The organism is Aeromicrobium terrae (assembly GCF_008039565.1).
Taxonomy (GTDB): Bacteria; Actinomycetota; Actinomycetes; order Propionibacteriales; family Nocardioidaceae; genus Aeromicrobium; species Aeromicrobium terrae.
This window is the reverse complement of the sequence record NZ_VDUX01000001.1, coordinates 280,661-335,839: the sequence shown is the minus strand read 5'-3', so window position 1 is coordinate 335,839 and position 55,179 is coordinate 280,661. Positions and strand designations below refer to the sequence as shown.

At 70.5% G+C, this 55,179-nt stretch carries 57 protein-coding genes and 4 tRNA genes (2 of these 61 only partly in view); 13 read left to right on the top strand and 48 right to left on the bottom strand.

Annotated elements, in window-relative coordinates:
* The 13 genes in view from FHP06_RS01675 to FHP06_RS01615 are tightly spaced (at most 27 nt apart) and all read right to left on the bottom strand, a layout consistent with a single transcriptional unit that may run on beyond the window.
* On the bottom strand, positions 1-512 hold the 5' portion of the coding sequence (locus tag FHP06_RS01675) for a shikimate kinase (RefSeq protein WP_147683167.1). It extends 13 nt beyond the left edge of the window; the window shows 512 of its 525 coding nt (coding positions 1-512); it begins with the start codon at positions 510-512; the stop codon falls past the left edge of the window.
* On the bottom strand, positions 509-1,687 hold the full coding sequence (gene aroC, locus FHP06_RS01670) for a chorismate synthase (protein ID WP_147683165.1): 1,179 nt from the start codon (positions 1,685-1,687) through the stop codon (positions 509-511). Before aroC ends, FHP06_RS01675 begins: the two co-directional genes overlap by 4 nt.
* A gap of 27 nt (positions 1,688-1,714) precedes the next feature.
* Positions 1,715-2,389, bottom strand: a complete 675-nt coding sequence (locus FHP06_RS01665; RefSeq protein WP_147683163.1) for a prepilin peptidase — start codon at positions 2,387-2,389, stop codon at positions 1,715-1,717.
* A gap of 9 nt (positions 2,390-2,398) precedes the next feature.
* Entirely contained in the window at positions 2,399-3,202 is an 804-nt protein-coding gene (locus FHP06_RS01660; protein ID WP_147683161.1) for a shikimate dehydrogenase, read from the bottom strand.
* The gene (gene mltG, locus FHP06_RS01655) at positions 3,202-4,332 is read right to left on the bottom strand and encodes an endolytic transglycosylase MltG (RefSeq protein WP_147683159.1); all 1,131 of its coding nucleotides are present in this window, start codon (positions 4,330-4,332) and stop codon (positions 3,202-3,204) included. Before mltG ends, FHP06_RS01660 begins: the two co-directional genes overlap by 1 nt.
* An 8-nt stretch (positions 4,333-4,340) precedes the next feature.
* Positions 4,341-4,787 (bottom strand): Holliday junction resolvase RuvX, encoded by a 447-nt coding sequence (gene ruvX, locus FHP06_RS01650; RefSeq protein ID WP_147683157.1) that lies wholly within the window; start codon positions 4,785-4,787, stop codon positions 4,341-4,343.
* Between the two features lie 2 nt (positions 4,788-4,789).
* Positions 4,790-7,450 carry an alanine--tRNA ligase gene (gene alaS, locus FHP06_RS01645; protein WP_147683155.1) on the bottom strand — a complete coding sequence of 887 codons (2,661 nt, stop codon included), beginning with the start codon at positions 7,448-7,450 and terminating at the stop codon, positions 4,790-4,792.
* Positions 7,450-7,731 carry a DUF6167 family protein gene (locus FHP06_RS01640; protein ID WP_147683154.1) on the bottom strand — a complete coding sequence of 94 codons (282 nt, stop codon included), beginning with the start codon at positions 7,729-7,731 and terminating at the stop codon, positions 7,450-7,452. The genes alaS and FHP06_RS01640 overlap by 1 nt, the downstream gene beginning before the upstream one ends.
* Positions 7,728-8,186, bottom strand: coding sequence for a hypothetical protein (locus tag FHP06_RS01635; protein WP_147683152.1), 459 nt, complete (start codon positions 8,184-8,186; stop codon positions 7,728-7,730). Before FHP06_RS01635 ends, FHP06_RS01640 begins: the two co-directional genes overlap by 4 nt.
* 10 nt (positions 8,187-8,196) lie before the next feature.
* Positions 8,197-9,594, bottom strand: a complete 1,398-nt coding sequence (locus tag FHP06_RS01630; RefSeq protein WP_187271738.1) for a replication-associated recombination protein A — start codon at positions 9,592-9,594, stop codon at positions 8,197-8,199.
* Between the two features lie 9 nt (positions 9,595-9,603).
* Positions 9,604-11,376 carry an aspartate--tRNA ligase gene (gene aspS / locus FHP06_RS01625; protein ID WP_147683150.1) on the bottom strand — a complete coding sequence of 591 codons (1,773 nt, stop codon included), beginning with the start codon at positions 11,374-11,376 and terminating at the stop codon, positions 9,604-9,606.
* Positions 11,373-12,704, bottom strand: a complete 1,332-nt coding sequence (hisS, locus tag FHP06_RS01620; RefSeq protein WP_147683148.1) for a histidine--tRNA ligase — start codon at positions 12,702-12,704, stop codon at positions 11,373-11,375. The genes aspS and hisS overlap by 4 nt, the downstream gene beginning before the upstream one ends.
* A complete protein-coding gene (locus FHP06_RS01615; RefSeq protein WP_147683146.1) occupies positions 12,701-13,396 on the bottom strand; it encodes an MBL fold metallo-hydrolase in 696 nt (231 codons plus the stop codon). Before FHP06_RS01615 ends, hisS begins: the two co-directional genes overlap by 4 nt.
* Before the next feature lie 63 nt (positions 13,397-13,459).
* Between FHP06_RS01615 and FHP06_RS01610 the strand changes: the two genes are divergently transcribed.
* The gene (locus FHP06_RS01610) at positions 13,460-14,692 is read left to right on the top strand and encodes a DUF349 domain-containing protein (protein ID WP_147683144.1); all 1,233 of its coding nucleotides are present in this window, start codon (positions 13,460-13,462) and stop codon (positions 14,690-14,692) included.
* Positions 14,693-14,791: 99 nt separating this feature from the next.
* Here the strand turns inward: FHP06_RS01610 and FHP06_RS01605 are convergent, their stop codons facing one another.
* The 9 genes from FHP06_RS01605 to ruvC all read right to left on the bottom strand — a co-directional run bounded on the left by FHP06_RS01605 (position 14,792) and on the right by ruvC (position 23,624).
* A complete protein-coding gene (locus FHP06_RS01605; protein ID WP_230973366.1) occupies positions 14,792-17,110 on the bottom strand; it encodes a RelA/SpoT family protein in 2,319 nt (772 codons plus the stop codon).
* A 150-nt stretch (positions 17,111-17,260) separates the two neighbouring features.
* Positions 17,261-17,794 (bottom strand): adenine phosphoribosyltransferase, encoded by a 534-nt coding sequence (locus FHP06_RS01600; protein WP_147683140.1) that lies wholly within the window; start codon positions 17,792-17,794, stop codon positions 17,261-17,263.
* Positions 17,794-18,252 (bottom strand): hypothetical protein, encoded by a 459-nt coding sequence (locus FHP06_RS01595; protein WP_147683138.1) that lies wholly within the window; start codon positions 18,250-18,252, stop codon positions 17,794-17,796. Before FHP06_RS01595 ends, FHP06_RS01600 begins: the two co-directional genes overlap by 1 nt.
* Positions 18,253-18,301: 49 nt before the next feature.
* Positions 18,302-19,411, bottom strand: a complete 1,110-nt coding sequence (gene secF, locus FHP06_RS01590; protein WP_147683136.1) for a protein translocase subunit SecF — start codon at positions 19,409-19,411, stop codon at positions 18,302-18,304.
* The gene (secD, locus tag FHP06_RS01585; protein ID WP_147683134.1) at positions 19,411-21,093 is read right to left on the bottom strand and encodes a protein translocase subunit SecD; all 1,683 of its coding nucleotides are present in this window, start codon (positions 21,091-21,093) and stop codon (positions 19,411-19,413) included. Before secD ends, secF begins: the two co-directional genes overlap by 1 nt.
* Complete coding sequence (gene yajC, locus FHP06_RS01580; RefSeq protein WP_187271737.1) at positions 21,093-21,386, bottom strand: preprotein translocase subunit YajC; 294 nt, start codon at positions 21,384-21,386, stop codon at positions 21,093-21,095. The genes secD and yajC overlap by 1 nt, the downstream gene beginning before the upstream one ends.
* An 86-nt stretch (positions 21,387-21,472) precedes the next feature.
* Positions 21,473-22,528: a Holliday junction branch migration DNA helicase RuvB gene (gene ruvB / locus FHP06_RS01575; protein WP_230973365.1), complete on the bottom strand. Its 1,056-nt coding sequence runs from the start codon at positions 22,526-22,528 to the stop codon at positions 21,473-21,475.
* A gap of 2 nt (positions 22,529-22,530) precedes the next feature.
* Positions 22,531-23,115 carry a Holliday junction branch migration protein RuvA gene (gene ruvA / locus FHP06_RS01570; protein WP_147683128.1) on the bottom strand — a complete coding sequence of 195 codons (585 nt, stop codon included), beginning with the start codon at positions 23,113-23,115 and terminating at the stop codon, positions 22,531-22,533.
* On the bottom strand, positions 23,112-23,624 hold the full coding sequence (ruvC, locus tag FHP06_RS01565; protein ID WP_147683830.1) for a crossover junction endodeoxyribonuclease RuvC: 513 nt from the start codon (positions 23,622-23,624) through the stop codon (positions 23,112-23,114). Before ruvC ends, ruvA begins: the two co-directional genes overlap by 4 nt.
* Before the next feature lie 121 nt (positions 23,625-23,745).
* Here ruvC and FHP06_RS01560 point away from each other — a divergent pair, with 121 nt between their 5' ends.
* Entirely contained in the window at positions 23,746-24,330 is a 585-nt protein-coding gene (locus FHP06_RS01560) for a pyridoxamine 5'-phosphate oxidase family protein (RefSeq protein ID WP_147683126.1), read from the top strand.
* A 254-nt stretch (positions 24,331-24,584) separates the two neighbouring features.
* On the opposite strand, the gene FHP06_RS01555 is transcribed toward FHP06_RS01560, so the two are convergent.
* The 15 genes from FHP06_RS01555 to FHP06_RS01485 form a co-directional block, all read right to left on the bottom strand.
* Positions 24,585-25,343, bottom strand: coding sequence for a YebC/PmpR family DNA-binding transcriptional regulator (locus FHP06_RS01555; protein ID WP_147683124.1), 759 nt, complete (start codon positions 25,341-25,343; stop codon positions 24,585-24,587).
* Positions 25,344-25,358: 15 nt separating this feature from the next.
* Entirely contained in the window at positions 25,359-25,958 is a 600-nt protein-coding gene (pdxT, locus tag FHP06_RS01550) for a pyridoxal 5'-phosphate synthase glutaminase subunit PdxT (RefSeq protein WP_147683122.1), read from the bottom strand.
* Positions 25,959-26,181: 223 nt separating this feature from the next.
* A complete protein-coding gene (locus tag FHP06_RS01545; RefSeq protein ID WP_147683120.1) occupies positions 26,182-27,285 on the bottom strand; it encodes a signal peptidase I in 1,104 nt (367 codons plus the stop codon).
* Positions 27,285-27,902 carry a TasA family protein gene (locus FHP06_RS01540; RefSeq protein WP_147683119.1) on the bottom strand — a complete coding sequence of 206 codons (618 nt, stop codon included), beginning with the start codon at positions 27,900-27,902 and terminating at the stop codon, positions 27,285-27,287. Before FHP06_RS01540 ends, FHP06_RS01545 begins: the two co-directional genes overlap by 1 nt.
* Entirely contained in the window at positions 27,895-28,518 is a 624-nt protein-coding gene (locus FHP06_RS01535) for an LPXTG cell wall anchor domain-containing protein (protein ID WP_147683117.1), read from the bottom strand. Before FHP06_RS01535 ends, FHP06_RS01540 begins: the two co-directional genes overlap by 8 nt.
* The gene (locus FHP06_RS01530; RefSeq protein ID WP_147683115.1) at positions 28,518-29,084 is read right to left on the bottom strand and encodes a signal peptidase I; all 567 of its coding nucleotides are present in this window, start codon (positions 29,082-29,084) and stop codon (positions 28,518-28,520) included. Before FHP06_RS01530 ends, FHP06_RS01535 begins: the two co-directional genes overlap by 1 nt.
* A gap of 86 nt (positions 29,085-29,170) precedes the next feature.
* The gene (locus FHP06_RS01525) at positions 29,171-29,731 is read right to left on the bottom strand and encodes an alternate-type signal peptide domain-containing protein (RefSeq protein WP_147683113.1); all 561 of its coding nucleotides are present in this window, start codon (positions 29,729-29,731) and stop codon (positions 29,171-29,173) included.
* A gap of 147 nt (positions 29,732-29,878) precedes the next feature.
* On the bottom strand, positions 29,879-30,775 hold the full coding sequence (pdxS, locus tag FHP06_RS01520) for a pyridoxal 5'-phosphate synthase lyase subunit PdxS (RefSeq protein WP_147683111.1): 897 nt from the start codon (positions 30,773-30,775) through the stop codon (positions 29,879-29,881).
* 9 nt (positions 30,776-30,784) lie between these two features.
* Positions 30,785-32,206, bottom strand: a complete 1,422-nt coding sequence (locus FHP06_RS01515; RefSeq protein ID WP_147683109.1) for an FAD-dependent oxidoreductase — start codon at positions 32,204-32,206, stop codon at positions 30,785-30,787.
* A 3-nt stretch (positions 32,207-32,209) separates the two neighbouring features.
* The gene (locus tag FHP06_RS01510) at positions 32,210-33,208 is read right to left on the bottom strand and encodes an AurF N-oxygenase family protein (RefSeq protein ID WP_147683107.1); all 999 of its coding nucleotides are present in this window, start codon (positions 33,206-33,208) and stop codon (positions 32,210-32,212) included.
* Between the two features lie 67 nt (positions 33,209-33,275).
* On the bottom strand, positions 33,276-33,914 hold the full coding sequence (gene pgsA / locus FHP06_RS01505) for a phosphatidylinositol phosphate synthase (RefSeq protein WP_147683106.1): 639 nt from the start codon (positions 33,912-33,914) through the stop codon (positions 33,276-33,278).
* A gap of 3 nt (positions 33,915-33,917) precedes the next feature.
* The gene (locus tag FHP06_RS01500; RefSeq protein ID WP_147683104.1) at positions 33,918-34,481 is read right to left on the bottom strand and encodes an HIT family protein; all 564 of its coding nucleotides are present in this window, start codon (positions 34,479-34,481) and stop codon (positions 33,918-33,920) included.
* 27 nt (positions 34,482-34,508) lie between these two features.
* Positions 34,509-35,375, bottom strand: a complete 867-nt coding sequence (locus FHP06_RS01495) for a hypothetical protein (RefSeq protein ID WP_147683103.1) — start codon at positions 35,373-35,375, stop codon at positions 34,509-34,511.
* A complete protein-coding gene (locus tag FHP06_RS01490; RefSeq protein ID WP_187271736.1) occupies positions 35,372-36,181 on the bottom strand; it encodes a VTC domain-containing protein in 810 nt (269 codons plus the stop codon). The genes FHP06_RS01495 and FHP06_RS01490 overlap by 4 nt, the downstream gene beginning before the upstream one ends.
* The gene (locus FHP06_RS01485; RefSeq protein WP_147683099.1) at positions 36,178-36,804 is read right to left on the bottom strand and encodes a DUF4956 domain-containing protein; all 627 of its coding nucleotides are present in this window, start codon (positions 36,802-36,804) and stop codon (positions 36,178-36,180) included. Before FHP06_RS01485 ends, FHP06_RS01490 begins: the two co-directional genes overlap by 4 nt.
* A gap of 120 nt (positions 36,805-36,924) precedes the next feature.
* Here FHP06_RS01485 and FHP06_RS01480 point away from each other — a divergent pair, with 120 nt between their 5' ends.
* Entirely contained in the window at positions 36,925-37,602 is a 678-nt protein-coding gene (locus tag FHP06_RS01480) for a response regulator transcription factor (protein WP_147683097.1), read from the top strand.
* Between the two features lie 4 nt (positions 37,603-37,606).
* Entirely contained in the window at positions 37,607-38,971 is a 1,365-nt protein-coding gene (locus FHP06_RS01475; protein WP_147683095.1) for a sensor histidine kinase, read from the top strand.
* Here FHP06_RS01475 and FHP06_RS15835 read toward each other — a convergent pair.
* From FHP06_RS15835 to FHP06_RS01450, 5 genes are all read right to left on the bottom strand, one after another.
* Positions 38,874-39,425: a DedA family protein gene (locus FHP06_RS15835; protein WP_230973364.1), complete on the bottom strand. Its 552-nt coding sequence runs from the start codon at positions 39,423-39,425 to the stop codon at positions 38,874-38,876. The genes FHP06_RS01475 and FHP06_RS15835 overlap by 98 nt on opposite strands.
* Complete coding sequence (locus FHP06_RS15830; RefSeq protein ID WP_187271735.1) at positions 39,352-40,728, bottom strand: glycosyltransferase; 1,377 nt, start codon at positions 40,726-40,728, stop codon at positions 39,352-39,354. The genes FHP06_RS15835 and FHP06_RS15830 overlap by 74 nt, the downstream gene beginning before the upstream one ends.
* On the bottom strand, positions 40,725-42,272 hold the full coding sequence (locus FHP06_RS01460) for a glycosyltransferase family 39 protein (protein ID WP_147683091.1): 1,548 nt from the start codon (positions 42,270-42,272) through the stop codon (positions 40,725-40,727). The genes FHP06_RS15830 and FHP06_RS01460 overlap by 4 nt, the downstream gene beginning before the upstream one ends.
* Before the next feature lie 59 nt (positions 42,273-42,331).
* Positions 42,332-44,308, bottom strand: a complete 1,977-nt coding sequence (gene thrS / locus FHP06_RS01455) for a threonine--tRNA ligase (RefSeq protein ID WP_147683089.1) — start codon at positions 44,306-44,308, stop codon at positions 42,332-42,334.
* Between the two features lie 174 nt (positions 44,309-44,482).
* The gene (locus FHP06_RS01450) at positions 44,483-45,970 is read right to left on the bottom strand and encodes a flavin monoamine oxidase family protein (protein ID WP_147683087.1); all 1,488 of its coding nucleotides are present in this window, start codon (positions 45,968-45,970) and stop codon (positions 44,483-44,485) included.
* 84 nt (positions 45,971-46,054) lie between these two features.
* Here FHP06_RS01450 and FHP06_RS01445 point away from each other — a divergent pair, with 84 nt between their 5' ends.
* The 4 genes from FHP06_RS01445 to FHP06_RS01430 all read left to right on the top strand — a co-directional run bounded on the left by FHP06_RS01445 (position 46,055) and on the right by FHP06_RS01430 (position 48,970).
* A complete protein-coding gene (locus FHP06_RS01445) occupies positions 46,055-47,497 on the top strand; it encodes a flavin-containing monooxygenase (protein WP_222706317.1) in 1,443 nt (480 codons plus the stop codon).
* A gap of 1 nt (position 47,498) precedes the next feature.
* Positions 47,499-48,098, top strand: coding sequence for an acetoacetate decarboxylase family protein (locus FHP06_RS01440; RefSeq protein WP_147683083.1), 600 nt, complete (start codon positions 47,499-47,501; stop codon positions 48,096-48,098).
* Positions 48,099-48,114: 16 nt separating this feature from the next.
* On the top strand, positions 48,115-48,492 hold the full coding sequence (locus FHP06_RS01435) for a hypothetical protein (RefSeq protein ID WP_147683081.1): 378 nt from the start codon (positions 48,115-48,117) through the stop codon (positions 48,490-48,492).
* 79 nt (positions 48,493-48,571) lie between these two features.
* Positions 48,572-48,970: a hypothetical protein gene (locus FHP06_RS01430; protein WP_147683079.1), complete on the top strand. Its 399-nt coding sequence runs from the start codon at positions 48,572-48,574 to the stop codon at positions 48,968-48,970.
* On the opposite strand, the gene FHP06_RS01425 is transcribed toward FHP06_RS01430, so the two are convergent.
* The 4 genes from FHP06_RS01425 to FHP06_RS01410 all read right to left on the bottom strand — a co-directional run bounded on the left by FHP06_RS01425 (position 48,971) and on the right by FHP06_RS01410 (position 51,896).
* Positions 48,971-50,458: an adenylate/guanylate cyclase domain-containing protein gene (locus tag FHP06_RS01425; RefSeq protein WP_147683077.1), complete on the bottom strand. Its 1,488-nt coding sequence runs from the start codon at positions 50,456-50,458 to the stop codon at positions 48,971-48,973.
* A 52-nt stretch (positions 50,459-50,510) separates the two neighbouring features.
* Complete coding sequence (locus FHP06_RS01420; protein ID WP_147683075.1) at positions 50,511-50,768, bottom strand: hypothetical protein; 258 nt, start codon at positions 50,766-50,768, stop codon at positions 50,511-50,513.
* Between the two features lie 168 nt (positions 50,769-50,936).
* Positions 50,937-51,008: transfer RNA gene (locus tag FHP06_RS01415), tRNA-Val, on the bottom strand.
* 54 nt (positions 51,009-51,062) lie between these two features.
* Positions 51,063-51,896, bottom strand: coding sequence for an aminotransferase class IV (locus FHP06_RS01410; protein WP_147683073.1), 834 nt, complete (start codon positions 51,894-51,896; stop codon positions 51,063-51,065).
* 106 nt (positions 51,897-52,002) lie between these two features.
* On the opposite strand from FHP06_RS01410, the gene FHP06_RS01405 reads away from it, so the two are divergent.
* From FHP06_RS01405 to FHP06_RS01395, 3 genes are all read left to right on the top strand, one after another.
* Positions 52,003-52,074: transfer RNA gene (locus FHP06_RS01405), tRNA-Gly, on the top strand.
* A gap of 27 nt (positions 52,075-52,101) precedes the next feature.
* Positions 52,102-52,172 (top strand) — tRNA-Cys (locus tag FHP06_RS01400).
* Positions 52,173-52,195: 23 nt separating this feature from the next.
* Positions 52,196-52,270 (top strand) — tRNA-Val (locus FHP06_RS01395).
* Positions 52,271-52,314: 44 nt separating this feature from the next.
* Here FHP06_RS01395 and FHP06_RS01390 read toward each other — a convergent pair.
* Positions 52,315-52,668, bottom strand: a complete 354-nt coding sequence (locus FHP06_RS01390; protein WP_147683071.1) for a DUF488 domain-containing protein — start codon at positions 52,666-52,668, stop codon at positions 52,315-52,317.
* Entirely contained in the window at positions 52,668-53,585 is a 918-nt protein-coding gene (locus FHP06_RS01385) for a YihY/virulence factor BrkB family protein (RefSeq protein ID WP_147683069.1), read from the bottom strand. The genes FHP06_RS01390 and FHP06_RS01385 overlap by 1 nt, the downstream gene beginning before the upstream one ends.
* A 35-nt stretch (positions 53,586-53,620) precedes the next feature.
* Here FHP06_RS01385 and FHP06_RS01380 point away from each other — a divergent pair, with 35 nt between their 5' ends.
* Positions 53,621-54,244, top strand: a complete 624-nt coding sequence (locus FHP06_RS01380) for a hypothetical protein (protein WP_147683067.1) — start codon at positions 53,621-53,623, stop codon at positions 54,242-54,244.
* A 293-nt stretch (positions 54,245-54,537) separates the two neighbouring features.
* Positions 54,538-55,179, top strand: the 5' portion of a protein-coding gene (locus FHP06_RS01375; RefSeq protein ID WP_147683065.1) for a nitrite/sulfite reductase. The gene runs 1,044 nt beyond the window's last position; only the first 642 of its 1,686 coding nucleotides appear in the window; the start codon lies at positions 54,538-54,540; the stop codon falls past the right edge of the window.

Here is a 55,179-nt window from a genome sequence, read left to right as displayed (position 1 = left end):
AGCAGGTCGTAGGCGGCGTCGGTGACCGCGTCGACGTCGAGGCCGTCCGTGGCCACGGTCAGGTCGGCGACCTCACGGTAGAGCGGGGTCCGCGCGTCGAGCATCTGCTTCAGCTGGGACCGGACGTTCCCGAGCAGCAGCGGCCGGCCCGCGGCGTTGAGCCCGACCCGGCGGGAGGCCTCGGCCAGCCCGACCTCGAGGTAGAGGACGCGGTGGTCCGCCAGGCGCCGACGGGTGGCTTCGCTCAGCACGGCTCCGCCGCCCAGGGCCAGGACGCCGGAGTGCTCGGCGAGAGCCCGCTCGACCGCCTGCTCCTCCAGCGCGCGGAAGTGCGCCTCGCCGTGGTCGACGAAGATCTCCTCGATGCTCGCGGCCGCCAGCTCGGCGACGTCGTCGTCGGTGTCGCGGAAGGGCACACCGAGCCGCTCCGCCAGCGCCGCGGCGACCGTCGACTTGCCGGCACCCGGCGGGCCCACGACGACCACGACGGGCCGGTTCCCGGCCGTGCTCACCGGTGTCTCAGGTTCGCGAGGTAGCCCTCGACGTTGCGCCGGGTCTCCGGGACCGAGTCACCGCCGAACTTCTCCAGGACGGCGTCGGCGACGACGAGCGCCACCATCGCCTCGGCGACGATGCCGGCAGCCGGCACCGCACAGACGTCGGAGCGCTGGTGGTGCGCGGTGGTGGCCTCGCCGGTCTCGACGTCGACGGTGCGCAGGGCCCGCGGCACGGTGGCGATCGGCTTCATGGCGGCGCGGACCCGCAGCAGCTCTCCCGTGGTCATGCCGCCCTCGGTGCCGCCGGAGCGTCCGGAGGTCCGGCGGATGCCCTCGTCGGTGGGCTCCATCTCGTCGTGCGCGAGCGATCCGCGCGTGCGGGCGAGGTCGAAGCCGTCGCCGAGCTCGACGCCCTTGATGGCCTGGATGCCCATGAGCGCGGCGGCGAGGCGCGAGTCGAGACGACGGTCCCAGTGCGTGTGCGAGCCGAGTCCGGGCGGCAGCCCCTCCACGACGACCTCGACGACCCCACCGAGCGTGTCGCCGTCCTTGTGGGCGGCGTCGATCTCGGCCACCATCGCGGCGCTGGTGGCCGCGTCGAAGCAGCGGACCGGGTCGGCGTCGAGCGCCTCCAGGTCGGAGCGGCTCGGGATGACCCCGGCCGGCGCGCGCACCGTGCCGAGCTCGACGACGTGGGACACGATCGTGGCTCCGGTGGCCTGCTCGATGAACTGGGCGGCGATCTCGCCGAGGGCCACGCGGGCGGCGGTCTCGCGGGCGCTGGCCCGCTCGAGCACCGGGCGGGCCTCGTCGAAGCCGTACTTCTGCATGCCGGCGAGGTCGGCGTGCCCGGGGCGCGGTCGGGTCAGCGGCGCTCCACGCTTGAGGCCGGCGAGCGTCTCCTCGTCGACCGGGTCGGCGGCCATGACCTGCTCCCACTTCGGCCACTCGCTGTTGCCGATGCGCAGGGCGACCGGGCTGCCCAGGGTGGAGCCGTGCCGGATGCCCCCGACGATCTCGAGCTCGTCGGCCTCGAACGACATCCGGGCACCACGGCCGTAGCCGAGCCGGCGGCGGGCCAGCGCGTCCTGGATGTCCTTGCTGGTCACCTGGACGCCCGCCGGCAGTCCTTCGAGGACCGCGACGAGTGCGGGGCCGTGGGATTCACCGGCAGTCAGCCAACGGAGCATGGCAACGATTCTCCCACGCGGGTCCTGCTAGGAGGTCGCTGCTCCGATGACGGCGCCGATGACGAGGTACGGACCGAACGCGTAGGACGACCGGATGCCCCGCCGCGTGCGCATCGTGTGCACGACGCCGAAGATCGCGCCGAGCAGCCAGCCGGCGTACGTGCCGATGAACGTGGGCTGCGACCCGAGGGCTCCGAGGGCGAGGCCGATGATGCCGCCGAGCCGCACGTCGCCGTAGCCGAAGCTCCCGCCGCGGAAGAACCGGCCGACGAAGTGGATCAGCCAGAACGCGCCGAACACGACCGCGTTGCCGACGACTCCGTGGAGGAGGACGTCCCAGTCGTCCAACAGGAGGGCGGCCAGCGCGACGAGCGCGAGCACGCCGACGTGCAGCGGGACGGTCAGCAGGAACGGGAGGTACCGGGTGCGCAGGTCGATGTACGTCAGCCACGACCCCATCGCGCAGAACAGCACCCATGCGGGGACCAGCTCGTCTGGGACCTGCCACGCGACCAGCGCAGCCGCGGCGGCCGACCCGACGGCGAGCCACACGGCCAGCAGTCGCGCGTCGGCGATGTCGGCGTAGAGCGGCTTGACCTCGTCGTCCTCGGGATCGGGCTCCGGCTCGGGAAGTCGGCGGATCGCCTGCGGTCCCACGGCACCGATCAGGGCAGCCGCGAGCGCGGCGAGCAGGACAGTCACCCGCGCAGCCTAGTCAGGAAGGGAGTCAAGCGCGGCGTCGCGGAGCACCGCGACGTCCACGGTGCGCCCGGTCATCAGCTCGACCTGCAGCGCGGCCTGGTGCGCCAGCAGGTCGATCCCCGAGACCGCGGGTCGCTCGGCGCTGACCGCCGCCTCCACCAGGCGGGACGGCCAGGGGTCGTACACGACGTCGAAGACCGCTCGCGCCGACTCGACGAGCTCGTGGCTGCGCGAGCCGATGACGTCGGACGGGACCGTCGACACCAGCAGCTCGGCCACGTCGAGAATCGGCTTGTCGATCGTCCGGACCCCCACCTCCAGCCCGAGCTTCTCGGCGACCTGGGCCGCGTCCACGGCTCGCGACGGCTCCCGCACGAACAGCTCGACACGCCGGGCACCCATCCGTTGGGCGACGCTGGCGAACGACGCCGCCGTCGCTCCCCCGCCGAGGATGCGCACGAGCTCGACGTCCTCGACGCCGCGCTCGGCCAGCGCCGCCACGGCGCCGGGGACGTCGGTGTTGTGGGCCGAGCGGCCGTCGCCGTCGAGCAGGACGGTGTTGGCCACCCCGAGTCGATCGACCTCGTCGTCGACGCTGGTGGCCAGCCGGGCCGCGGCCCGCTTGAGCGGTGCCGTGACGGAGAATCCGCGCCAGCCGTCGTCGAGACCGTCGAGGAACGCCGGCAGTCCGTCCTCCTGGACCTCGACGGCTTCGTAGGTCCAGTCGAGGTCCAGCGCGGCGTACGCGGCCCGGTGCATGACCGGGGACAACGAGTGCCCGATCGGCGACCCGAGAACGGCGCAGCGTGTCATCAGCAGATCTTGTCGTCGGCGGACCGGCAGTAGTCGCGCAGCTTCTCCACCGCGCGGTCGTGCTCTGCCTTGGTCTCCGAGAACACCGTCTCGCCGGTCTCCAGGTTGATGGCGACGAAGTACAGCCAGTTCCCCTCAGCCGGGTTCAGCGCGGCCTCGATGGTCTTCTCGCCGGGCGATCCGATCGGTCCGGGCGGCAGGCCGGTGTGCTGGTACGTGTTGTACTCCGACGGGTCGTCGCGCTCGGCCTGCGTGGTGAACACGTCGCCCTTGCGCTTGCTCACGTACGACACCGTCGAGTCGAGCTGCAGGGCCATCCCGATCTTCAGCCGGTTGTAGAGGACGCGGGCGACCTTCGGGTAGTCCTCGTCCTTCTTCGCCTCGTACTCCAGGATGCTGGCGACGGTGAGGACCTCCTCGCCGCTGAGCCCGAGCGCCTGGGCCCGCTCCCCGATGTCGAGCTTCTTCGCGGTGTCGAGCGTCTTCTTCACCATCTGCTTCAGCAGCTGGGTGGCCGTGGTGCCCGGCTCGACCGTGTACGTGGCCGGGAAGAGGTAGCCCTCGGGGTTGCCCTTCGCCACGGCGGGGAGGCCGAGCGTGTCCGGCTTCTCGAGCGCGGTCGTGAGCGCCTTCTCCGAGATCTCGGTGTTCTTCGCGATCAGCGTCACGATCTGGCCGACGCGGGCACCCTCGGGGATGGTCACCTTACCCTCGACCCGGTTCTTGCGGTCGATCAGCGCCCGGAGCGCGTACTCGGACGACATCTGCTTCTTGAGGTTGTAGAAGCCTGGCTGGATGGTCTGCGCGCGCTCGTCCTTGATGGACAGCTGGTAGAACGCCTCGGCACTCTTCACGACGTCCTGCTTCGCCAGGATGTTCGCGATCTGCTGGCCGTTCGCGCCGGCCGGGATCTCCACCGTGACGGACCCGGTGCCCGCTCCGCTGTAGTCGTCCGGGCCGCCGAACACGTCCTTGGCCTTCTGGTAGCCGAAGAACAGGGCGACGACGATCAGGCCGAGCACGATGATCGTGCCGAAGCCTCGTCCGCCGCCACGGGGTGGCCGCTCGGCGCGACGTCCGCCGCGTCCCGAACCTCCGCTGAGCATGTCGATCCCGCTGCTGTGGCTCATCGCATCCTTCACAAGGTCTGGCCGGGGGCGGTCCCCCGTGTGCGTTCGGCGTCCAGCGCCCCCTGGAGGATCACCGTGGCCGCCACCTGGTCGATGATCGCGCGCTTTCCTCGACCGGACCGTCCGCTCTCACGGAGCTGCCCGTCCGCAGTCATCGTAGACATCCGCTCGTCGAAGAGGCGGACAGGCACGGGCGCGATCGCGTCGCGCAACGCGGTGGCGAACGCCCGCACCTTTCCGGCGGCCGGGCCCTCCCGGCCGTTCAGCGACAGCGGCAGACCTACGACGCACTCGAGCGGCTCGTGCTCGGCCACGATCGCCGTGAGACGGCCGATGGCGTCCGGACCTGCGGGAACGGTCTCCAGCGGGGTCGCGATCATCCCGTCCGGGTCGCAGACGGCGATGCCGATGCGGACGTCGCCCACGTCCACACCAACCCGCCGGCCTGATCTCATGATCAGGCGTTGGCCACGTGCGCCTGGGCTGCGGTGAGGGCCGCCTCGATGCCGCCGAGGTCGGTGCCGCCACCCTGCGCGACGTCGGCCTTGCCGCCGCCGCGCCCGCCGATGTGCGGGCCGATCACGCCGATGAGGTCGTTCGCGGAGAGGCCCCGCTCCTGCGCGGCGTCGTTGACCGCGACCACGGCCGACGGCTTGTCGCCACCGGTGCCGATGACCACCACGACCGCCGGGCGGCCCTGCAGCCGTCCCCGCACGTCGAGCGCGATCGAGCGGACGTCGCCGCCGCCGGCGCCCTCGGCCCGGTGGCCGACGAAGGCGATCCCGTTGACGTCGACGGCCGCGTTCGCGATGTCGGCCGCGGCGCCGACGAGCTCGGCGGACTTGAGCTTCTCGAGCTCCTTCTCCGCTGCCTTGAGCCGGTCGACGAGCTTCTGCACCTGCGCCGGGACGTCGGTGGGGCTGGTCTTCAGGAGGGTGCTGACCTGCTGCACGAGGTCGCGCTCGCGGGCGAGGTACTGGAAGCCCTCGATCCCGACGACCGCCTCGACGCGCCGGTTGCCGGCGCCGACGGAACTGTCGGACGTCAGGACCACGGTGCCGATCTGGGACGACCGGTCGACGTGGGTGCCGCCGCAGAGCTCGCGCGACCACGGGCCGCCGATCTCGACGACGCGGACGTCCTCGCCGTAGGTCTCGCCGAACAGCGCGAGCGCACCGATCTCCTTGGCCTGCGCCAGCGGCATGACGGCCGCCGACACCGGGAGGTCCTCACGCAGCGCGCGGTTGGACACCTCCTCGACGTCGTGGAGCTGCTCCCGGGACAGCGCGCCGTTCCAGCCGAAGTCGAGCCGCAGGTAGCCGGGGCGGTTGTACGAGCCGGACTGCAGCGCCGTGGGGCCGAGCACCTCGCGGAGCGCGGCGTGCACGACGTGGGTGCCGGAGTGTGCCTGGCGGGCGCCGAGCCGCCACTCCGGGTCGACCTGCGCCTCGACCGTGGCGTCCACGGTGAGCTCGCCGTCGAGCACGCGCACATGGTGGACGACGAGACCGCGTACCGGGCGCTGCACGTCGAGCACCTCCGCGCGACCGCCGTCCCACGAGATGGTGCCGGCGTCGGCGTTCTGGCCGCCGGACTCGGCGTAGAACGGCGTGCGGTCGAGGACGACCTCGCCCACGGTGCCCGCACCGAGCGCCGGCACGCTGCCGCCCTCGGCGAGCAGCGCCAGCACCCGGGACTCGGTGGTGAGCGTCGTGTACGCCTGCCAGTCGGTGGGACCGTTCGCGTCGAGCGCCGCGCGGTACACGCTGGTGTCGGCGTGCTGGCCGCGCTTGGACTTCGCGTCGGCCTTCGCGCGGGCGCGCTGCTCGGACATCAGTGCACGGAACCCGTCCTCGTCGACGCTGAGGCCCTGCTCGGACGCCATCTCCAGCGTCAGGTCGATCGGGAAGCCGTACGTGTCGTGGAGGGCGAACGCGCGCTCGCCGGAGAGCTGGGTGGCGCCCTCCTGCTTCGCCGACGCCGCGGCGACGTCGAAGATCTGCGTGCCCTTGTCGAGGGTCTGGCGGAACGCCTCCTCCTCGGCGTACGCGATCTGCGAGATGCGCGCGAAGTCGCGCTCGAGCTCGGGGTACGACGCCTTCATCTTGCCGAGGCTGACCGGCAGCAGCTCCGGCAGCGCGGGGTCCTCGTAGCCGAGCAGCCGCATGGAGCGCACCGCACGGCGGAGCAGGCGGCGCAGCACGTAGCCGCGTGCCTCGTTGCCGGGGGTGACGCCGTCGCCGATGAGCATCAGGCCGCTGCGCACGTGGTCGGCGACGACCCGGAAGCGGACGTCGTCCTCGTGGTCGGCGCCGTACCGGCGGCCGGAGAGCTCCGCGGCCTTCTCGATGACCGGGAAGACCTCGTCGATCTCGTAGAGGTTGTGCTTGTCCTGCAGCAGGTACGCCACGCGCTCCAGGCCCATGCCGGTGTCGATGTTCTTGCTCGGCAGCGGCTGGACGACGTCGAAGTCGTCCTTGGCCCGCACGTTGGTGATCTCCTCCTGCATGAACACGAGGTTCCAGATCTCGAGGAACCGGTCCTCGTCGACGACGGGCCCTCCGTCGGGGCCGAACTCGGCACCGCGGTCGACGTAGATCTCGCTGCACGGCCCGCCGGGGCCCGGGATGCCCATGTGCCAGTAGTTGTCGAGCAGCCCGCGGCTCTGGATGCGCTCGTCGGACAGCCCGGCGACCTTGCGCCACAGCTCCCGCGCCTCGTCGTCGCTCTCCAGCACCGTGACCCAGATGGTGTCCGGGTCGATGCCGTAGCCCCCGTCTTCCAGGGAGCCCGTGACCAGGTTCCAGGCGTGCTCGATGGCGCCTTCCTTGAAGTAGTCGCCGAACGAGAAGTTGCCGTTCATCTGGAAGAACGTCCCGTGCCGGGTGGTCTTGCCGACCTCCTCGATGTCGAGCGTGCGCACGCACTTCTGCACGCTCGCGGCGCGGTCGAACGGCGGCGTCTCCTGCTGCAGGAAGTACGGCTTGAACGGCACCATGCCCGCGTTCACGAACAGCAGGTTGGGGTCGTCGAACAGCAGCGGGGCCGACGGCACCACCGTGTGGCCGGCGTTCTCGAAGTGGGCGAGGAAGCGACGGCGGATCTCCGCGGTCTCCATCAGGCGGTGTCTCTCTCGATCGGGGTGGGCGTGCGGAGCGGCTGCTCGGCGTCATCTGCCGCCCGTGGCCCGGCACCCCCGCCGAGTCGGGCGGCGACGCGCTGCTCCTCCTGGTCGATGCCGGTGCGCAGCTCGGAGGCGAAGGCGCGGACGCCGACGCCGAGGGCGGCGGCCTGGTCGATCAAGCCGGGCATCGACAGGCGGTAGGCGGCTCGCTTGGCCTTCACGCTGGCGTACAGGCCTGCCGCGGCGCCGGCCACGAACCAGGTGGTGCGCTTCATGACTCGATCTCCCCCATCCAGCGATCGGCAGGAGCAGGACGAACCGCACGGACAGCACGGCGCCCGGCGCGCAGACGCTCGGTGCGGCGACGGCGGTACTCGCGGCGCATCATCGCGACGATGCGGTCACGGCTCTCGGCACGCAGCGCGTAGGCCACGCCGCGGATCGCCACCGCGAGCCGGACCTGCGGACGCCCGAGCGCGGTGTTGACCACCTGCGCCTCGGTGGGCGGCGCCACGATCCGGTCGTCCACGACGCGTGTGACCAGCGGGACCACGGACGCGTCGCGATGGTCGGGCAGCGGCACGAGCACCGCGGGCCGGGTAGGCTCTACGGATCCCGGCTCCGGCTCCGGCGGACGTCGGCGCGAGGCCCGGACAGCCACGACGGCAGCACCAAGGGCCACCGCCGCCAGCGCGGCGGTCAGGACCAGGAGCAGGACGTCGAGAGGCACGGGTACGAGGTTACTCGTCGCGGCGTCGCGGCTCACCGGCCCCAGGACGATCGCCCAGGATGGCCCGGATGCGCTCGAGCCGCTCGCCGAGCGCCGCCTCGGCGCCGTGCTCGCTCGGCTCGTAGTACACGGAGCCGTCGACGTCGTCGGGCGCGTACTGCTGGGCTACGACGCCGCGTGGGTCGTCGTGCGAGTAGATGTAGTCGTGCCCGTGGCCGAGCTTCTTGGCCCCGGCGTAGTGGGCGTCGCGCAGCGCGGGCGGGACGGCGCCGACCTTCCCCGCCTGGACGTCGGCCGAGGCGGCGTCGATGGCACGGATGACGGCGTTCGACTTCGGCGCCGTCGCCAGGGCGATCACGGCTTGCGCGAGCGTGAGGCGTGCCTCGGGGAAGCCGATCAGCGCGACGGCCTGCGCCGCGGCGACCGCCGTGGTGAGCGCGGTGGGGTCGGCCATGCCGATGTCCTCGCTCGCCGAGATCATCAGGCGCCGGGCGATGAACCGCGGGTCCTCCCCCGCCTCGATCATCCGGGCGAGGTAGTGCAGGGCGGCGTCAACGTCGGAGCCGCGGATGGACTTGATGAACGCGCTGATGACGTCGTAGTGCTGGTCGCCCTGGCGGTCGTAGCGGACGGCCGCGCGGTCGACGGCGAGCGCCGCGTCGTCGACCGTGACCTCGGTGCGGTCCTGGTTCCTCGCGACGCCGGCCGCGGCCTCGAGGTACGTGAGGGCGCGACGCCCGTCACCACCGGCCAGCCGGACGAGGTGGTCCTTGGCGTCGCCGGTGAGGGTGACCGCCCCCTTCAGCCCGCGCTCGTCGACGAGGGCGCGATCGATGACCTCGGCGATGTCCGCGTCGGTGAGCGAGTCGAGGGTCAGCAGCAGGGACCGGCTGAGCAGTGGCGAGATGACGCTGAAGTGCGGGTTCTCCGTGGTGGCGCCGATCAGCGAGACCCAGCGATTCTCGACGCCCGGCAGGAGCGCGTCCTGCTGCGTCTTGCTGAAGCGGTGGACCTCGTCGACGAACAGCACCGTCTCGACGCCGTTGGCCAGGGCGCGGCGCGCGCCGGCGATGACGTCGCGGACCTCCTTGACCCCGGCCGAGACCGCCGAGACCTCGACGAACCGGCGGTCCGTGTGTCGGCTGATCAGCGACGCGATCGTGGTCTTGCCGGTGCCCGGCGGCCCCCACAGCAGCAGGGTGAGCGGCTGGTCGCCGTCGATCACCTGGCGCAGCGGCGAACCCGGTGCGAGCAGGTGCTGCTGCCCGACCAGCTCGTCGAGCGTGCGCGGCCGCATGCGGACCGCGAGCGGAGCCGACGAGTGGGCGTTGCCGGCCAGGCTGCCGCCGCCTCCACCGGAGGCGGGCGCGGGCGCATCCGGCAGGTCGAACAGCCCGTCGTCACTCACGCGGTGAGCCTAGTCGTCGGTGCTGACGTCCTTCGGCTCCGGCTTCGCGTCGACGCCGGCCTCCTTGCGCTGCTCCGGCGTGATGGGCGCGGGAGCCGCGGTGAGCGGGTCGTAGCCGCCGCCGGACTTCGGGAACGCGATGACCTCGCGGATGGAGTCGGCGCCGCTGAGCAGGGCGCAGATGCGGTCCCAGCCGAACGCGATGCCGCCGTGCGGCGGGGCGCCGTACTTGAACGCCTCGAGCAGGAAGCCGAACTTCTCCTGCGCCTCGGCCTCGTCCAGGCCCATGATCGCGAACACCCGCTTCTGGATGTCCTCGCGGTGGATACGGATGGACCCGCCGCCGATCTCGTTCCCGTTGCACACGATGTCGTAGGCCCAGGCCAGCGCGTTGCCCGGATCGGTGTCGAACGTGTCGAGGTCCTGCGGCGACGTGAACGCGTGGTGCACGGCGGTCCAGGAGCCGGAGCCGACGGCGACGTCGCCGGCGGCCGTGGCGTCGCTGGTGGGCTCGAACAGCGGGGCGTCGACGACCCACAGGAAGCTCCAGGCCGACTCGTCGAGCAGGTCGCAGCGACGACCGATCTCGAGCCGGGCGGCACCGAGCAGCGCTCGCGTCGACTTCACCGGGCCGGCGCCGAAGAAGACGCAGTCGCCGGGTTGCGCGCCGACGTGGGCGACGAGGCCCTCGCGCTCGGCGTCGGTGAGGTTCTTGGCCACGGGGCCGCCGAGCTCGCCGTCCTCCTGCACGAGCACGTACGCGAGCCCCTTGGCGCCGCGCTGCTTGGCCCACTCCTGCCAGGCGTCGAGCTGGCGCCGCGGCTGCGACGCGCCACCCGGCATGACCACCGCGCCGACGTACGGCGCCTGGAACACCCGGAACGGGGTGTCGGCGAAGTACTCGGTGCACTCGACGAGCTCCTGGCCCATGCGCAGGTCGGGCTTGTCGGTGCCGAAGCGGCGCATGGCCTCCTCGTACGTCATCCGCGGCAGCGGGGTGGGCACCTCGACGTCGATCAGGGCCCAGAGCGCCGTGAGGATCTCCTCGGCGACGGCGAGAACGTCGTCCTGCTCGACGAAGCTCATCTCGACGTCGAGCTGGGTGAACTCCGGCTGGCGGTCGGCGCGGAAGTCCTCGTCGCGGTAGCAGCGCGCGATCTGGTAGTAGCGCTCCATGCCGGCGACCATCAGCAGCTGCTTGAACAGCTGCGGGCTCTGCGGCAGGGCGTACCAGCTGCCCGGGCGCAGGCGGGCCGGCACCAGGAAGTCGCGGGCGCCCTCGGGCGTCGAGCGGGTGAGCGTCGGCGTCTCGATCTCGACGAAGTCGTGGGCGTCGAGCACGGCGCGGGCCGCACGGTTCACCTTGCTGCGCAGGCGGAGCGCCTCGCCCGGCTCGGTGCGGCGCAGGTCCAGGTAGCGGTACTTGAGCCGCGCCTCCTCGCCGACGTCAATGTGGTCGTCGATCGGGAACGGCAGCGGGGCGGCCGCGCTGAGCACCTCGACGTCGTCGGCGATGACCTCGATGGCACCGGTGGGGAGCTTGTCGTTCTGGTTGCCCTCGGGACGCTCGGACACGGTGCCGACGATCTTGAGGCAGTACTCCGCGCGCAGCTGGTGCGCGACGTCCTCGCGGATGACGACCTGCGCCACGCCGCTCGCGTCGCGGAGGTCGATGAAGGCGACACCGCCGTGGTCGCGGCGCCGGGCGACCCACCCGGCGAGGGTGACCTGGTCGCCGACGTCGCTCGCGCGCAGGCTTCCGGCTTGGCGGGTACGGATCACGAGGTGGGCTCCTTGATCTGGGGCGTGAGGTCGGTGGTGGGCGGCAGCCAGCTGTCCGGGTCCGCGTCGCGCTGCTCGCCCGAGCGGATGTCCCGGACGCTGTGCTGGCCGTCGGTGCCCGCGGCGGGCGGGAACCACACGTACGGGATGCCGCGACGCTCGGCCTGCTTGATCTGCTGACCGAACTTGGCGGCCTTGTGCGCGACCTCGGTGGGGATGCCGCGGGCCCTGAGCCGCTGGGCGACGTCCGTGCTGGTCGCGCGGGACTCCTCGTCGACGAGGGCGATCAGGACGGCGGACGGCACCGAGCGGTCGCTGGTGAGCCCGTCGGCCAGCAGCGGCACGAGCAGGCGGGAGATGCCGAGCGAGATGCCGGTGCCGGGGTACGTGTTGCGGTTGTCGGCGGCGAGCTGGTCGTACCGCCCGCCCGAGCAGATGGACCCGAGGGACTCGTAGCCCGCCATGCGCGTCTCGAAGACGGTGCCGGTGTAGTAGTCGAGGCCGCGCGCGATCCGCAGGTCGGCGGTGACCGTGACGCCGTCGACCGGCCGGCACGCGCCGACGACGCTCGCCAGCTCGTCGAGCCCGGTCTCGAGGACGTCGTGGGTGACGCCGAGGGCGCGCACCTGCTCGACGAACGAGGTGTCGGTGGCGCGGATGTCGGCCAGGGCGAGGCAGGCGTGCGCCTGGTCGTCGGACAGGCCGGCGTCGGTGAGCATCTTCTTGACGGCGTCGGCGGGCACCTTGTCGAGCTTGTCGACGATGCGCATGACCGCGACGGGGTCGGCGACGCCCAGGCCGAGGTAGAAGCCCTCGAGCACCTTGCGGTTGCTGATCTGCAGCGTCAGGTGCGGGACCGGGAGCCCGGCGAGCGCCTCGCCCATGACCTGGGCGATCTCGACGTCGGCGTGGAACGGCAGCGTGTCGCGGCCGACGATGTCGATGTCGGCCTGCGTGAACTCGCGGAAGCGTCCCTGCTGCGGCCGCTCCCCCCGCCACACCTTCTGGATCTGGTAGCGACGGAACGGGAACTCCAGGGCGTTGGCGTTCTCGACGACGTAACGGGCGATGGGCACGGTGAGGTCGTAGTGCAGAGCCAAGGTGTCGCCGGCGTCGGACTCCTCGTCCGTGGCCTGCAGGCGCCGCAGCGTGTAGACCTCCTTGTCGATCTCACCCTTGCTAAGCAGCGTCTCGAGCGGCTCGACGGCTCGCGTCTCGACGTTCGCGAAGCCGTGCAGCTCGAAGACCCGGCGCAGGTGGTCGAGCACGTACAGCTCGACGTTCCGCTCCGCCGGCAGCAGCTCGGGGAACCCGGACAACTTGCTCATGCGCTGAGCTCGAGGAGGAAGGGGTTGGTGACGCGCTCGCGGCCGATCGACGTCTGCGGGCCGTGGCCGGGCAGCACGACGATGTCGTCGGCGAGCGGCAGCACGCGGTCGCGCAGGCTCTGCTCCATCTGCGGGTGCGAGCCGCCGGTGAGGTCCGTGCGGCCGATCGAGCCCTGGAACAGGAAGTCGCCGGAGAACATCAGCTCCGAGACCTCCTCGGGGCCGTCCCACGGGATCCGGTAGACGACGGTGCCGGGCGTGTGGCCGGGCACGTGGTCGACGGTGAACGTCAGGCCGTCGACCTCGATCGTGGCGCCGTCGACGGCGTCGCGGACGTCGGCCGGCTCGGCGAACGTGGGCAGGTCGTGCATGCCCAGCTGGGCCCGCAGCATCGCCGCGGACTCCCCGGAGATGGCGGCCATCGGGTCGGCCAGCAGGTGCCGGTCGTCCGGGTGGATCCACACCGGGCAGCCGTACTCGGCGGCGACGTCCTGGGCGCACCACATGTGGTCGAAGTGGCCGTGCGTGATGAGCACGGCCTGCGGCGTCAGGTTCTGCTCGGACACCACCGTGTGCACGCCGTCCATGGCGTCCATGCCGGGGTCGACGAGCGCACAACCGGCTCCCGGACCGCGCGAGATCACGTAGCAGTTGGCCTGCAGCGGACCCGCTGGGAAGGACGTCAGAAGCACGACCGACAGGGTACGCGAGGTCAGAATGCCGAAGCACGGCCGCGTCCTCCTAGACTGTCCCGCATGACTTCCGCCGAGCACGCGTGGGGACGCGTCGACGACGAGGGCCGTGCCTTCGTGAAGACGGCCGACGGTGAGCGCGAGATCGGCCAGTGGCCCGGCGGCGATCCCCAGGAGACGTTGGCCCTGTTCGTGCGGCGTTTCGAGGGTCTCGAGATCGAGGTCGAGCTGCTCGAGCAGCGCCTCAAGGGCGGCACCCTCGGCCCCAACGACGCGGCCAAGGCCGTCGCCACCGTGCGGGAGCAGGTCGACGGCGCCCAGGCCATCGGCGACCTCGACGGGCTCCTCAAGCGCCTCGACGCGCTCGAGCCGGTCATCGCCGAGCACCGCGAGAAGCAGAAGGCCGAGAAGGAGGCCCGTGTCGCGGAGGCCCAGGCCGCCAAGGCACGCATCGCCGATGAGGCCGAGGCCATCGCCGCGGGCACCGACTGGCGCGGCGGGGCCGACCGCATGCGCGCCCTGCTCGACGAGTGGAAGACCCTCGCCCGACTCGACCGGAAGACCGACGACGAGCTCTGGCACCGGTTCAGCTCCGCCCGCACCACGTACACGCGTCGCCGCAAGGCGCACTTCTCCGAGCAGCACGCCCAGCGTGAGGAGGCGGCCGTCGTCAAGGAGAAGCTGATCGCCGAGGCCGAGGCGCTCTCGTCGTCCACCGACTGGGGACCGACGTCCGGGGCGTACCGCGACCTGATGACCCGCTGGAAGGCGGCCGGCGCGGCCCCGCGGAACGTCGAGGACAAGCTCTGGAAGCGGTTCCGTGCTGCGCAGGACGTCTTCTTCACCGCCCGCGACGAGGCCAACGCCGCGCTCGACCAGGAGTACGAGGCCAACGCGGTGGTCAAGGAGCAGATCCTCCTCGAGGCGGAGAAGCTGCTGCCGATCACCGACCTGGAGGCCGCCCGCCGCGCGATGCACGACATCGCCGACCGCTGGGAGGCCGCCGGCAAGGTGCCCCGCGCCCGCGTCAAGGAGATGGAGGGGCGGCTCCGTGCCGTCGAGCAAGCCGTCCGCGCCGCCGGCGACGAGGCCTGGAAGAAGACCGACCCGGAGAAGTCCGCCCGCGCCGACGACATGATCGGCAAGCTGCAGCGCGCCATCGACGAGACCCGCGAGGCCCTCGAGCGCGCCCAGGCGAGCCAGGACGCCAAGAAGATCGCCGAGCTCGAGGAGTCGCTGAAGTCGCGCGAGTCCTTCCTCGAGATGGCCCAGAAGGCCCAGGCCGACTTCTCGTAACCGCTGACGAGAGGATTCCGGCCCCTTGACGAGAGACTTTCGGCGCTCGTCAGGGAGCCGGAATCCTCTCGTCAGGGGGCCGGAAGTCTCTCGTCAGCGTTACTGGGTGAGGCGGTAGACGTCGTAGACGCCGTCGACGGTACGTACGGCGGACAGGACGTGGCCGAGGTGCTTGGCGTCGGCCATCTCGAAGGTGAACTTCGACTTCGCGACGCGGTCGCGACCGGTGCTCAGCGACGCTGACAGGATGTTGACGTGCTGGTCGGAGATGATCCGGGTGATGTCGCTCAGCAGGTGCGGGCGGTCGAGCGCCTCCACCTGGATCGCGACGAGGAAGGTGCTCTGGCCGGTGGGCGCCCAATGCACCCCGACCAGCCGCTCGGGCTGGCTGCGGAGCGCCGCGAGGTTCACGCAGTCCGAGCGGTGCACCGAGACACCACTCCCCCGGGTGACAAAGCCCTCGATCGCGTCACCCGGCACCGGGGTGCAGCAGCGCGCGAGCTTCACCATCAGGTCGCCGTCGACGCCCTCGACCACCACGCCCGCGTCGCCGTGGTCGTGTCGTGACCGCTTGCCGATGGCCGGCATCGACGTGGCCTCGGCCAGGTCCTCCTCGGCACCCTCGCGGCCGCCGGCCAGCGCGATGACCCGCTCGACGACGTTCTGGGCGCCGACGTTGCCCTCGCCCACCGCCGCGTAGAGCGCGGAGACGTCGGCGAGGTGCAGCTCCTTGGCGACCGCGTCGAGCGACTCGTGCTTGAACAGGCGGTGGAGCGGCAGGTTCTCCTTGCGCATCTGCTTCGCGATGAGGTCGCGGCCGGTCTCGATGGCCTCCTCGCGACGCTCCTTGGTGAACCAGTGCTTGATCTTGTTGCGCGCCCGTGGGCTCTTGACGAACTCCAGCCAATCGCGGCTCGGACCGGCGTCGGGCGACTTGGAGGTGAAGATCTCGACGACGTCGCCGGTCTGCAGCTCCGACTCCAAGGACACCAGCCGCCCGTTCACGCGGGCGCCGATACAGGCGTGCCCCACCTCGGTGTGCACGGCGTAGGCGAAGTCGACGGGCGTGGCCTGCGCCGGCAGCTGGATGACGTCGCCGCGCGGCGTGTACGCGTAGACGCCCGCGCTGTTCATCTCGAAGCGCAGCGAGTCCAGGAAGTCGACGGAGTCCTCGGTCTCGGACTGCCAGTCGAGCAGCTCCCGCAGCCAGACCATGTCCTCGCCGCTCGGCGCCTTGCCGCCGGTGGACCCCGCGGTGCCGTCCTCCTTGTACTTCCAGTGGGCCGCGACGCCGTACTCGGCGCGGCGGTGCATCGCGAACGTGCGGATCTGCAGCTCCACCGCCTTGCCCTGCGGGCCGATCACCGTGGTGTGCAGCGACTGGTACATGTTGAACTTCGGGACCGAGATGTAGTCCTTGAACCGCCCGGGGATCGGGTTCCAGCGCGCGTGGAGCACACCCAGCACGCCGTAGCAGTCGGCCACGGAGTCGACGAGGATGCGCACGCCGACGAGGTCGAAGATGTCGGAGAACTCCCGGCCGCGCACGAGCATCTTCTGGTAGATCGAGTAGTAGTGCTTCGGCCGGCCGCTGACGGTGGCCTTGAGCTTGGCGTGGCGCAGGTCGGACTCGACGTCGCCGATGACGCGCTCGAGGAACTGCTCGCGCGACGGTGCGCGGTCCGCGACGAGTCGGACGATCTCGTCGTAGACCTTGGGGTGCAGGGTGGCGAACGCGAGGTCCTCCAGCTCCCACTTGATGGTGTTCATGCCGAGGCGGTGGGCCAGCGGCGCGAAGATCTCGATGGTCTCGCGGGCGATGCGCTCCTGCTTGTCCTGGCGCAGGTAGCGCAGGGTGCGCATGTTGTGGAGCCGGTCGGCCAGCTTGATGACGAGCACGCGGATGTCGCGGCTCATCGCGACGACCATCTTGCGGATGGTCTGCGACTGCGCCGTCTCGCCGTACGTGACCTTGTCGAGCTTCGTGACGCCGTCGACGAGCTGGACGACCTCGTCGCCGAAGTCGTTGCGCAGCTCCTCCAGCGTGTACGGCGTGTCCTCGACGGTGTCGTGCAGCAGCGCGGCGCACAGCGTCGGGGCGGTCATGCCGAGCTCGGCGAGGATCGTGGCGACGGCGAGCGGGTGGGTGATGTACGGGTCGCCGCTCTTGCGGGTCTGCCCCTCGTGCGCCCGCTCGGCGATGTCGTACGCCTTCTGGATCGAGTCGACGTCACCCTTCGGGTGGGTGGACCGGTAGACCTTCAGCAGCGGCTCGAGCACCGGGTTGCCGGACGATCCGCGGCCACCGATCCGGGCCAGGCGGTTCCGGACGCGCGCGGACGCGGGCGCCGAGTCGGCCGGCTTGGTCTCGGCCGGGGTCTCGGGCGCCTCCGTGCCCACGTCGATGCGTTCGGCCACAGCGCCTCCTGTCCTACCTCCCATGGTAGGTCAGAGGGTCAGCAGCTCAGACGGCTTGGCTGATCAGCGTGGCTGCGGTCGCCAGCACGAGCACGGCGACGAGGACGAGGGCGACGACGCGGACCTGTCGGGGATTCATGCCGGCTCCTGTCAGTACGTGGTGAGGCTGTGCACGGGGACGTCGCCGACGACGGCGCGCCCGCCCAGCGCGGGCAGCTCGATGATGACGAGGTCGGCGACGACCTCTCCCCCGGCCTCGCGGACGAGATCGGCGGTCGCGGCGAGCGTTCCGCCGGTGGCCAGGACGTCGTCGACGACGAGCACGCGGTCACCGGGCGCGACCGCGTCGGCGTGCATCTCGATGGTGGCCTCGCCGTACTCGAGGGCGTACGACGTGGAGAGCGTGGTGTGCGGCAGCTTGCCGGCCTTGCGCACCGGCACGAAGCCCACGCCCAGCTCGAGCGCCACCGGCGCACCGACGATGAACCCGCGCGCCTCGACGCCGAGGACGCGGTCGACCGGTCCGGCCGAGCGCGCGATGTCGACGAGAGCGTCGATCACCGCGGCGAACGGCTCGGGACGGGCGAACAGCGGCGTGAGGTCGCGGAACGTGACGCCGGGGACCGGCCAGTCCTCGACCGGCCGGACCCACTCCTCGAGCGCGGTCGAGGCATCCACCGGCATCAGGAGGTCAGGTTGACCTTGCAGACGTCCTTGGCGTGCTTCTCGATCGCCTTGGACGCCTTGTCGAACTCCTTGCTGTTCAGCTTGGAGAACTCAGTGGCCAGGCCCTGCAGCTTCGCGACGTCGACGCCCTCGGGCATCTTGCCCTGCTGGATCTGGGCGAAGTCGGAGAACTTGAGGCCGGCCTCCTTGAGGGCCTTCTCGACCTGCGTGATGCCGTCGTCGAGCGTCTTCCAGTCGTCCTTCACGTCGCCCGGGGCTTCCTTGGACAGCGAGTGGAACGTCTTGAACGCCTCGTCGAGCTTGGACACGTCGCTGGACGAGAGCGAGTCGAACTGCGTGGACGCCGACTTGAGGTCCTTGCAGTACTCGCTGCCCTTGCCTCCGTCGTCACCACCGCAGGCGCTGAGAGTCGTGAGCAGAGCCGCTGCCGTGGCGAGGGCGAGTGAGGTCTTCATGGGATCTCCTTGATCGGTGGCACCAGCATGTCAGAAACAGGTGCCTGGGTCAGGCCTTGCCCTTGGGTCGTCGGGACCGGGTGGTGCGGGTGGGCTGGTTGCGCTTGGCCGCCTTCGAGACGCCCACGGGGCGGGCCGGGGCGACGGCGAGGGGCTCGGGGTCGTCGGTGACGACGCCGCCGCTCTCCTCCCGCTTCTTCATGACGCGCTTGGTGTGCGCCTTGATGGCGGGGTCGCGCTCCACCAGCTGGGTGGAGAGCGGCGTCGCGATGCAGATCGACGAGTACGTGCCGGCCGCCATGCCGACGAACAGCGCGAGCGCCAGGTCCTTCAGCGGGCCGGTGCCCAGCACGGCCGCTCCGACGATCAGCAGGGCCGCGACGGGCAGCAGCGCCGTGATGGACGTGTTGATCGAGCGGACCAGCGTCTGGTTGACCGCGAGGTTCGCGCGCTCGGCGTACGTGCGCGTGCTGGAGCGCTGGATGCCCTTGGTGTTCTCGCGCACCTTGTCGAACACGACGACGGTGTCGTACAGCGAGTAGCCGAGGATCGTCAGCAGGCCGGTGACCGTGGCCGGCGTGACCTCGAATCCGGACCAGGCGTAGACGCCGGCCGTGATGAGGAGGTCGTGCGCCAGCGCCACGACGGCGGCGACGGACATCTTCCACTCACGGAAGTACGCCCAGATGAACAGGATGACGAGGACGACGAAGACGATCAGGCCGGTGAGCGCCTTGGTCGCCACTTGCTTGCCCCACGAGGGGCCGATCAGGTTCTGGCTGACCTCCGAGGCGCCCGCCTTGGTGAGCGACTGCTCGATCTGGGTGGCCTGGTCCTGGGTGAGCGCCCGGGTCTGGATGCGGACGGTGTCGGACCCGGAGGTGTTGACGATCGGGTCGCCCGCCTCGGGGACGCCGGCGTCCTCGACCGCCTGGGTCATGTCGTCGACGGCTTGCGAGCTTGCCTTCTGGACCTGGGCGGTGAACTCGACGCCGCCCTTGAACTCGATGCCCATGTTGAAGCCGCGGACGACGAACGCCACCGCGCAGAGCACGATGATGACGACGGAGATCGAGTACCAGAGCTTGCGACGCCCGACGAAGTCGAACGAGACCTGGCCGGAGTACAGGTGCTGGCCGAACGAGCTGACGCGTCCCATCAGACCGTCCCCCCTTCCGTCGCGGGCCGGGCGGCCGGGGCGGTGCCACGACCGATCTGGTCGACCTTGCGACCGCTGATGCCGAGGTGCTTGGCGTCGAGGCCGGAGAGCTTGTGCCCCTGGCCGAAGAACTTCGTGCGGGCCAGCAGCGAGACCAGCGGCTTGGTGAACAGGAACACGACGACCACGTCGATCAGCGTGCTCAGGCCGAGCGCGAACGCGAACCCGCGGACGACGCCGATGGCGAAGATGTAGAGGATCAGCGCGGCCATGATCGAGACGGCGTCCGCCGCCAGGATCGTGCCCCGGGCGCGCTCCCAGCCGCTCTCCACGGCGAGCCTGAGCGACTTGCCGTCACGCACCTCGTCGCGGAGCCGCTCGAAGAACACGATGAACGAGTCGGCCGTGATGCCGATGGCGACGATCAGACCCGCGATGCCGGGCAGGGTCAGCGTGAAGCCGAGGCCCTGGCCGAGAAGCAGCACCATCGCGTAGGTGAGCCCGGCGGCGGCGATCAGCGAGCCGATGGCCACCAGACCGAGTCCGCGGTAGTAGAGGAGCAGGTAGATGACGACGAGCACGAGGCCCACGGCGCCGGCGTAGAGGCCGGCGTCGAGCTGCGTGCCGGCCAGGGTCGGGCCCTCCACGGACACGCCGTTGACGCCGAACGTGAGCGGCAGGGCGCCGTACTTCAGCTGGTTGGCGAGGTCACGCGCGGTGGTGGCGGTGAAGTTGCCCGAGATCTGCGACGAGCCGTCGGTGAAGTGACCGTTGGTGGTGGGTGCGCTCAGCACCTCGCCGTCGAGCACGATCGCGAAGCGGCTGGTCTGGTCGCTGCCGGCCTGCTCCTGCTTGAACAGGGCGTCGGTGACCTTGTCGAAGGTCTTCTTGCCCTCGCCCTTGAGCTGCAGCGAGACGACCCAGGAGACCTGGTTCTGCGGGACGACGGCGGCGGCGCTCTTGACGTCGGTGCCCTCGATCACCGTGGGACTGAGGACGAAGACCTCGCCGGTCTTGGTGTCGCAGGTGACGAGCGGCTTCTTGGAGACGTCGTCGGTGGGCAGGCTCTTCTTGTCGCACACGAAGCCCTTGGCCAGCTCCTGCAGTGCGGCGACGCCCTCGGCGTACTCCTTGGGCAGCGACTGGGTGCCCTGGGTCTCGGCGGCGAGGAGCTGGTCGAGCGACAGCTTCGACCAGTCGACCTTGTCGACGATCGCTTCCTGCTTCGTCTTCTCCTCGGCCGCGATGGGCTGCTGGGCGCTCTGCGCGGAGGCCCAGAGGAGGCGGAACCGCAGCTGGGCGGTGCGGCCGACCTGGTCGACGATGTTCCCCTTCTTCTGCCCGGGGATCTCGATGATGACCTGGTTGCCGCCCTGCGTGGAGACCTCGGCCTCGGTGACGCCGGTGGCGTTGACGCGCTGGTCGATGATGCTGCGGGCCTGCTTCAGCTTGTCGGGGGTGACGTCGCCCGACGTGGCCTTGGCCTCGAGGGTGATGCGGGTGCCGCCCTGGAGGTCGAGGCCGAGGCGCGGCTTCCAGACGCTCTGCCCGTCGTCGTGCTCCCCTTTCCCGGTGACACCGAGGACGGCCAGCAGGGCGTACACCGCGGCCATGCCGACGAGGAAGATGATCAGCGTGCGGCGAGGGCGCGGGAGGTTGCGCCGGGAGGGAGGAGCAGCCATCAGTCCGTGCTCTCCTCGTCGGTGGGGGCGACCTCAGGGGTGACGACCCGGGCGACGGCCTGGCGGGCGACGGTCACCGTGACGTTCGGGGCGATGACGAGGTCGACCTCGTCGTCGCGGACCGAGGCGACGTCGCCGAAGATGCCGCTGGCGAGCATGACCCGCTTCCCGCTCTCGAGGGAGTCCTGGGTCGCCATGAAGTCCTTCTGCCGGTTGCGGGCGGGCCGCAGCACGAGCAGGTAGAAGACCAGGATGATCAGGGCCAGGGGCAGGAATTCGACCCAGTTGGACACGGTGAGGACTCCGAAGACGTTGGGAATTTCTCGTCGAGTGACGACGCGATGGCGCGAGGGCCACCGTGCAGTCTAATCACCCGACCTCAGTCTGCGGTGCCGCCGTCGAAGGTGAGTTGATCGGCTGCCGGAGGGGTCAGTCCCAGATGCCGCCAGGCGGCCGCCGTGGCCACCCGTCCGCGCGGCGTACGGGCCAGGAAGCCCAGCCGCACGAGGAACGGCTCGGCGAGCTCCTCGACCGTCTCGCGCTCCTCCCCGACGGCCACCGCGAGCGTGGCGACGCCGACCGGACCGCCGCCGAACCCGTCGCACAGGGCGCTGAGCACGGCACGGTCGAGCCGGTCGAGGCCGAGGTCGTCGACCTCGTAGAGGGCGAGGGCGTCGTGCGCGACCTCTTCGGAGATCACGCCGTCGGCGCGCACCTCGGCGAAGTCGCGGACCCGGCGCAGCAGCCGGTTGGCGATGCGCGGCGTGCCGCGGGAACGGGACGCGATCTCGCGGCCGCCGTCGTCGGTGACGTCGAGCTCGAGCAGCCCGGCGGACCGCTGCACGATGCGGTGCAGCTCGTCGGTGGCGTAGTAGTCGAGCTGGCCGGTGAAGCCGAACCGGTCGCGCAGCGGCCCGGGCAGCAGGCCGGCGCGCGTGGTGGCGCCGACGACGGTGAACGGCGGGATCTCCAGCGGGATGGCGGTGGCGCCGGGCCCCTTGCCGACGACGACGTCGACGCGGAAGTCCTCCATGGCCATGTAGAGGAGCTCCTCGGCGGGCCGGGACATCCGGTGGATCTCGTCGATGAACAGGACGTCGCCCTCGTTGACGCCGGACAGGATGGCTGCGAGGTCGCCGGCGTGCTGGATGGCCGGTCCGCTGGTGATGCGCAGCGGCGCGGAGAGCTGGTGGGCGATGATCATCGCGATGGTGGTCTTGCCCAGGCCGGGCGGGCCGGACAGCAGGACGTGGTCGGGCGTACGACCGCGCGCGACGGCCGCCTCGAGCATCAGCGACAGCTGCTCGCGCACGCGCTCCTGCCCGACGAGCTCGTCGAGCGTGCGCGGACGCAGCGCCGCCTCGTAGGCGCGGTCGTCGGCGGTGAGGTCGGCCGTGACCGTCCTCAGTGCCTCGAGGTCGATGTCGTTGTCCATGCTCATGCCTTCGACAGGGTCTGGAGGGCTGCGCGCAGCAGCGTGGGGACGTCGGGGTCGGACCCGGCGTCGGGAGCCACGGCGTCGACGGCGGACTCGGCGTCGCGCGTGGACCAGCCGAGGCCCTGCAGGGCGTCCCGCACCTGGCCCCGCCACCGGCCGTCGCTGCTGGGCGCGACGGCCATGGGCGTGCCGATCCGGTCCTTGAGCTCGACGACGATGCGCTCGGCGCCCTTGCGCCCGATGCCGGGCACCGACGTGAGGGCGGCGTGGTCGGCCTGGGAGATCGCGGTGCGCAGCCGCTCCGGCGACAGCACCGCGAGCATGGCCTGCGCGACCTTGGGGCCGACACCGCTGGCCGTCTGCACGAGCTCGAACATGTCGCGCTCGTCGGTGTCGGCGAAGCCGTAGATGGTCATGGAGTCCTCGCGGACCACCATGGACGTGGCCAGCTGGGCCTCGGTGCCGACGCGCAGGCCGGCGATGGTGCCGGGTGTGCACATCACCTGGTAGCCGACGCCACCGACGTCGACCACGGCCGAGTTGAGCGTGAGGGCGGCCACCGGGCCGCGGACGAACGCGATCATCGGGCGGCCTCCATGGCCTGTAGCAGCCGGTTCTGCGCTCCCCCGCGCCAGACGTGGCAGATGGCCAGCGCCAGCGCGTCGGTGGCGTCGACCGGCTTGGGGGCTGCGGACAGCCGCAGCAGCCGCACCACCATGGCGGCGACCTGGGCCTTGTCTGCCCGGCCGCTGCCGGTGACGGCCGCCTTGACCTCGCTCGGCGTGTGCAGGTGCACCGCGATGCCGTGCCGGGCCGCGACGAGCATGGCCACGGCGCTCGCCTGGGCGGTGCCCATGACGGTGCGGACGTTGTGCTGGCTGAACACGCGCTCCACGGCGACGACGTCGGGGCGGTGCTTCAGCACGGCGGCCTCGAGACCCTCCTCCAGCCGGTGCAGGCGGAGGGCGATGTCGAGGTCGGCCGGCGTGCGGACGACACCGACGTCGACCATGGTCAGCGGACGTCCGACGCTGCCCTCCACGACGCCCACGCCGCACCGGGTGAGCCCGGGGTCGACGCCGAGGACCCGCATCGTCTGCGAACGCATGTTCGAACCGTAACGCGGCCGGCCGACGTCACGAGTCCGACACGCCGGGGTGCTTGTGCGCCGCCCCGAGCCCGGGCGACCCTGGGCAGGGGCGAGAGGAACGACGATGGACTTCACCGCTGCGCAGCGCGACCTCCAGGACCGGTTCGACAGCCGCCGGATCGCCGACCGGATCAACGACCTGCTGGTGCACGACACGATCGACCCCGGCTCGGCGGCCTTCATCGAGTCGGTGGACATGATGTTCGTGTCCACCGTCGACGCGTCCGGCCAGCCCACGTGCTCGTACAAGGGCGGCGACCCCGGGTTCGTCCGCGTGCTGGACCAGAAGACGCTCGCCTTCCCCTCCTACGACGGGAACGGCATGTTCCTCACCCTCGGCAACGCCGCCGAGACGGCGAAGATCGGGCTGCTGTTCATCGACTTCACGAATCCCAACCGCCTGCGCGTGCACGGCGAGGCGAGCGTCGCGACGGACGACGCGCTCCTCGACACCTGGACGGGCGCGAAGCTCGTCGTCCGCGTGACGGTGACCGAGGTGTTCCCGAACTGCCCGCGGTACATCCACCGCATGCAGCAGGTGGAGCCGTCGGTGTACGTGCCGCGCGGCGCTCCCCCGCCGGTGCCGGACTGGAAGCGGTCCGACTGGGCGTTCGACGCGCTTCCGGCGAACGACCCGGCCAGGGACTAGCTAGACCTTCTCCATGGCCTCGGCCAACGGTCCTTGAGCTTGTCGAAAGGACTGCCAGCAGGAGTCGTTTCGACAGGCTCAACGACCGTGTGTTGCTTTGAGCTTCACGGGATTGCAGCTGCGGGTCAGACCTTCTCCATGGCCTCGGCCAACGGTCCTTGAGCTTGTCGAAAGGACTGCCAGCAGGAGTCGTTTCGACAGGCTCAACGACCGTGTGATGCTTTGAGCTTCACGGGATTGAGAGCAGCTGCGGGTCAGACCTTCTCCATGGCCTCGGCCATGACCTCGTCGGACGCGTCGAGGTTGCTGAAGACGTTCTGCACGTCGTCGAGGTCCTCGAGCGCGTCGACGAGGCGCAGCACCTTGACCGCGTTCTCGACGTCGACCTCCACGCTCACCGACGGCACGAACGACGCCTCCGCGGAGTCGTAGTCGAGGCCGGCCTCCTGCAGCGCCGTGCGGACGGCCACGAGGTCGGTGGGCTCGCAGACGACCTCGAAGGAGCCGTCGAGGTCGTTGACCTCCTCGGCGCCGGCGTCGAGCACGGCCATCAGGACGTCGTCCTCGGTGGTGTTCTCGCTGGGCACGATGATGACGCCCTTGCGGTTGAACAGGTACGCGACGGAGCCGGGGTCGGCCATCGTGCCGCCGCTGCGGGTCATCGCGGTGCGGACCTCCATGGCGGCGCGGTTGCGGTTGTCGGTGAGGCACTCGATCAGCAGCGCGACGCCGCCGGAGGCGTAGCCCTCGTACATGATCGTGGTGTAGTCGACTCCCCCACCGTCGAGGCCGCCGCCGCGCTTGACCGCGCGATCGATGTTGTCGTTGGGGACCGACGACTTCTTGGCCTTCTGGATGGCGTCATACAGCGTGGGGTTGCCGGCCGGGTCAGGCCCGCCGGTGCGTGCGGCGACCTCGACGTTCTTGATCAGCTTGGCGAACATCTTGCCGCGCTTGGCGTCGATGACGGCCTTCTTGTGCTTCGTGGTCGCCCACTTGGAGTGGCCTGACATCTGGTGGAACCTTCCCTACGACTGCGTGACGAGGTCGATGAAGTACCGGTGGATGCGGAGGTCGTCGCCCACCTCCGGGTGGAACGACGTGGCGACCAACGGGCCTTGCTGGACCGCCACGATCCTATCGCCGACGTCCGGCACGTCGACGCGCGCGAGCACCTCGACGTCGGGGCCGACCTCCTCGACCCACGGCGCGCGGATGAAGACGGCGTGGACCGGGTCGTCGAAGATCGTGAAGTCGACGTCGCCCTCGAAGGAGTCGACCTGGCGGCCGAACGCGTTGCGCCGGACCGTGATGTCGAGCCCGCCGAACGTCTCCTGGCCCTCGATGCCGTCGCGGATGCGGTCGGCGAGCATGATCATCCCGGCGCAGGTACCGAGGGTGGGCAGGCCCTCGTGGATGCGCTTGGCGAAGTCGTCGAACAGGCCGAACGCGCGGACCAGCTTCACCATCGTGGTGGACTCGCCGCCGGGCATGATCAGGCCGTCGCAGCGCTCCAGCTCGTCGGCGCGACGCACCGGGAACGCGTCGACGCCGAGCGCGTCGAGGGCGACCAGGTGCTCGCGGACGTCACCCTGCAGGGCGAAGACGCCGATGGACGGTGAGCTCACGTCTCCAGCGTAGTGAGGACCCTGATGTGCGACGGCGGCGGTCACGGGGTGGTCGTGGCGACGCCGCCGTCGCTCCCTCTCGGATTCCCTCCCGATCGGGATCAGGAAAGTGGCGAGCCCTCCCAGGCTCTACCGCTCCCTCGCGCCGTGCGCCGGGGCACTCCCGTTCCCCGTGACGACGCACCGCCATCCTATGCGATGCGAGGTCACGAGGGAACGAGACTCACGGAGCCGGGACGCAGTTGTAGTTGGCGACCGGGTTGCCGCTGCCCGAGTGGTTGTACACGGTGGCGGGCGAGTCGGGCGCCGACGGGAACGTCGCGACGACCGAGATGGTGCCGGACGTGTTCTTGTAGGCACCGGCCGGTGTCTGGAAGGTGAGAACCGCGGCTCCGAGTGAGACGTTGCCTTGGGGGCCTCCACCCGTGTTCGTGTAGGCGACCTTGTATCCGTTCGCACCAGGCACGGCGTTCCACGTGATCTTGATCGGGTGGTCGCCGTTGTTGCCGTTGTCGATGCGCACGCAGCTGGTCACGACCGGCTTCACGACCGGACCGGGGTAGTTGCCCGCGGTGAACGTGCCGCTCGCCAGGGTGGCCTGGTCGGTGTAGAACGCCTGGGTGTTGGTGGGCCCGCCGACGCCGGTGGCGAGGAGGCCGACCGTCACGGTGGCGATGGAGATGCCGAACAGCTTGCGAGTGCCACCGCGACGCGGCTTCCGCGTGCCGGGGCCGAAGGCCGTGATCACGAGCAGGCCGGCGAGCAGACCTCCGGCGAAGACGCCGGTCGGACCGGACAGCCAGCTGACGACGTAGCCCGCCTTGGGGACCGAGAAGAGGACCCGGTCGGCCGACGGCACGACGTACACCTTGTCGTCCGGCGTCTTGTTCGCGTCTCCCTTGAGCACCAGCGACGCCTTGCCGTTCACGAGGCTGACGTCCTTGATCCGGTGCGTGACCCGGATGCCGGCGTCGGTCTTCACGGTCACGACGTCGCCGACCTTCAGGTCCTTCGCCGGGACGTCGTGCGAGATGGCGAGCGCGCCGGTGTCGATCGCCGGGGACATCGACCCCGAGCGGAAGATGACCGGCTGGATCCCGAAGGCGAACGACGCGACGGTCGCGGCGATGCAGATGAAGCCCGCGACGGCACCGAACGTCAAGAGACCCTCGCGCAGGCCCTTCAACGAGAGGACCCGGCGGGAACGACGCGCCCGCCTGCCGGGCCCCGACGCCCTCGCGTCGGCGGCCTGCTGCCAGGCGCCATGGACCGCGCGGGCCTGCGGGGCCTGCTCGGTCTTCGCCTTCGCCAGCTTGCGTCGGGTCATTACGGGGCTCCGACCTGCTTGGCGTTGAACGTGAACGTGGCCGACGCGCTGGTGCCCTGACCCGACGTGGTGCCGCTGGGCAGCGTCGCGACGACGCAGAACGTCTCCGTCGCTCCGGCCGCGAGCGGGCGGTTGGTGGCGATCACGTTCTGGCTGGACGACATCGTGGCGGGGCCGAAGGTCGTGGTGCCGCCGGTGCAGTCGGTGGCGCCGCCGTTCACCGTGCCGCCGGGGACGACCTTGAAGGTGAGGAGGCTTCCGATGCCCGCGGCCGTGCTGGTGACGCCGGTGGCGGTGTAGGTGAAACCGATCGAGCCGGAGTTCCGCACGGCGACGGCGGCGGCCTTCGAGTCACCCGGCTGCATGTTCGACATGGCGAAGTCGGTGCTGAACGACGACGGGTTGTTGTCCACACCGGGAGCCGGCGAGCCGAGCTTGATGTCGAGGTTGCCCGCGGTGAACGTGCCACTCGTCAGGGTGGCCTGGTCCGTCCAGTAGGCAAGGGTCCCCACGGAGCCGAGGCCGAGAACCATGCCGAGGCTCAGGAGGGCTCGCACGCGGGTGGACTTGAGGCGCTTGAGGCCCGACGTCATGCGGGGCGGCAGGTGCTTAGACATGTGAATCTCCGAGGTGGGTGTGACGGCGACGCGAGACGATCGCGACGCCTGTTCCGAGAAGGATCGAGCCGAGGGCGAGGATCCAGAGCGTGGGCGCTCCGGTGTCGGGGAGCTCCCCGTTGCCGTCGTCGGCGCGCGGGAACTCGTTCTGCGTGAGGGTGAAGCGAAGTCGGATGTCGGTGGACCGCAGCTGCGTCTCGTTGGGCGAGCTGAAGTCGAAGCTCACCGTGACCGCGACGGGGACGACGTCGCCGCCGTCGACCTTCGCGTTGCTGAGGATGCGGCGCTCGCTGCCGTCGGAGGCCACACCGGAGGTGCCGGTGCCGGCCGACGCGGTGACGTGGATGTCGCCGGAGTCGAGCAGGTCGCCGACGTGGTTGCCGAGCAGGTCCACGTCCAGGAGGCCGCGCAGCTCGTCGTTGTTGCGGACGTAGACGGTCGCGGTGCGCACGTCGCCCGGGACCCACTTCACGGCGGGGTCGAACAGTGGCGCGCTCAGGTCGCGAGCGAACGTCACGCCGTCGTTGCTCACCGTCAGCTCGTCGTCGGCCATCGCCGGCGACGCCACGGTCAGTGAGGCGATGACAGCCGCGGCGAGGATCGCGATGCGTCTCATCACAGGGCTGCCTCCTCTCGATCGTGGGAGTGTCGATGCTTCCTGCGCTCGACGGCGGAGCCGACGAACATGAAGGCCGCGTAGCCGAACAGGCCGATGACGACCACGGACAGGACCAGGTCGCGTTGCGACTGGTTGAGCAGGTTGCTCACCCGTCCGAGCTTCGGAGCTGAGTACCACATGGTCCCCTTGACCTGCTTGGCGATGACGACCTTCGGGTCCGGCGTGCGGTTGGCGTCGCCCTGCGTGATGAGCGCCGGGCGGCCCTCCTTGTCCTTGGTGCGGCCGATCACCCGGTGGGTGACGACCTCGGACTTGCCGGAGTTGAGCTGGTAGGTGACCACGTCGCCGATGTTGATGTCGTCGAACGGTGTCGGCTTCGCCACCACGAGGGTGCCGGGTGGGAACTTCGGCTGCATCGACCCGGTGAGGATCGTGTACGGCGTGGCGCCTCCGGCCTTGGGGATCGCGACGCACACCGCGAGCAGCCCGAGGGCACCCAGCAGCACCGCCCAGGCCAGCACCTGGCGGACCACTGATGCGCTTCTGCCCATCTTCTTGTGCACGTCGTCACCCCCTTGGTTCGCTGTCCCCGTCCGGGGCGCGGAATTCCTCCCGCGCCCCGGACTCAGGGGCTGGCGGACTACTCAGGTCAGCTGTTGTGGACCTGGGTGGCGGTGACGGTGTAGTCGCTGATGGTCAGCGTGTCGTCCTGCGAGTCGTTGTCCTCGACGCCGTACGGGAACGTCAGCGTGATGGTCGCCACGACCGTCTCGTTGTCGTTCTGGTCGGTGATCTCGGTGACGCCGCTGTCGCCGCCGACCGTGAAGGAGGCGTCAACCGAGGCCTCGGCGTTCAGGTCCGTCGCGCCACCCTCCTGGCCACCCGTAGTGCCGAGCGTCGCCCGCAGGTGGGTGCCCACGGCGTTGACGGTGAACGTGCAGGTCTTGGTGAGCACGTCACCGGGCACGATCTTGTCGGTCGCCGGGTTGAACTCGGCGCCCATGGGATCCTCGTCGTCGTCCAGGATCCACGGCGCGTTGGCGCACACGTTATCGTCACCGGTGGTGTCGTCCAGCGACAGGTGGCCGGAGCTGATGCTTCCGCCGCCCACGGTGAGGCTGTCGGTCCAGAAGGCCAGAGTGCCGGCGCCGCCGAGCAGCAGGATGCCGGCGGTCGCGGCCGCGGCCGCGCCCTTGGTGGATTTCTTCATGGGAGTGTCCTTATGGAGTTAACGCTCGCCCCTGATGACGATCGCGTCCCAGCAACGTAAGGGCACTACCACCTGCCGGGTTCACAAATGCAACAACTCCCCAGCAAGATGGCCCGAAGGAACTAGGGGCTCACAGGAGCCCCTCGGTCACCAGCCGCGGTCGGCGAGGCGGTGCGGCTCGGGCACGTCGTCGACGTTGATGCCGACCATGGCCTCGCCCAGGCCGCGCGAGACCTTGGCGATGACGTCGGGGTCGTCGTGGAACGTGGTGGCCTTGACGATGGCCTCCGCACGCTGGGCCGGGTTGCCGGACTTGAAGATGCCCGAGCCCACGAACACGCCCTCGGCACCGAGCTGCATCATCATCGCGGCGTCGGCCGGGGTGGCGATGCCGCCCGCGGTGAACAGCACGACAGGCAGCTTGCCGAGCTCGGCGACCTCCTTGACCAGCTCGTACGGAGCCTGCAGCTCCTTGGCGGCGACGTAGAGCTCGTCGTCGGCCATCGTCTGGAGGCGACGGATCTGCGCGCGGATCTGGCGCATGTGCGTGGTGGCGTTGGAGACGTCGCCGGTGCCGGCCTCGCCCTTGGAGCGGATCATCGCCGCGCCCTCGGTGATGCGGCGCAGGGCCTCGCCCAGGTTGGTGGCGCCGCACACGAACGGCACGGTGAACTGCCACTTGTCGATGTGGTTGGCGTAGTCGGCCGGGGTGAGCACCTCGGACTCGTCGATGTAGTCGACGCCGAGGCTCTGCAGGACCTGCGCCTCGACGAAGTGACCGATGCGGGCCTTCGCCATGACCGGGATGGAGACCGCCTCGATGATGCCGTCGATCAGGTCGGGGTCGCTCATGCGCGCCACGCCGCCCTGGGCCCGGATGTCGGCCGGGACGCGCTCGAGAGCCATCACCGCGACAGCGCCGGCGTCCTCGGCGATCTTCGCCTGCTCGGCGTCGACGACGTCCATGATGACACCGCCCTTGAGCATCTCGGCCATGCCGCGCTTGACGCGTGAGGTGCCGGTGGTGGTCTCGCTGTTTTCCATGCCCCCAGTCTACGAGGCGAGGACCGACGTCTTTCCACGGGCGAGGAGGCCCGCATTGGCGTCCTGGACCAGCTGCTCCACCGTCTCCTGCGCACACGTCTTGTTCGTGCCGATGAAGCCGGTCGGACCGCGCTTGATCCAGCCGACGACGTACGTGCGGTCGCCCACGCGGCCGCGGTCGTTGGGGACCACTCCCCTGGCCTCGTCGAACGGCAGGTCCGGCAGGGCGACGCCGTGGTAGCCGATGGCGCGCAGCACCGCTGCAGCCTCAAGGTCTTCGGAGCCGCCAGGTCCTTCGACGCGGATGCCGGCCACCCGCTCTTCGCCGAGCACGGCCGTCGGCGATGTGTGGAAGCGCAGGACGATGCGGCGCGCGCCGAGATCGACGACGCGGTCCGGGAGCGCCTCCAGGGCGTCGAGCTTGCGCTGCCGGGTGATGTGGAGCGGACCGTCCGGGCGGTCGAGGTTCTCGGCCACGACCTCGATGTCGGACCGGCCCAGCAGGCCGACCAGCTCGGGCAGCGTGAAGGCCGCGTCGACTGCACCACGACGGGCGAGCAGCACGACCTCTCGGACGTTGCTCGCACGCAGCGCCTCGAGGGCGTGCGGGGCGATGCTCGTGCCGGCGAGCCGCTCGGGGTCGGTGGCCAGGATGCGGGCGACGTCGAGCGCCACGTTGCCGGCGCCGACGACCACGACGCGCTCGCCGGACAGGTGCGGGGCGTCGTCGACGTGATCGGGGTGCCCGTTGTACCAGCCGACGACGTCAGTCGCCGACGTGCAGCCGGGCAGGTCGACACCCGGCAGGTCGAGCGGGCGGTCGGTGGAGGCGCCGCTCGCGTAGAGGACGGCGTCGAACTCCTCCAGCAGCTCCGCGTGCGTCACGTCGCGGCCGACCTCGACGCCGAGGCGGTAGGAGAACCCGCGCTCGCGCTCGATCTTCGCGAACAGCTTCGCCACGTCCTTCGTGGACTGGTGGTCCGGCGCGACGCCGTAGCGGACGAGCCCGTACGGCTTCTCGAGCCGATCGATCACGGTGACGCGCACGCCGGGCCGCTTCAGCAGCTCGTCGGCCGCGTACATGCCGGCTGGCCCGGACCCGACGACCGCCACCGACAGGCTCGGCTGGGTCAGCGGTGTGATCGCCGGCACCGGCGCCTGCGGCGGGTACGAGGTGAATGACTCCCCGAACACGTCGTTGATCTCGACGAACGGCAGCTGGTCAGGCGTCAACTTCGTGTGCGGGACGATCGCCCCCACCGGGCACGCGCTGACGCACGCACCGCAATCGACGCACGTCGCGGCGTCGATGTAGAGCATCTCCGCCGTGCCGAAGTCGGGCTCGTCCGGCGTCGGGTGGATGCAGTTGACCGGGCAGGCGAAGACGCACGAGGCGTCGCCGCAGCACGCCTGGGTGATGACGTGGGGCATGGGTCAGGCTGCGTCCGCGAACGCGATCGGCGGCTCACTGCGGTAGCGCGACGGGCGGCCGTCGATCTTCAGCCACTTCCACACCCGGCGCGACGTGCGGGTCATCAGGCCGGACTCCTCCGCGAGCATGCGGACGTCGGCGAACAGGTCGGACAGCATGACCCGCGACTCCGGGCGCTCCCAGTAGAGGTCCTTGATGACGGACTCCGGGATGTCGAACTTCTTCCGGAACTCCTTCGGTGGCACCAGGATCGCGTCGCCGAGCAGCCGCATGATGATCGGGAACAACACCGAGACGATGGCGCGGTCGACGCGGCCCAGCTTGGGCGCGTGGCGCGTGACGTAGGCGTGCGCGAACGAGATGTGCCGCGCCTCCTCGGCCACGTGGATCTCCATGATCCGGGTCAGCAGAGGCGGCAGGTCGTCCTTGGAGCGGAGCACCTGCTTCTGCGTGTGGTCGATCGGCTCCTCGCCAGCGAGCACGCCGATGAAGAACGTGATGGGGAACGCGGACGCGGCCCACGGCAGGATCGGCGAGACCACCCGCAGCCAGCGCGGCATGCCCGGGACGTCGGCCCCGATGCGGTTCACGGTCTGCTGGAACATCTGCGTGTGGTGGCACTCCTCGGTGGCCTCGTGCGTGAGGTACCGGTACTCCGGCGACCCGTTCGGCGACTTGAAGACGTACTGCATCAGGCCGCGGATCAGGATGTTCTCGAACTGCAGGCCGACCTTCAGGATGTTGGCCTGGCGCCACAGACCGATCTCGATGCGGCGCTCCAGCGGCAGGGCCTGGTACCAGGGGTGGCTGCCCAGCGGGTCGACCGAGGGGAGCACCCATCGCTCGTCGGTGGGGTCGACCTGGAAGTCCGGGTCGTCCCACGGGATGTCGGTGAACGCGTCGAAGTGACGGTCGACGGACGCCTGCGAAAGACCGCTCAGGATCTCCGCGTACTGCTCATGGCTGATGCCGGCCTCGATGTCGGGCAGCTGGGTCTCCATGGAGCAAGCGTGCGCCGTACCGACGGTATGTGTCAAGCATTATGGAACATCAGGAGTGTCACATAGGTCACGCAGGTGGCGGCGGCTTCTGGACCGCCTGGCGGTGGACCATGAGCATGCGCTGGACGATGGTGATCGCGCTCGCGAAGGCCAGCACCCACAGGGTGATCTCGGTGAGGACCGGGAGGTCGAGCAGGCCGTTGAAGCCGGTCATGACGAGGATCGACACCAGCCGGTCCGAGCGCTCCGCGATGCCGCCCTTCGCCGTCATGCCGAGGCTCTCCGCGCGGGCCCGGGCGTACGACGTGAGGTTGCCCAGCACGAGGCAGGCGAGGCTCAGGCAGAGGTAGAGATCGGCGTTGCCGAGCGCCGTCTCCGCGTCGTCGGTCGTGTAGTAGAGGAGCAGCCCGCCGAACACGGCGGCATCGCCGACCCGGTCGAGCGTCGAGTCGAGGAACGCGCCCCACGACGACGTCTGGCCGGACTTGCGGGCCATGTAGCCGTCCATGATGTCGCTGAACACGAACGCCGTGATGACCAGGACGCCGACGAAGAACTCCCCCCGCGGGAAGAACCAGAGCGCGCCGGCGCTCACGCCGATGGTGCCGACGATCGTGACGTGGTCGGGCTTCACGCCCAGCCGCAGCAGCAGGTCGGCCAGCGGGGCCCAGACGTTGGTCCAGAACTGACGGAATCTCTCGAGCACGGACTAATTCTCCGGTTCTCCGGGCCAGGCAGCAGCGAGCATCTCGCGCGTGTCGCCCAACAGCTGGGGCATGGTCTTGGTGTGCCCGACGACGGGCAGGAAGTTGGAGTCGCCGCCCCACCGCGGGACGACGTGCTGGTGCAGGTGCGCGGCGATGCCGGCGCCGGCCACCGCGCCCTGGTTGATGCCGAGGTTGAAGCCGTGCGGTCTCGTGACGGCCCGGACGGTGCGCATCGCCTGCTTGGTGAGCTCGGCGATCTCGGCGGTCTCGTCCGCGGTGAGGTCGGTGTAGTCGGCGACGTGCCGGAACGGGCAGATCAGCAGATGCCCGGCGTTGTACGGGTACAGGTTGAGCACCGCGTACGCGACCTCACCGCGGTGCACGATCAGCCCCTCGGCGTCGTCCATCTGCGGGATCCGGCAGAACGGGCAGTCGACCTCGTCGGACGACTCGGGTTTGTTCTCACCCTTGATGTACACGATGCGGTGCGGCGTCCAGAGCCGCTCGAACGCGTCGGGCTCCCCCACGCCGTCCTGGACGGCGTCGTCGTCACGTGCTGAGCTCACCCGCCGCAGGCTACCGGGCGGGCCACGTCAGGACGGCATGGCCAGGTGGCCTCGCGTCACGAGGACGTACTGGCCGATCATGTCGCCCAGCAGGGCGCCCGCGTCGAGGTCGCTCTGGACGTGGCCGGCCATGTAGAGGCGCGAGAAGTCGATCTGCCCCTCCATCCAGCGGTAGTCCGCGAGACGGTGCGGGCTGAGCGTCCCGAGGAACGTCCGGGCGCCGGCAGCCCGGGCCGCGTGACGCGAGGGGTACGAGCACGGGCAGACCTGACCCGGCTTCACCGTGTGGTCCGGGCGGAGCGTCGGGTCGATGACGTACGGAGCAGACTGCTGGTCCTTCGTGCCGAGTGCGTCGGCAGCGGTCTTGGCCATCTTCAGGATCAGCTTCAGCTCGGCCTTGTCCGCTTTCCCGGTCTTGGCGCTGAGCAGCTCACGCTGGTCGTGGGCGTACAGCTTCCAGACGTCCTTCTTTCCGTACGCCTCAAGCCACGACGCGGCCGCGACGCCCGCCGGGGTGCGCCTCGCGTCGAGCGCCTTCACCTCGCGCATCTCGTCCCGACGCACGGCGGCGGACGGGGGCGCGGGCAGCTGCGTCTCGACCCAGGCCAGGAACGCCGTGTCGTCGACCGTGGTGCCGTGGACCTTCCACCAGGACCTCATCAGCCGGGAGGCGGTGGCGGCCTGGGCGTCGACCGATCCCCGCGCCGTGAAGACTTGGGCGTCCGAGAAGAGCTGCGGCGGCGGGTGCGCCTTCACGCGGTCGGTGGCCGACATGTTGGCCGGCGACGAGCCGGCGGTGGCCGAGACGGCGACGCCGACCACCACGGCAATGACAGCCGCGACGACGGCGGCGAGGTACCGCCGGGCGGGGCGGCGTCGAGGAGTGCTGGTCATGGTCGTCCTTCCTGGTCGGTGTCGCGGGGGGCGCAGTGCAGGCACCAGCCCCGCAGAGCACGCACGTCGTTGTCGGCGAGGTCGGGGTACAGCAAGGAGGCCGTGGCGACGTACTTGCTGAAGGACCGCGGCCGGGCGCCGAGCCGCACCAAGAGTCGGTCCGCCTCGCTCGGCACGGCGCCGCCCTTGGTCTCGACGACGGCGAACCCGTCGTCGACCCATGCGCGTCCGTGAGCGAGCACCGACGACAGCCGGTGGTCGATGGTGAGGCGTCGGCCGGCGTCGACGTCCACGAGACAGGAGCGCTCGTAGGTGATCTCGGCGGTCGGTCGGAGCGCGTCGACGTCCAGCTCGGGATGGTCAGGCTCGAGCGTGCGGGCCACGAACTCCCGGTCGGCGCCGCTGAGGTGACCGTGCCGTCCGGACTCGCTCGGCGCCACGGCCTTCACCGTGCGGCCGCGCGAGCTGCGCGTCTTGACCTCGACCCGGCACAGGCCGTCCTCGACGTAGAGCCGGCTGCGGACCTTCCAGCGCCGGCGGCGGCCCTGGATGTGGGCCCGGCACGACGCGAGGTCGTGGGTGTCGAAGTACGTGGTCGAGTACGTCGTGGAGAACCGGCCGGCAACCTCCAGGACACGGTGGGTCGTGGCGAGCTCCGGCAGCGCGTCCCGGACGGTACCCAGCGGCACCAGGTACTTCCGGTCCACGCGGTGGCTCAGGTCGGCCCGGTCGACCGTCTCGGCGAGCGACACGGAGTCGAAGGCGTCGAGACCGTCGGTGCGGTCAACGATCAGGTCGAGCGTCACGACGGAACGCCTTCCGTCACCTCGGCCGGCGCCGCCGTCCACTGCCACGCGGACTCCGGCAGCGTGTACCGGACGGAGACCCGCGTCGTCTCCCGGACGAAGTCGACGTCGTCGATGACGGCGCTGAGGATCGGCACCCGCAGACGAGCGCTGAGCTCGGTGAGCACCGCCTCAGGCTCGAGGACGAGATGGTCGAGCGTGAGCCGCATGACGCGCGTCGCGGGCTGCGCCCGGGAGTCGTCGGTGACCCACACGGCCACCAGCACGAGCACGCTGAGGAAGGTCACGAGCCAGAGGTTCCGCTGGTCGAGCCCGTTCACCAGGGCCAGCACCAGGGCGATGAACGTGTAGGCGACGTCCTTCAACGTGAACGCGGCGCTGCGGAGCCGGACCAGGGAGAGCAGGCCGAACAGCCCGAACCCGATGCCCGCCTTGAAGTCGCCCGACGAGATGGACGTCAGGGCGGCGAACAGGCCCAGGTTGAGGGCCGCGAACACCAGGGGCATCGCGGGGGCGGACTGGCGGCGTCGGTACAGCACCCCCACCAGGACGAGCAGCGAGAGCGTGTCGATGCCCAGGCGGGCCAACAGCTCCGCCGACGACACCGAGAGCAGATTTCCCATGGCGGTCGAGACTCCTTCGAGCGAACGTGCGGCGCATACCGCATGACGCTGTCGACGCTAGGAACACCACATGACGGCAACGTGAATGCTCGTGCAGAGGCCCGCTCCTAGACTTCGAGGATGCGGGTCGTCGTGGTCGATGATGAGAAGCGCATGGTGGAGCTCATCGTGAGCTTCCTCGAGGAGGCCGGCATCGAGGCCCATGGCTACGGCAACGGCAAGGACGGCCTGGCCGCGGCCCGCGAGGACGGGGTCGACGCCGTCGTCCTCGACCTGATGCTCCCGGTGCTCGGCGGCATCGAGGTCTGCCGCCGCCTCCGCAAGGAGGGCAACCAGGTCCCCATCCTCATGCTGACGGCCCGCGGGTCGGTCAGCGAGCGCGTCGCCGGCCTCGAGGCCGGCGCCGACGACTACCTGGTCAAGCCGTTCGCGCTGGAAGAGCTGACCGCGCGCCTCCGGGTGTTTCAGCGCCGCACCGAGGCCGCCGGGGAGGCGGACGACCGCCTGGTGCTGGGCGACCTCGCCGTCGACCCCGCCGCCCGGCGCGCGTGGATCGGCGACGTCGAGCTCGACCTGTCGCGCCGGGAGTTCGACATCCTCGTGCCGCTCGCAGAGAACGCGGGCCACGTCGTGAGCCGAACGTCGATCGTCGACGAGGTCTGGCAGGACGATCCCGACATCCGCAGCAACGCCCTCGACGTCCACATCTACCGGCTCCGGTCGGCGCTCAACGAGCACTCCGAGAACGTCACCATCACGACCCTGCGCGGCGTCGGCTGGCGCCTGGAACGGATCTGACCCGGTGGCCCACACCCGGCGCTCTCGGCTGACCATCAAGCGTCGGCTCGTGCGGAACGTCGCCGTCGCGATGCTGCTGGTGCTCGTCGTGACGTCCGGCTTCGTCTTCTGGCGGGTCAAGTACGGCCTCGACCGGCAGGTCAGCCGTGACCTGCGCGCGTACGACGACGTCGTCACGCAGGACGTGAAGTCGAGCGAGGAGGTGCCGTCGCTGACGCCCGGGCAGTGGTACCAGGTGGTCGACGAGAACGGCGACGTCGTCGCGGGGAGCGCCAGTGCGCCGGTGGCGCACCTGCTGACGCCGGCGATGGAGCGCGAGGCCCGCCAGAAGGGGGTGACTCACGCGGCCCGAGGCTCGATCTGGCACCCCGACTCGTACGCGTTCCAGCTGAAGGCGACGCGATGGGAGCGGCCGGAAGGGCAGGCCGTCATCGTGGCGGCCATCAGCCGACGGCCGCGCGACGAGACGTTGCGGGAGCTCCTGCTCCAGCTCGCGCTGGCCGACCTGGCCGTGCTGATCGCCGCATCCTACGTCGGGTACCGGACGGCCCGCGGAGCGCTGGATCCCGTGGAGCGCTACCGGGCCGCGGCAGCTGGCGCGGGCGACCGGCCGGGCACGCGCCTGCCCGTGGACCCTGAACGTCGCGACGAGCTCTCCCGGCTCGGGGTCACGCTCAACGACCTCATCGAGCGGCTGGAGCGCGCCAACGAGCGCGAACACCAGTTCCTTGCCGACGCCGCGCACGAGCTCCGCACGCCTCTGGCCCTGATCAGCGGAGAGGTCGAGCTCGCCCTGCACCAGCAGCGCGACGCCGAGTACCTGCGTGAGGTGGTCGTCGCCGTCGCCGCCGAGACCGAGCGGATGGCCGGGCTCGCCAACGCACTGCTCGACCTCGAGGAGCTGGAGAGCGGCGTCCAGGCGTCGGTGACGTCGACCGACCTCGGCCCTGTCCTGAGGGCGACGGCGGACCGCTACCGCGCGGTGCTCGAGCGCGAGGGCCGCGTCGTCGTCGTCGAGGCCTCGCACGTCGAGGCCGACGTGAGCGAGCCGTGGATCGACGCAGCGCTCGGAAACCTGGTCTCGAACGCCGTGCGGTACGGCGCCGGGACGGTGACGCTCTCGGTCCGGGCCGAGGACGACGCGGTCTTGCTTGCTGTCGACGACGAGGGCGATGGCTTCCCGGACGATCTGCACGCGAGGGCCTTCGACCGGTTCACCCGCGCCGACGCCAGCCGCACCACACGCGGGTCCGGGCTCGGACTACCCCTGGTCATGGCGATCGCACAGGCTCACGGGGGCACGGCTCGGATCGAGCGGCTCGCGGATCCGGCTCGTACACGCGTGCTGCTCCTGCTCCCCCGTCGCTGAGCTTGCGTCGCCGACGCCAGGCGACGAGCACCACGATGGCGAAGATCGTGAGTGCGGCGACCCCGGAGCGTCCCAGCCACGGGAGGGCCCGGGCGTAGGAACCGCCCAACGCGTACCCGAGCAGCGTGATGCCGCCACCCCAGATGACGCCACCCATGGCGTTGAACGTCGCGAAGCGTCGCCAGGGCATCCGGCTGGAACCGGCGATGCCGGGCATCACGGCGCGGAGGAACGCGGTGAACCGGCCGAAGAAGACCGCCCAGCCGCCTCGCTCACGCAGCCGCTCCTGCGCGCCAGCGAGCCGGTTGGCGTGGCGCCGGAGCAGAGGCATGGCGAGCAGCCTCGGTCCGAAGCGCCGGCCGACGAGGTACCCGACCGTGTCACCGGCCACCGCTGCCGCGACCACGACGCACAGGAGCACGGGCAGCGACAAGGTCCCGAGGGAGGCCAACACCCCGCCGAGCAGGACCGCGGTCTCGCCGGGAAGGACGAAGCCGAAGAACAGGGCCGCCTCCCCGAAGACGAGCAGTCCGACGATCGCGTAGGCCAACGGACCCGGCAGGCCGAGCAGCGTGCTCTGGAGTGCGTCCATGCCCTCGACCGTAGGAAGGCCGGATGACCGGATCATGACCGCCGGGATCGGCGGCAAACACGAATCGCCGGTACGACCAGAACCGGAAGGCGGTGCCCATTGCGAGGCCGACGACGTTGGCCGAGATGTTGTCCGCGAGGCGGCTGGTCAGTCCCAGCACGTCGTGGGACAGCGTCAGGCTGACGACCGAGAACCCGAGCCCGACGACGTTGAAGACGACAAACAGCGCGATCTGGAGTCGTCGCTCCGCCTCTCCGGCCCCGCGCCACGTGAAGCGTCGATTGCCGCCGTAGGTCACGACCATGGCCGCAGCCACGGCCAGGACGCGGGCGATCGACGGGTCGGCCGTCGAGAAGAGCGGGGCCGATCGCAGGAGGTTGAAGACCCCGACGTCGACGACGTAGCCGGCGGCGCCGACGGCGAGGAAGGTCAGCAGCTCGTCGGACGGCCGTGGAGCGCGCTGCCACAGCTCTGACCATCGCCAGGCCAGCACGCGCGCGAGTGCCTCGACGACGATCGCCGCAGACATCTTCGACTCGCCCAGCGTCCGGTCCGTGAAGGTGATCGGCACCTCGGTGACGCGCAGTCCCGACGCGACAGCGTGCCACGTGTTCTCGATCTGGAAGCAGTAGCCGCTCGACGCCGACTCGGCGGCTCCGATGCGCACGAGGGCATCACGTCGGAACGCCTTGAACCCCGCGGTGGCGTCGCGGACGGGCAGACCGAGGACCCACCGCACGTAGAGGTTCCCACCGCGGGAGATGGCCCGGCGGGTGATCGGCCAGTCCCGCGTCGCGCCGCCGCGGACGTACCGCGATCCGACCACGACGTCCGCGTCATCCAGCGCCGAGACCAGCGCCGGGATGCGGTCAGGCGGGTGGGAGAAGTCCGCGTCCATCTGCACGATGGCCTCGTAGTCGTGCTCGAGCGCCCACGCGAACCCGGCGCGGTACGCGGCGCCGAGGCCGTCCTTGCTGACCCGGCTGAGGAGGTGGACGCGACGACCGAGCTCGCGGTGGCCGCGGACGAGTGCGCCCGTGCCGTCCGGGCTGTCGTCGTCGACGACGAGCACGTCGGCGTCCGCGGTCTCACGGAGCACCGCGTCCAGAATCGCGGTGATCGTGGCTCGCTCGTTGTAGGTCGGGATGACGACGACCGTCCTCATAGGAGGTGCCTCTCCAGGGCACCGCCGATCGTCGAGGCGCCCTTGCTGCAGATCGGGTCCGCCAAGGCGGGCCGGTCGAGCCCGTCACGCAGGTAGACCTCGTGGCCGCACACGCGGCCGGCCGGGTGGTAGGCGGCGGCGAGGATCGCCCTCGTCTCGGCGGCGTCGAGGCCCCAGCTGTCGATGTTCTTCCACACGACGAGCCAGGTCGGGGCCGCCGGTCCGCGCAGTACGGCGTCGAGGCGGGTCAGGTGTGGGTCGAGCGTCTTGACCGGAAGGCTCCACAGATACGGGTACGGCGACGACAGCCCGGCCGTCTCGGCGACGTCCGGCTGGCCATAGGCCGTGACGATCGTGTCGCCTGCCCGGGACGACGCGGCGACCGTCCGGCCGACGGTGGCGCCGTTCGCGGCGGGATCGAGCGACAGGCTGACCGACCACAGGCCGACGGCGAGCACGCCAGCAGCGATCACGACCTCGCGACTCCCCCGCACACGACGGGCGACCAGCACGCCCGTGACCACGGAGACCGGTCCGACGAGCTGGACGAGATAGTGCAGCCAGAAGTTCCCGCCGAGCGCGATCGACACTCCCTCGAAGGCGATCGTCGCGGCCAGGGCCCAGACGACGCCGTCGCGCACCCTTCGGGTCACCAAGGCCCATCCCGCGAGTGCAGAGACGAGCCCGAGGCCAGTGAAGACCCACGCCGCGAACAGCCGGTGCATCCGGATCACGGCGTGGGCGCCACCGTGCTCGGCCATGGTGCGGCTCGCCGCGACGCGGAACGGGTACATCGCGTCGACCACCCCCGTCAGGGAGGTGCCGTGCAGGACGGCCCATCCCCCGACGACCACCGCCACGAGGCCACCGCCGGCGGTCGCAGCCGGGACCACGTGGCGGAGCCGGGAACGATCCACCTCTCCGCGCCACAGCATCGTCGCCCCCAAGACGACGCCGAAGACCGCAACGTCCGCGAAGTTCTGCTTGACCAGCAGTGCCGCCACGGCAGCGGCGCCGGCCCCGGCGGCGGCCAGGATCACCCGCGTCCGGTTCGGGGCCATCAGGGCCGTGAGGGCGGCAGACATGCCGACCAGGACGAGGGGTGCAGCCAGCAGCTCGCCGTTGACCTCTCGGGACCCGGACAGAGGCGAGACGAGGAACGCCGTGGCTGCCACTGCCGCCCAGCACCCGGCTCGCGGCCCGGCGATGCGCCGAGCCAGGTACGCGGAGAGCACGACGACGAGGACCACCGCCAGGCAGCCGACGAGGCGGAGCGAGACGAGCCCGCCTGTCTGAGCCGCCCAGCGGTAGACCGCGATGAGCAACGGTGGTCGGTCGACCCAGTACGAGCCGTACAGCGATCCGCTGCCCGCGTGCCACTGGCCGCCGACCAGGAGGAACCCACCCTCGTCCGGGCCAGGGGGACGGCTCAGGAAGGGCAGGCGACTCCCGGCGGCGGCCAGGGCCGACACGACCACGACACGCCGGTGCGCGTCGCGCCCGTCACGGGGCACCACCGTCGGGCTGCGCAGTGTCGTGGTCATGTGCGGCCATGGTTGGACCGCTACATGACCGGGACCTGACCTGCGAAGGTCTTACGTCCTCAGACCTGCACCCGGGACTCGACGGCCTCGACGATGCGCTGCACAGCATCCTCGATTGGCACGCCGTTCTCCTGCTCGCCGCTGCGGTAGCGGAACGACACGGCGTCGGCCTCGACGTCCTGGTCGCCGGCGATCACCATGAACGGCAACTTCTGCGTCTGGGCCGTACGGATCTTCTTCTGCATGCGCTCGTCGGACTCGTCGACCTCGACGCGGATCCCCCGCGCCTTGAGGCGGCGGGCGACCTCGTAGAGGTAGTCGACGTGCCGCTCGGCGACGGGGATGCCGACCACCTGCACCGGCGCGAGCCAGGGCGGGAACGCGCCGGCGTAGTGCTCGACCAGGAGCCCCATGAAACGCTCGATCGTGCCGAACTTCGCCGAGTGGATCATCACCGGCTGCTGACGCGAGCCGTCAGCGGCGACGTACTCCAGCTGGAATCCCTTCGGCTGGTTGAAGTCGTACTGGATCGTCGACATCTGCCAGGTGCGGCCGATCGCGTCGCGCGCCTGCACGGAGATCTTCGGGCCGTAGTAGGCCGCACCACCGGGGTCGGGCACGAGCTCCAGACCGGAGTCCTCGGCGACGTCGCTGAGCACCTTCGTGGCGGTCGCCCACTCCTCGTCGGAGCCGACGAACTTGTCCGGCTTGGAGTCGTCGCGGGTCGACAGCTCGAGGTAGAAGTCGTCGATCCCGAAGTCGCGGAACAGGCTCAGCGAGAAGTTCAGCAGGTGCTTGATCTCCGCGGGTGCCTGCTCCGGGGTGACGTAGGAGTGCGAGTCGTCCTGGGTCATGCCGCGTACTCGGGTGAGACCGTGGACGACGCCGGACTTCTCGTACCGGTAGACGCTGCCGAACTCGAACAGCCGCAACGGCAGCTCCCGGTACGACCGCTGCCGCGACCGGAAGATCAGGTTGTGCATCGGGCAGTTCATCGCCTTGAGGTAGTACTTGCTGCTCTCGAGCTCCATCGGCGGGAACATGCCGTCGGCGTAGTACGGCAGGTGGCCGGACAGGTGGAACAGGCCCTCCTTCGAGATATGTGGCGTCCCGACGTACTCGAAGCCCTCCTCGATGTGCCGCCGGCGGACGTAGTCCTCCATCTCTCGCTTGATCACCCCGCCCCGTGGGTGGAAGACGGCGAGGCCGGAGCCCAGCTCGTCCGGGAAGCTGTAGAGGTCGAGCTCCTGGCCGAGGCGTCGGTGGTCGCGGCGCTGCGCCTCCTCGATGCGGTGGAGGTAGTCGTCCAGCGCCTCCTTGGTCTCCCAGGCGGTGCCGTAGATGCGCTGCAGCTGCTTGTTCTTCTCGTCGCCGCGCCAGTACGCCGCCGCGCTGCGCATCAGCTTGAACGCCGGGATGCGCTTGGTGGTGGGCAGGTGCGGGCCGCGGCACAGGTCCTTCCAGGCCAGCGAGCCGTCGCGCTTGAGGTTGTCGTAGATGGACAGGCCGCCGGCGCCGACCTCGACGCTCGCGCCCTCGGCCGCGTCACCGGCCGACGACTTCAGGCCGATGAGCTCGAGCTTGTACGGCTCGTCGGACAGCTCGGCGCGGGCGTCGTCGTCGCTGATCTCGCGACGGTCGAACTTCTGGCCCTCCTTGACGATCTTGCGCATGCGGGTCTCGATCGCGGCGAGGTCCTCCGGCGTGAACGGCTCGGGGACGTCGAAGTCGTAGTAGAAGCCGTCGGTGATCGGCGGGCCGATGCCGAGCTTGGCCTCCGGGAACAGCTCCTGGACCGCCTGCGCCATGACGTGGGCGGTGGAGTGCCGCAGGATGTCGCGGCCGTCGGGCGAGTCGATGGCGACCGGCTCGACCTCGTCGCCGTCGGTGAGCTCACGAGCGAGGTCGCGCAGCTCGCCGCCGATGCGCGCGGCGATGACGTCGGGAGTCTCGCTGAACAGCTGCCAGGCCTTCGTGCCCGCCTCGATCGTCAGCTGCTCCCCCGCGACGACGACGCTGATCTGGTTCTCGGGCACGGCCCCACCTCTGTTCTCGATGACGCGCCCTACGGATGGCGCGTGCTGCTCGGCACGAGCCTAACGCCCGACGTCTGGTGGTCTCGATACACGCCCGGCCACCGGTCGTTGAGCTTGTCGAAACGACCTTTCGACAAGCTCAAGGTCCGTGGCTCATCCCAGTCTTGGCGCCCGCTAGAAGGCTGCGGACACCTCGGTGGCGACGCGCTCGCCGGCGCGGACGGCGCCGTCCATGAAGCCGGACCAGTACGTCGACGTCTCGGTGCCGGCCCAGTGGACGAGGCCGTGGGGCTCGCGGATCGTGGAGCCGAATGACGTGATGGCGCCGGGCGACGGCGACGCGATGGGCGAGCCCATAGTCCAGCGCTCGTGCGTCCAGTCCTGCTCGACGTACTCGATCGGGTTCAGCGCCTCCTTGCCGACGATCGCGGCGAACCCCTCGAGCACGGCCTTGCGGCGCTGGGCCAACGGCATCGTGCCGTAGGTCTCCCACGTGGAGCCGCCGACGAAGGCGAGCAGCACGCCGACGGATGCGTCGGGCGGCGAGTTGTCGAAGCTGACCCGCACCGCACCCTTGGTGTTGAGGCCCGAGCCGGACAGACCCTTCTTCCGCCAGAACGGCGTGGCGTAGACGGCGTCGCACTTCATCAGCGTGCCCATCGCCATCCGCTGCATGAGCTGGAGGCGGCGCGGCGGGAGGATCGGTGCGAAGTCGATGCCGACCACGAGCGGCGGCGGCACGGCGACGACGACGCGCTTGGCGCGGACGGCGCCGCGGTCGGTGACGACGTTGACGCCGGCGGCGGACTGGATGATCCGGCGGACGGGAGCGTTGAGCGCCACCCGGTCACCGAGCTGGGCCGCCATGCGCAGCGGGATCTGGCCGGAGCCGCCGACGAACCGGGAGTCCTGCGCCGCACCGGCGGTGCCGGACGAGCGCTCGAACGTGCCGGCGTTCTTCTCGTTGCCGGCCGTGGCGATGTACCAGAGGAAGAACAGCAGCGACATGTTCTTGGCGTCGGTGCCGAACGACGGCTGGAAGTACGAGAGCAGGACGTCCTGGACCTTGGGCACCACGGACGCCTGGCGGATCCACTGGTCCACCGTGATCGAGTCCCACTCCTTCGCGCGGGGCGCGGTCCACGGAGCGTCGACGGGCACCTGCTTCGACATCTGGTCGATGCGGGTCTGCAGCAGGAACGCGTCGGGCAGGATCGCCGGGTCCGGCGGCACCGTGCCCGTGTACTTCATCGGGCCGAGCAGGCCGGGGACGTAGATGTTCTTGCCGTCGACGTACTCCTTGAACGTCTCGACGCCCAGCTCCTTGGCCAGCGCGAGCACGTGGTCCTGCGTCGGGCCGACGAACGCGCCGCCCGACTCGATGACTGCACCGCCGCTCAGCGTGTGGTTGAGGACGCGGCCGCCCACGCGGTCACGAGCCTCGAGCACCAGCACCGACTTCCCTTCGGCGACCAGGTTCCGCGCGGCGACGAGCCCGGAGATGCCGGCACCCACCACGACCACGTCGACGGACGACGGCAACGAGCCGCTCGTGGTGGCCGCCTCGGCCTCCCCCGACAACGACCCGAAGGCGAGAGCCGCACCGCCGGCGGCAGCGGAACCGAGCAGGGTGCGTCGCGAGAGCGAGCGAGATTCAGTCATAGGTCCTCCATCCCGGTAGGTCAACGACGCAACTACCCGGAAGTGACGAAAGACCCGTCGAGGACCCGTGTCAGGATGGCCCCCGTGACCTCGATCGGGATCATCGGCTCAGGATTCGGCGCCATCGCCGTCGCGGTGGAGATGCTGCAGCACGGCCACGACGACGTGCGGCTGTGGGAGCGGTCGGACGACCTCGGCGGTGTCTGGCGCGACAACACCTACCCCGGCGCCGGCTGCGACGTCCCCTCCCCCCTCTACTCGTTCTCGTACGCGCCGAACCCGAACTGGTCGCGCCGCTACGCGCTCCAGGAGGAGATCCACGCGTACATCCGCGACGTCGCCGACCGCTTCGGCGTCTCGCCGCTGATCCAGTACGGCCGCGAGGTCACCGCCGCGGCCTGGGACGAGGACTCCGCCACCTGGACGGTCACGTTCGCCGACGGGTCCACGGAGACCGTCGACGTGCTGGTCAGCGCGGTCGGCCAGCTCTCGGAGCCGCGACTCCCCACGCTGGCGGGCATCGACTCGTTCGCCGGGCCGTCGTTCCACACCGCGCAGTGGGACCACGACGTCGACCTGCACGGCAAGACCGTGGCCGTCGTCGGCTCCGGGGCGAGTGCCGTGCAGCTCGTGCCGCACGTGGCCGAGCAGGCCGAGCGGCTCGTCCTGTTCCAGCGCAGCCCCAACTACCTGATGCCCAAGCCCGACCAGCCGTACACGAAGCTGCACACCACGCTGTTCCACCGCCTGCCGATCACGCAGCGGCTCGAGCGCGGCGGCATCTGGACGATCATGGAGCAGTTCGCGCGCGGCCTCGACGAGAGCTCGAGGATGGGCCCGATCGGCCACCGCATCGCGATGCGCCACCTGCACAAGCAGGTCGAGGACCCGGAGCTCCGCGCCAAGCTCACCCCCGACTACCCGATCGGGTGCAAGCGCGTGCTCTTCAGCGACGAGTTCTACCCGGCGCTGGCCCGGCCGAACGTCGAGGTCGTCACGCACGGCGTGCAGGAGGTGCGCGAGGACCGGCTGATCGACTCCACCGGCCGCGAGCACGAGGTCGACGTCGTCATCTACGCCACCGGGTTCGACTCGCAGGACTTCCTGAGCTCCATCGACGTCCGCGGCGAGGGCGGCGAGAAGCTGGCCACCCGCTGGGCCGACGGCGCCCGCGCCTACCTCGGCATGTACGTGCCCGGCTTCCCGAACCTGCTCGTCACGTACGGCCCCAACACGAACCTCGGCGGCGGCTCGATCATCTACATGCTCGAGGCGCAGGCGCGGCACATGCGGCAGGTCGTCGACCGGCTCGAGATCGGCCGGTACCGCTCGGTGCAGGTCACCGAGGAGACGGAGTCCGCCTACGACGCCGAGATCCAGGAGAAGCTCGACCACTCGGTCTGGGGCTCCTGCGAGAACTGGTACCGGCACCCGTCGGGTCGCATCACGTCGAACTGGCCGGGCGCGACGCTGCCGTTCGCCAAGCGCACCCGCACGCTCGAGCCGGCCGAGTTCGCCTGGGCCTGACGTGACGTCCTACCCGCCCGAGCCCTGGGACCTGCACGGCCACGCCTACATCGGGGTGTGGCTGCTCCCCCGCGACCGCACGCCCGCGCCGGGCGTCCCCGGCGTCAAGGTCGTGCGCATCCTCGGTCGTGCGATCGTGGCGGCGGCGTTCTTCCGCTACGAGGAGCCGAGCCCGCTCACCTACGACGAGATCATGGCGACCGTGCTCACCCGGCAGGGCCTGCGCCCGCGGGTCACGATCACCGACATCTGGGTCGACAGCCCGGCGTCGATGGCCGGCGGACGCGAGCTGTGGGCGATCCCGAAGGACCTGGCCGAGTTCGAGACCGCGCCGCACCGGTCGTACGCCGGCATCGGGATCGGGTCGCTCGCGGTGGGCCGACGCCGGCGGCTGCCGTTCATGCTGCCGATGGGCTTCCGCCTCGCTCAGGAGCGTGACGAGCGTGCCCTCGTCTCGCCGGTGCGGGGTCGCATCCGCTACGGCCTCGTGCGCGCTCGCTGGTCGTTCGCGCCAGACGGCCGCCTGGGGTTCCTCGCCGGCCGGCGACCGCTCCTGACCGTCGCGGCCACCCCGTTCCACATCCTGTTCGGCCACCGCTGACACGTAGGCTCAGGGGATGCGCCGCCTGCTGCTCGTCCTGACCGTCGCGATCCTCAGCCTGGCCGGGTGCTCGTCGGGCAGCGACGACGGCGACAAGAGGCCGGACGCGTCGGAGCCGTCGAGCAGCGCCCCCGCGGACTCTGGTGGCCCGGGTCCCGCGTGCGGTGACGTCTGGAAAGCCGGAGCGACCCTGCCCGACGACTACGAGACCTGCTACGTGAACGGCACGAAGGGCGTGCAGGACGTCATCGAGTGCGACGACGACAGCCGGCTGATCGTCTACAACAACGAGATGTTCGCCCGGACCGGGACGGAGATCGTCCGCCCGAAGGAGGCACCGCTGCAGGACCTGCCGGTGTACTCCAAGGCCTACGCGGCCTGCGCCGGGGAGTAGTTCCGAATCCCCTCCGCGAACGGCGTCCGACGCCTACGCTTCGTCCCAAGAACGTCAATCTCGGGCGGGAGTCATTGCCATGCGACGCTGGGCCATCGTGGCCGCCACGGTGCTGATGACCGGTGCGTGCACCATCCAGCCCGGAGGCCTGACCGGCAGCACCGGTGACGAGGGGCAGATCCGCAAGCAGGTCGACGTCTTCGTCGAGACCATCTTCGGCGGGCGGGGCGGCGAGGCGTACGAGCTGATGTCGAACCGCTGCCGCGCCAAGGACCCCAAGTCCACGTACGTCCGCAACTCCAAGCTCATCCACCAGAACCTCGTCGGCGACGAGGTCGAGCCGCAGGACGTGAAGATCTCCGTCGAGAGCGACCGCGCCCGCGTCACCTACACGCTGGACATCCCGCAGATCAGCGACGCCAAGCAGCGCTGGATCAAGGAGTCCGGCGAATGGCACCTGGACTCCTGCCTGTTCTGATCAGGACGCCCGCTCCGCCCGCCGCCGCTCGACGGCGTTGGACAACCGTGCTGCGGCGCGCAGCACGCGCGGCGCCCGTCGGGCCGCCCGGACCGCGAACCGGTCCATCGACGTCGCCAGGGAGTCGTCGGTCGCCAGGGCGGGCTTCCTGCCGACGCCGGTGACGGCGAACAGCTCCCACCGGCCCGGGATGCCCTTGAGGTCGCGTTCGCCGATGCTCTCGAAGGCGAGGCCGGAGCCGGCGACGAGGTCGCAGACCGTGCGCGACACCAGCACCTGACCCGGTCCCGCTGCGGCGGAGACCCGCGCGCCGGTGTGCACGGCGAGGCCCGTGACGTTCAGGCCGTCGCGCTCGAGCTCGCCGGTGTGGACGCCCGCTCGCACGGAGATGCCGAGGTCCTCGGCCTCGCGGCAGATGACCTCGGCGCACCGGACGGCCGACGTCGGGCCGTCGAAGACGCTCAAGGTGCCGTCGCCGGTGACGGTGAGCAGGCGGCCGCCGCGCGTCTCCACGGCGTGCTGGACCTGCCGCTCGTGGTCGGACCGGATCCGGCGGTACTCGGCGTCGCCCACCCGGGCCAGCAGCTCGGTGGACGACACGACGTCGGTGAACAGGACGGTGCCGAGGAAGCGGTCAGCCTCGGGCGGGTGGGGCCGGCCGGTGGCCACCTCCTCGATGTGGTCGGCGATCGGCAGCCAGGCGGAGCCCACGGAGGCGCCAGGAGGCGTCGGCGGCGGCACATGGAAGGTCGCGTTCGGGATGAGGTCGGCGACGCGTCGCACGACGGGCTCCGGCAGCGGGTTCGTCGGCACCTTGACCACGTGCGTGGGCGCCTGCACCAGCGGCAGGACCTCCTCGATGTCGAGGCCCTGCACCCACTCGAAGTAGGCACGCGCCGCGCTCGGCGTCGCCGACGAGCGCTCCAGCATCGCCATGAGCCGACGGGCCCGTGGCGTGGCGAGCGTCGAGTCCCACAGGTCGATGGTCTCCCCGGACCCCCAGTTCTCGAACGCGCGCCGGTAGTCCTCGACGAACGGCTCGATCGTCCCCGGAGGCCAGCCGTGCTGCTCCGCGTCGGTCTCGACGCCCCGCACGAGCGGGTTGACCAGCACGAGCCCCTTCACGCGGTCGGGCGCCTTGGCCGCCACGAGCGCCGCGACGCTCGACATGGCGAGGGCGCCGACCAGCGTCGCCTGCCGAACCCCGACGGCGTCCATCACTGCGAGGACGTCCTCGGCCTGCTGCTCGAGCGTCGGGACGTACGGGATGCGGTCGGACAGGCCGAAGCCGCGGGGTTGGAGGTAGATGGTGCGCGCGTACCGTGCACCGCGCTCGTAGGCGTGGTGAATGTCGGGATCGGTCCACAACAGGTCCAGGTGCTGGATGAAGTCCCACACGCACACCTGGTCCACCGGGCCGTCCCCCACCACCTGGTACGCGAGCGCGGCACCGTCCCGGTCGAGGTACTGGGTGGGCACCTGGTCCATGCCGGAAGCCTAGGAGAGCCGGACCGGAGTGACCCAGGGAACGGTTCATCCACTACCGGCCGTCGATGCTCGTGGTGGCCGGCCGGATGAACCGCCCGTGCCGCCACTTCACGACGAGCGAGCCGTCGATGGTGACCATCGCGACGAGCGCCCACCACCCGTCGTCGCGCTTCTGCCACTGCACGATGAGCCCGGGCCACGGCGTCATGTCACCGTACTGCGCGGACGGCGCGATCCAGACGTGCCGGATGCGCCGGGTCGGCGCGGGCGGGGCCGGTGACCTGTCGCCGTAGCGCCGGTTGCCGCCCATCGGCGAAGTCTAGAACAGATGTTCGATGGATCGGGACGTGATCTCGATACGCCCGCTCGCAGAGCTCGCAGGCACTCGATCACCGAGCCGCCGGTGGTCGAGTGCGCTCGCGAGCGCCAGCTGGGCGTGTATCGAGACCACCGATGAGCAGATCTCAGGCTGATCGGGTGGGCGATACTGGGTTCGAACCAGTGACCTCTTCGGTGTGAACGAAGCGCGCTACCACTGCGCCAATCGCCCGTGCGGAGAAAACCCTAACGCACCGTCCGCCCCGGTCACGAATCGCGTCGGGTCCTACGGATCGACGTCCTTGGCCGCCTCGCGGGCCCAGATCTCCTGCGCCCGACGGGTGACCGGCCCGGGCGCCGCGACCTCGCGGCCGTCGACCTTCGAGATGCCCTGCACGTCGCGGGTGGTGCCGACCAGGATCACCTCGTCGGCGTCCTGCAGGACCTCGATCGGGGCGTCCTTCTCGATGACGTCGAGCTCACCGGCGCACCACTCGAGCACGAGCGCGCGGGTGACACCGGCGAGGCAGCCGGAGTCGAGCGTCGGCGTGATCAGCTGCTCGCCGAGCACGTACATGATGTTCGAGCCGGTGCCCTCGCAGAGCAGGCCGGTGGTGTTCGGCATGACGGCCTCGGAAGCTCCGGCGGCGATGGCCGCCTCGACCATCTTCGCGTTCTCCGCGTACGACGTGGTCTTCAGCCCGGACAGGGCACCGCGCTCGTTGCGGGGCCACGGCACCGTGATGATCGAGCTCACCGACGGCGGCCGCTCGCACGCCTCGGTGACCACGACGGTGGTGAGCCCGTGGCCGCCGCGCGGCGACCCGAGCGGGCCGCGCCCGGAGGTGACGGTGACGCGGATCCGGCCGAACGGCAGGTCCTGTCCTTCCATCGTCGCGGCGACGCCCTCGCGGACGGCGCCGACGTCGGGCGTGCCGATGCCGAGACCCTCGGCAGAGCGGACGAGCCGGTCGAGGTGGCGCGTCAGCGCGAACGGTGAGCCGTTCTCGATCTTGACCGTCTCGAAGACCCCGTCGCCCACGACGAGACCGTGGTCGAGCACCCCGATCGCGGGTTGGTCCGGGGATTCCAGCAGGTGTCCGTCGAGCCACGCCTTCATCCGCCCACGGTACCTCCGGAGAGCCCTCCCCCGGTTTGGGCCGAGTCGTGCCGATCGGCTAAGGTTTCGTGTCGCCCCAGTTAGACCAGCACAGCGTCGGGGCAACGCGGACGTGGCTCAGTGGTAGAGCATCACCTTGCCAAGGTGAGGGTCGCGGGTTCGAATCCCGTCGTCCGCTCGGAGCGGGTCATCAAGCCCATCCAGCGGTGGGTTGGCCGAGAGGCGAGGCAACGGACTGCAAATCCGTTTACACGGGTTCAAATCCCGTACCCACCTCGAGCTTCACAACTGAACACCACGGGCGATTGGCGCAGCGGTAGCGCGCTTCCCTGACACGGAAGAGGTCACTGGTTCAAACCCAGTATCGCCCACCACCAGCAGCGGGCCGGAGGATTGATCTCCGGCCCGCTGTCACATCTCAGCCCCCGCGCAGCACCTCGCGCAGGATGGGCGCGTGGCTGAGGTTGAGGTCCTTCGTCGCCGTCAAGAGCGTCACCGGACCGGTCTCCGCGAGCGCTCGCAGCTCCGCCAGCGGGGGCGCGTGGTCGTCGTCCTCCAGCTCGGCTCGGTACCGCTCCTCGAACTCCGCCCGGCGCTCCGCCGTGTGGTCGAACCAGTGGCGGAGCTCGGTGGACGGGGCGATGTCGCGGAGCCAGTGGTCGAGCGCCGCGGCGTCCTTGGACAGGCCGCGCGGCCAGAGCCGGTCGACCAGCACGCGGGTGCCGTCGCCCGGCTCCGGCTCGTCGTAGACCCGCCTGACCCGGACGTCCATCAGCTCGTCCGGCCGGCGCGGGGATGGCGCTCGGCGTCGAGCGCGGCGTTGATGGCCGCACCGATGAGCACCGAGATCGACAGGACGTAGAGCCACAGCAGCACCGCGATCGGCGCGGCCAGCGGTCCGTAGATCGACGTGCCGCCCGACGAGAAGCCGAGCGCCCACCGGACGAAGTAGCTGCCGACGATCCACATCGTCAGGGTGAAGACCGCGCCCGGGAGGCCCGAGCGCCACGTCTTCTTCGCCGGCACCGACAGGTGGTACAGCGACGTCATGAAGCCGACGGACAGCACCAGCACGAGCGGCCAGTAGGCCTGGCGCAGCGACGCCATGCTGTCGGGGATGACGTCGGCCACCACGTCCGGCCCGGCGAGCACGAGCGGCACGAGCACGATGCCGATCAGCAGCGCGACCAGGTAGAGCGAGAACGACAGCGCGCGCGTCTTGACGATGCCGCGCTGTCCACCCAGGCCGTACATGATCGTGATGGTGTCGATGAAGACGTTCAGGGCGCGGGAGCCGGACCACAGCGCCAGCACGAACCCGACGGAGACGACGTCGATGCGGCCGGAGTCGAGCACGTCGTTCAGCGTGGGAGCGATGACCTTGTCGACCGTGTCGGGCGTCAGCGCCTGACCGGCGAGATCCAGGACGCGGTCCTTGAGCACGTCGACCTGGGTGACCTCGAACTGCCGCGCGACGTAGCCGATCGTGCCGGCGAGACCGAACACCAGCGGCGGCAGCGACAGGATCGCGAAGAACGCCGCCTCGGCGGCCAGGCCGGTGACGCGGTACCGGAAGCAGATGGACACGGTGCGGGTGACCAGCACCTTGACCTCGTCGAGCAGCCAGGCGAGGTCGCGTGATCGGCCGGCGGCAGAGCCGTCCGGCCGGTCTACCGGTTCCACCGCCATGGGCCCTACGGTAGCGACATGAATTCGGGACCGGCATGCGTTCACTGAGCGCCGCGGCGATCATCTCCGCCCTGACCACGTTCGTCGCCGCGCTCGCGCTGCGGGCTCCCGACGCGACCCTCTCGGTGCTCGCCGTGGCCGCGTTCGTCGCCCTCGCGACCTGGGTCGCCTCCCTGCACAGCACGGACGACGAGTCCGGTCTCGCGCTGCTCAGCCCGGCCGCCGCGCTCACCCTGGCGCTGGTCGGACGACGTTCGACCGGGCTGCTCCTGCCGCTCGTCGCCGCCCAGGTGGTCGGCGCCGTGGCGGGCGGGTTCGCCGCGCTCGGCCTGGACGACGAGCTGACCGGCACGCTGGTCTGGGACGACCCCAGCCGCGTCGCGACCGGCGTCGTCGTGGCCGTCCTCGCCCTCCTCGCCTCGTGGCTGCTGCTCGCGCTCGACAGCGGTGAGTCGCCGGCCTGGTCGGCGGCTCCCCCGCTGCTCTCCGGGGCGTCGCTGGGCGTGCCGTTCGCCGCCGCCCTCAACCCCGCCGTGGTCCTCGGTCTCGCCACGGCGGACCTCATCTCGTGGGAGATCGCCGTCATCGCGGCGATCGCCGGACTGGTCGGATCGGCGATCGGTCCGTACGCGATCACCCTCGTCACGCCGCCGGAGTAGCCCGAGGCCGGGCGTGATCCGGACCACACGAAGGACCGATCTCCGGCGGGGCCGTCGCACATCCACGCCTGCGCGTCTCGCATGACGGACGTACGTCCCGTATTTCGAGACGGACGTTTGTCCGGCGGGGATTCCGGCTCCCAGACTTGTCCCCATGCTGAGCGCTCGGACCACCTACCTCGTGGCACGTCTCCACGTGGACCTCGGTCGCGCCCGCACCATGCTGTGTCGCTGATCTCCTGATCCGAACCTGTCCCCCGTTCGTAGAGCACCAGTTCGCAGAGAGCGACCTCATGTCTGTCACCGACTCCCCCACCCCACGCGTCGCACGCCCGCGCCCGAAGCGCGGCGAGGGCCAGTGGGCGCTCGGGTACCGCGAGCCGCTGAACGCCAACGAGCAGTCCAAGAAGGACGACAACCCGCTCAACGTCCGCGCCCGCATCGAGAACATCTACTCGGTCCGCGGCTTCGACAGCATCGACCCGGGCGACATGCGCGGCCGGTTCCGCTGGTGGGGCCTCTACACTCAGCGCAAGCCCGGCATCCACGGCGGCAAGACCGCGACGCTGGAGCCCGAGGAGCTCGACGACCGCTACTTCATGATGCGCGTGCGGATCGACGGCGGGCAGCTCAGCCTCGAGCAGCTCCGCACGATCGCCGACATCTCGGTCGAGCACGCCCGTGACACCGCCGACCTCACCGACCGGCAGAACATCCAGTACCACTGGATCGACGTCCGCGACGTCCCGTCGATCTGGGAGCGCTTGGAGGCCGTCGGCCTGTCGACTCAGGAGGCGTGCGGCGACTGCCCGCGCGTCATCCTCGGCAGCCCGGTAGCCGGCGTCGCCGCCGACGAGATCCTCGACGCGTCGTCGGCCGTCGACGCGATCGAGAGCACGTACATCGGCGACAAGGCGTTCTCGAACCTGCCGCGC

What these genes read in the sequence shown, in the direction of transcription:
- FHP06_RS01450 (WP_147683087.1), bottom strand. Translation starts at nt 45,970, where the DNA reads ATGACTGAATCTCGCTCGCTCTCGCGACGCACCCTGCTCGGTTCCGCT.
- ruvC (WP_147683830.1), bottom strand. Translation starts at nt 23,624, where the DNA reads ATGCGGGTCCTCGGCGTCGACCCCGGGCTCACCCGGTGCGGCGTGGGC.
- alaS (WP_147683155.1), bottom strand. Translation starts at nt 7,450, where the DNA reads ATGGAGACCGCGGAGATCCGCCGTCGCTTCCTCGCCCACTTCGAGAAC.
- FHP06_RS01410 (WP_147683073.1), bottom strand. Translation starts at nt 51,896, where the DNA reads ATGAAGGCGTGGCTCGACGGACACCTGCTGGAATCCCCGGACCAACCC.
- FHP06_RS01540 (WP_147683119.1), bottom strand. Translation starts at nt 27,902, where the DNA reads ATGTCTAAGCACCTGCCGCCCCGCATGACGTCGGGCCTCAAGCGCCTC.
- FHP06_RS01480 (WP_147683097.1), top strand. Translation starts at nt 36,925, where the DNA reads ATGCGGGTCGTCGTGGTCGATGATGAGAAGCGCATGGTGGAGCTCATC.
- mltG (WP_147683159.1), bottom strand. Translation starts at nt 4,332, where the DNA reads ATGAGCCACAGCAGCGGGATCGACATGCTCAGCGGAGGTTCGGGACGC.
- FHP06_RS01430 (WP_147683079.1), top strand. Translation starts at nt 48,572, where the DNA reads ATGCGACGCTGGGCCATCGTGGCCGCCACGGTGCTGATGACCGGTGCG.
- FHP06_RS01555 (WP_147683124.1), bottom strand. Translation starts at nt 25,343, where the DNA reads ATGTCAGGCCACTCCAAGTGGGCGACCACGAAGCACAAGAAGGCCGTC.
- FHP06_RS01640 (WP_147683154.1), bottom strand. Translation starts at nt 7,731, where the DNA reads ATGAAGCGCACCACCTGGTTCGTGGCCGGCGCCGCGGCAGGCCTGTAC.
- ruvB (WP_230973365.1), bottom strand. Translation starts at nt 22,528, where the DNA reads ATGGACAACGACATCGACCTCGAGGCACTGAGGACGGTCACGGCCGAC.
- FHP06_RS01420 (WP_147683075.1), bottom strand. Translation starts at nt 50,768, where the DNA reads ATGGGCGGCAACCGGCGCTACGGCGACAGGTCACCGGCCCCGCCCGCG.
- FHP06_RS01460 (WP_147683091.1), bottom strand. Translation starts at nt 42,272, where the DNA reads ATGACCACGACACTGCGCAGCCCGACGGTGGTGCCCCGTGACGGGCGC.
- FHP06_RS01610 (WP_147683144.1), top strand. Translation starts at nt 13,460, where the DNA reads ATGACTTCCGCCGAGCACGCGTGGGGACGCGTCGACGACGAGGGCCGT.
- FHP06_RS01380 (WP_147683067.1), top strand. Translation starts at nt 53,621, where the DNA reads ATGCGTTCACTGAGCGCCGCGGCGATCATCTCCGCCCTGACCACGTTC.
- FHP06_RS01495 (WP_147683103.1), bottom strand. Translation starts at nt 35,375, where the DNA reads ATGACCAGCACTCCTCGACGCCGCCCCGCCCGGCGGTACCTCGCCGCC.
- FHP06_RS01595 (WP_147683138.1), bottom strand. Translation starts at nt 18,252, where the DNA reads ATGAAGACCTCACTCGCCCTCGCCACGGCAGCGGCTCTGCTCACGACT.
- FHP06_RS01600 (WP_147683140.1), bottom strand. Translation starts at nt 17,794, where the DNA reads ATGCCGGTGGATGCCTCGACCGCGCTCGAGGAGTGGGTCCGGCCGGTC.
- FHP06_RS01535 (WP_147683117.1), bottom strand. Translation starts at nt 28,518, where the DNA reads ATGAGACGCATCGCGATCCTCGCCGCGGCTGTCATCGCCTCACTGACC.
- FHP06_RS01485 (WP_147683099.1), bottom strand. Translation starts at nt 36,804, where the DNA reads ATGGGAAATCTGCTCTCGGTGTCGTCGGCGGAGCTGTTGGCCCGCCTG.
- ruvX (WP_147683157.1), bottom strand. Translation starts at nt 4,787, where the DNA reads ATGAGATCAGGCCGGCGGGTTGGTGTGGACGTGGGCGACGTCCGCATC.
- FHP06_RS01515 (WP_147683109.1), bottom strand. Translation starts at nt 32,206, where the DNA reads ATGCCCCACGTCATCACCCAGGCGTGCTGCGGCGACGCCTCGTGCGTC.
- FHP06_RS01525 (WP_147683113.1), bottom strand. Translation starts at nt 29,731, where the DNA reads ATGAAGAAATCCACCAAGGGCGCGGCCGCGGCCGCGACCGCCGGCATC.
- FHP06_RS01545 (WP_147683120.1), bottom strand. Translation starts at nt 27,285, where the DNA reads ATGACCCGACGCAAGCTGGCGAAGGCGAAGACCGAGCAGGCCCCGCAG.
- FHP06_RS15830 (WP_187271735.1), bottom strand. Translation starts at nt 40,728, where the DNA reads ATGAGGACGGTCGTCGTCATCCCGACCTACAACGAGCGAGCCACGATC.
- ruvA (WP_147683128.1), bottom strand. Translation starts at nt 23,115, where the DNA reads ATGATCGCGTTCGTCCGCGGCCCGGTGGCCGCCCTCACGCTCAACTCG.
- secF (WP_147683136.1), bottom strand. Translation starts at nt 19,411, where the DNA reads ATGGGACGCGTCAGCTCGTTCGGCCAGCACCTGTACTCCGGCCAGGTC.
- FHP06_RS01560 (WP_147683126.1), top strand. Translation starts at nt 23,746, where the DNA reads ATGGACTTCACCGCTGCGCAGCGCGACCTCCAGGACCGGTTCGACAGC.
- FHP06_RS01425 (WP_147683077.1), bottom strand. Translation starts at nt 50,458, where the DNA reads ATGGACCAGGTGCCCACCCAGTACCTCGACCGGGACGGTGCCGCGCTC.
- FHP06_RS01385 (WP_147683069.1), bottom strand. Translation starts at nt 53,585, where the DNA reads ATGGCGGTGGAACCGGTAGACCGGCCGGACGGCTCTGCCGCCGGCCGA.
- FHP06_RS01660 (WP_147683161.1), bottom strand. Translation starts at nt 3,202, where the DNA reads ATGACACGCTGCGCCGTTCTCGGGTCGCCGATCGGGCACTCGTTGTCC.
- pdxS (WP_147683111.1), bottom strand. Translation starts at nt 30,775, where the DNA reads ATGGAAAACAGCGAGACCACCACCGGCACCTCACGCGTCAAGCGCGGC.
- aroC (WP_147683165.1), bottom strand. Translation starts at nt 1,687, where the DNA reads ATGCTCCGTTGGCTGACTGCCGGTGAATCCCACGGCCCCGCACTCGTC.
- FHP06_RS01435 (WP_147683081.1), top strand. Translation starts at nt 48,115, where the DNA reads ATGCGCCGCCTGCTGCTCGTCCTGACCGTCGCGATCCTCAGCCTGGCC.
- secD (WP_147683134.1), bottom strand. Translation starts at nt 21,093, where the DNA reads ATGGCTGCTCCTCCCTCCCGGCGCAACCTCCCGCGCCCTCGCCGCACG.
- FHP06_RS01510 (WP_147683107.1), bottom strand. Translation starts at nt 33,208, where the DNA reads ATGGAGACCCAGCTGCCCGACATCGAGGCCGGCATCAGCCATGAGCAG.
- hisS (WP_147683148.1), bottom strand. Translation starts at nt 12,704, where the DNA reads ATGAGCAAGTTGTCCGGGTTCCCCGAGCTGCTGCCGGCGGAGCGGAAC.
- FHP06_RS01390 (WP_147683071.1), bottom strand. Translation starts at nt 52,668, where the DNA reads ATGGACGTCCGGGTCAGGCGGGTCTACGACGAGCCGGAGCCGGGCGAC.